This is a genomic window from Thiohalocapsa sp., from assembly GCF_022340605.1.
In the GTDB taxonomy this organism is placed as follows: Bacteria; Pseudomonadota; Gammaproteobacteria; order Chromatiales; family Chromatiaceae; genus Thiohalocapsa.
The window spans coordinates 1-57,671 of record NZ_JAJDNQ010000018.1 but is presented as its reverse complement, the minus strand read 5'-3'; the positions used below and the strand labels follow the sequence as shown (position 1 = coordinate 57,671).

General features: G+C 69.0%; 44 protein-coding genes, 1 tRNA gene and 1 pseudogene (1 of these 46 running past the window's edge). 33 read left to right on the top strand and 13 right to left on the bottom strand.

Features of this window, described 5'->3' with window-relative positions; all coding sequences use genetic code 11:
- Positions 1–869: the 5' portion of a polynucleotide adenylyltransferase PcnB gene (gene pcnB, locus LJE69_RS01640; protein WP_296920719.1), read on the bottom strand. 520 nt of this gene lie to the left of the window's left edge; only the first 869 of its 1,389 coding nucleotides appear in the window; the start codon lies at positions 867–869; the stop codon falls past the left edge of the window.
- Positions 870–926: 57 nt separating this feature from the next.
- Here pcnB and LJE69_RS01635 point away from each other — a divergent pair.
- The 4 genes from LJE69_RS01635 (at position 927) to LJE69_RS01620 (ending at position 4,268) form a co-directional block, all read left to right on the top strand.
- A tRNA-Glu gene (locus LJE69_RS01635) sits at positions 927–1,001 on the top strand.
- Between the two features lie 268 nt (positions 1,002–1,269).
- The gene (locus LJE69_RS01630) at positions 1,270–2,283 is read left to right on the top strand and encodes a hypothetical protein (RefSeq protein WP_296920716.1); all 1,014 of its coding nucleotides are present in this window, start codon (positions 1,270–1,272) and stop codon (positions 2,281–2,283) included.
- Positions 2,284–2,448: 165 nt separating this feature from the next.
- On the top strand, positions 2,449–3,669 hold the full coding sequence (locus tag LJE69_RS01625; RefSeq protein WP_296920713.1) for an argininosuccinate synthase: 1,221 nt from the start codon (positions 2,449–2,451) through the stop codon (positions 3,667–3,669).
- A gap of 227 nt (positions 3,670–3,896) precedes the next feature.
- Positions 3,897–4,268, top strand: coding sequence for a DUF805 domain-containing protein (locus LJE69_RS01620; protein ID WP_296920710.1), 372 nt, complete (start codon positions 3,897–3,899; stop codon positions 4,266–4,268).
- 46 nt (positions 4,269–4,314) lie between these two features.
- Here the strand turns inward: LJE69_RS01620 and LJE69_RS01615 are convergent, their stop codons facing one another.
- Entirely contained in the window at positions 4,315–4,710 is a 396-nt protein-coding gene (locus LJE69_RS01615) for a CBS domain-containing protein (protein WP_296920707.1), read from the bottom strand.
- 399 nt (positions 4,711–5,109) lie between these two features.
- Between LJE69_RS01615 and LJE69_RS01610 the strand changes: the two genes are divergently transcribed.
- On the top strand, positions 5,110–5,319 hold the full coding sequence (locus LJE69_RS01610) for a hypothetical protein (protein ID WP_296920704.1): 210 nt from the start codon (positions 5,110–5,112) through the stop codon (positions 5,317–5,319).
- Positions 5,320–5,707: 388 nt separating this feature from the next.
- Here the strand turns inward: LJE69_RS01610 and LJE69_RS01605 are convergent, their stop codons facing one another.
- Positions 5,708–5,875 (bottom strand): hypothetical protein, encoded by a 168-nt coding sequence (locus LJE69_RS01605; protein WP_296920701.1) that lies wholly within the window; start codon positions 5,873–5,875, stop codon positions 5,708–5,710.
- A gap of 367 nt (positions 5,876–6,242) precedes the next feature.
- Here LJE69_RS01605 and LJE69_RS01600 point away from each other — a divergent pair, with 367 nt between their 5' ends.
- From LJE69_RS01600 to LJE69_RS01590, 3 genes are all read left to right on the top strand, one after another.
- Complete coding sequence (locus LJE69_RS01600) at positions 6,243–6,959, top strand: response regulator (protein ID WP_296920698.1); 717 nt, start codon at positions 6,243–6,245, stop codon at positions 6,957–6,959.
- A 4-nt stretch (positions 6,960–6,963) separates the two neighbouring features.
- Positions 6,964–8,421, top strand: coding sequence for an ATP-binding protein (locus LJE69_RS01595; protein WP_296920695.1), 1,458 nt, complete (start codon positions 6,964–6,966; stop codon positions 8,419–8,421).
- A gap of 196 nt (positions 8,422–8,617) precedes the next feature.
- Complete coding sequence (locus LJE69_RS01590; RefSeq protein ID WP_296920691.1) at positions 8,618–9,082, top strand: peroxiredoxin; 465 nt, start codon at positions 8,618–8,620, stop codon at positions 9,080–9,082.
- A 162-nt stretch (positions 9,083–9,244) separates the two neighbouring features.
- Here the strand turns inward: LJE69_RS01590 and LJE69_RS01585 are convergent, their stop codons facing one another.
- Positions 9,245–10,006: a pseudouridine synthase gene (locus LJE69_RS01585; RefSeq protein WP_296920688.1), complete on the bottom strand. Its 762-nt coding sequence runs from the start codon at positions 10,004–10,006 to the stop codon at positions 9,245–9,247.
- Positions 10,007–10,303: 297 nt separating this feature from the next.
- Here LJE69_RS01585 and LJE69_RS01580 point away from each other — a divergent pair, with 297 nt between their 5' ends.
- The 5 genes from LJE69_RS01580 to LJE69_RS01560 all read left to right on the top strand — a co-directional run bounded on the left by LJE69_RS01580 (position 10,304) and on the right by LJE69_RS01560 (position 15,988).
- A complete protein-coding gene (locus LJE69_RS01580; RefSeq protein WP_296920685.1) occupies positions 10,304–12,718 on the top strand; it encodes an ATP-binding protein in 2,415 nt (804 codons plus the stop codon).
- 8 nt (positions 12,719–12,726) lie between these two features.
- Positions 12,727–13,647 carry a response regulator gene (locus LJE69_RS01575; protein ID WP_296920682.1) on the top strand — a complete coding sequence of 307 codons (921 nt, stop codon included), beginning with the start codon at positions 12,727–12,729 and terminating at the stop codon, positions 13,645–13,647.
- 73 nt (positions 13,648–13,720) lie between these two features.
- The gene (locus LJE69_RS01570) at positions 13,721–14,065 is read left to right on the top strand and encodes a metalloregulator ArsR/SmtB family transcription factor (RefSeq protein WP_296920680.1); all 345 of its coding nucleotides are present in this window, start codon (positions 13,721–13,723) and stop codon (positions 14,063–14,065) included.
- A gap of 82 nt (positions 14,066–14,147) precedes the next feature.
- Positions 14,148–15,005, top strand: a complete 858-nt coding sequence (speE, locus tag LJE69_RS01565; RefSeq protein WP_367114609.1) for a polyamine aminopropyltransferase — start codon at positions 14,148–14,150, stop codon at positions 15,003–15,005.
- Between the two features lie 95 nt (positions 15,006–15,100).
- Positions 15,101–15,988 carry a transposase gene (locus LJE69_RS01560; protein ID WP_296920674.1) on the top strand — a complete coding sequence of 296 codons (888 nt, stop codon included), beginning with the start codon at positions 15,101–15,103 and terminating at the stop codon, positions 15,986–15,988.
- A 316-nt stretch (positions 15,989–16,304) separates the two neighbouring features.
- On the opposite strand, the pseudogene LJE69_RS20915 reads toward LJE69_RS01560, so the two are convergent.
- Positions 16,305–16,622, bottom strand: a pseudogene (locus LJE69_RS20915) (glycine betaine ABC transporter substrate-binding protein); the annotation flags it as partial.
- Positions 16,623–16,792: 170 nt separating this feature from the next.
- Between LJE69_RS20915 and LJE69_RS01555 the strand changes: the two are divergent.
- Positions 16,793–17,623, top strand: a complete 831-nt coding sequence (locus tag LJE69_RS01555) for an esterase-like activity of phytase family protein (protein WP_296920670.1) — start codon at positions 16,793–16,795, stop codon at positions 17,621–17,623.
- Between the two features lie 97 nt (positions 17,624–17,720).
- Here the strand turns inward: LJE69_RS01555 and LJE69_RS01550 are convergent, their stop codons facing one another.
- Positions 17,721–18,746 carry a L,D-transpeptidase family protein gene (locus LJE69_RS01550; protein ID WP_296920667.1) on the bottom strand — a complete coding sequence of 342 codons (1,026 nt, stop codon included), beginning with the start codon at positions 18,744–18,746 and terminating at the stop codon, positions 17,721–17,723.
- A 793-nt stretch (positions 18,747–19,539) separates the two neighbouring features.
- Between LJE69_RS01550 and LJE69_RS01545 the strand changes: the two genes are divergently transcribed.
- From LJE69_RS01545 to gatB, 6 genes are all read left to right on the top strand, one after another.
- Positions 19,540–20,940, top strand: coding sequence for a (Fe-S)-binding protein (locus LJE69_RS01545; RefSeq protein WP_296920664.1), 1,401 nt, complete (start codon positions 19,540–19,542; stop codon positions 20,938–20,940).
- Positions 20,941–21,265: 325 nt separating this feature from the next.
- Positions 21,266–22,354 (top strand): cytochrome c peroxidase, encoded by a 1,089-nt coding sequence (locus tag LJE69_RS01540; RefSeq protein ID WP_296920661.1) that lies wholly within the window; start codon positions 21,266–21,268, stop codon positions 22,352–22,354.
- Positions 22,355–22,777: 423 nt separating this feature from the next.
- The gene (locus tag LJE69_RS01535) at positions 22,778–23,452 is read left to right on the top strand and encodes a histidine phosphatase family protein (RefSeq protein ID WP_296920658.1); all 675 of its coding nucleotides are present in this window, start codon (positions 22,778–22,780) and stop codon (positions 23,450–23,452) included.
- A 249-nt stretch (positions 23,453–23,701) separates the two neighbouring features.
- Positions 23,702–26,959: a bifunctional proline dehydrogenase/L-glutamate gamma-semialdehyde dehydrogenase PutA gene (gene putA / locus LJE69_RS01530; protein WP_296920655.1), complete on the top strand. Its 3,258-nt coding sequence runs from the start codon at positions 23,702–23,704 to the stop codon at positions 26,957–26,959.
- Positions 26,960–27,279: 320 nt separating this feature from the next.
- Entirely contained in the window at positions 27,280–27,522 is a 243-nt protein-coding gene (locus LJE69_RS01525; RefSeq protein WP_296920652.1) for a type II toxin-antitoxin system HicB family antitoxin, read from the top strand.
- A 78-nt stretch (positions 27,523–27,600) separates the two neighbouring features.
- The gene (gene gatB / locus LJE69_RS01520) at positions 27,601–29,034 is read left to right on the top strand and encodes an Asp-tRNA(Asn)/Glu-tRNA(Gln) amidotransferase subunit GatB (protein WP_296920649.1); all 1,434 of its coding nucleotides are present in this window, start codon (positions 27,601–27,603) and stop codon (positions 29,032–29,034) included.
- 186 nt (positions 29,035–29,220) lie between these two features.
- Here gatB and LJE69_RS01515 read toward each other — a convergent pair whose 3' ends face one another.
- The 5 genes from LJE69_RS01515 to LJE69_RS01495 all read right to left on the bottom strand — a co-directional run bounded on the left by LJE69_RS01515 (position 29,221) and on the right by LJE69_RS01495 (position 41,063).
- The gene (locus LJE69_RS01515; protein ID WP_296920646.1) at positions 29,221–32,394 is read right to left on the bottom strand and encodes an EAL domain-containing protein; all 3,174 of its coding nucleotides are present in this window, start codon (positions 32,392–32,394) and stop codon (positions 29,221–29,223) included.
- Positions 32,391–33,269, bottom strand: coding sequence for a PhnD/SsuA/transferrin family substrate-binding protein (locus tag LJE69_RS01510; protein ID WP_296920643.1), 879 nt, complete (start codon positions 33,267–33,269; stop codon positions 32,391–32,393). Before LJE69_RS01510 ends, LJE69_RS01515 begins: the two co-directional genes overlap by 4 nt.
- Before the next feature lie 294 nt (positions 33,270–33,563).
- Entirely contained in the window at positions 33,564–38,606 is a 5,043-nt protein-coding gene (locus LJE69_RS01505) for a DEAD/DEAH box helicase (RefSeq protein ID WP_296920638.1), read from the bottom strand.
- 489 nt (positions 38,607–39,095) lie between these two features.
- Positions 39,096–39,935: an SHOCT domain-containing protein gene (locus tag LJE69_RS01500; protein ID WP_296920635.1), complete on the bottom strand. Its 840-nt coding sequence runs from the start codon at positions 39,933–39,935 to the stop codon at positions 39,096–39,098.
- Between the two features lie 339 nt (positions 39,936–40,274).
- A complete protein-coding gene (locus LJE69_RS01495; RefSeq protein ID WP_296920632.1) occupies positions 40,275–41,063 on the bottom strand; it encodes a hypothetical protein in 789 nt (262 codons plus the stop codon).
- An 836-nt stretch (positions 41,064–41,899) separates the two neighbouring features.
- Between LJE69_RS01495 and LJE69_RS01490 the strand changes: the two genes are divergently transcribed.
- The 6 genes from LJE69_RS01490 to LJE69_RS01465 all read left to right on the top strand — a co-directional run bounded on the left by LJE69_RS01490 (position 41,900) and on the right by LJE69_RS01465 (position 49,732).
- Positions 41,900–42,589, top strand: a complete 690-nt coding sequence (locus LJE69_RS01490) for a response regulator transcription factor (RefSeq protein WP_296920630.1) — start codon at positions 41,900–41,902, stop codon at positions 42,587–42,589.
- A 187-nt stretch (positions 42,590–42,776) separates the two neighbouring features.
- On the top strand, positions 42,777–43,787 hold the full coding sequence (locus tag LJE69_RS01485; RefSeq protein WP_296920627.1) for a hypothetical protein: 1,011 nt from the start codon (positions 42,777–42,779) through the stop codon (positions 43,785–43,787).
- Between the two features lie 397 nt (positions 43,788–44,184).
- Positions 44,185–45,186 carry an SGNH/GDSL hydrolase family protein gene (locus LJE69_RS01480; protein WP_296920624.1) on the top strand — a complete coding sequence of 334 codons (1,002 nt, stop codon included), beginning with the start codon at positions 44,185–44,187 and terminating at the stop codon, positions 45,184–45,186.
- 146 nt (positions 45,187–45,332) lie between these two features.
- Positions 45,333–46,469: a phosphotransferase gene (locus tag LJE69_RS01475; RefSeq protein WP_296920621.1), complete on the top strand. Its 1,137-nt coding sequence runs from the start codon at positions 45,333–45,335 to the stop codon at positions 46,467–46,469.
- A 146-nt stretch (positions 46,470–46,615) separates the two neighbouring features.
- A complete protein-coding gene (locus LJE69_RS01470; protein ID WP_296920618.1) occupies positions 46,616–48,823 on the top strand; it encodes an alpha-amylase family glycosyl hydrolase in 2,208 nt (735 codons plus the stop codon).
- A gap of 132 nt (positions 48,824–48,955) precedes the next feature.
- The gene (locus tag LJE69_RS01465; protein WP_296920615.1) at positions 48,956–49,732 is read left to right on the top strand and encodes a hypothetical protein; all 777 of its coding nucleotides are present in this window, start codon (positions 48,956–48,958) and stop codon (positions 49,730–49,732) included.
- A gap of 233 nt (positions 49,733–49,965) precedes the next feature.
- On the opposite strand, the gene LJE69_RS01460 is transcribed toward LJE69_RS01465, so the two are convergent.
- Positions 49,966–50,862, bottom strand: a complete 897-nt coding sequence (locus tag LJE69_RS01460) for an EcsC family protein (RefSeq protein ID WP_296920612.1) — start codon at positions 50,860–50,862, stop codon at positions 49,966–49,968.
- A 289-nt stretch (positions 50,863–51,151) separates the two neighbouring features.
- Here LJE69_RS01460 and LJE69_RS01455 point away from each other — a divergent pair, with 289 nt between their 5' ends.
- From LJE69_RS01455 to LJE69_RS01425, 7 genes are all read left to right on the top strand, one after another.
- Positions 51,152–51,766, top strand: a complete 615-nt coding sequence (locus LJE69_RS01455) for a hypothetical protein (protein WP_296920609.1) — start codon at positions 51,152–51,154, stop codon at positions 51,764–51,766.
- Between the two features lie 78 nt (positions 51,767–51,844).
- A complete protein-coding gene (locus tag LJE69_RS01450) occupies positions 51,845–52,588 on the top strand; it encodes a TerC family protein (protein ID WP_296920607.1) in 744 nt (247 codons plus the stop codon).
- A gap of 38 nt (positions 52,589–52,626) precedes the next feature.
- Entirely contained in the window at positions 52,627–53,052 is a 426-nt protein-coding gene (locus LJE69_RS01445) for a universal stress protein (RefSeq protein ID WP_296920604.1), read from the top strand.
- A gap of 35 nt (positions 53,053–53,087) precedes the next feature.
- Positions 53,088–53,726 carry a flavin reductase family protein gene (locus tag LJE69_RS01440; RefSeq protein WP_296920601.1) on the top strand — a complete coding sequence of 213 codons (639 nt, stop codon included), beginning with the start codon at positions 53,088–53,090 and terminating at the stop codon, positions 53,724–53,726.
- A gap of 314 nt (positions 53,727–54,040) precedes the next feature.
- Positions 54,041–54,511, top strand: coding sequence for a transposase (locus tag LJE69_RS01435; RefSeq protein ID WP_296920598.1), 471 nt, complete (start codon positions 54,041–54,043; stop codon positions 54,509–54,511).
- Positions 54,512–54,754: 243 nt separating this feature from the next.
- Positions 54,755–56,203 carry a pyruvate kinase gene (gene pyk, locus LJE69_RS01430; RefSeq protein WP_296920595.1) on the top strand — a complete coding sequence of 483 codons (1,449 nt, stop codon included), beginning with the start codon at positions 54,755–54,757 and terminating at the stop codon, positions 56,201–56,203.
- Between the two features lie 23 nt (positions 56,204–56,226).
- Positions 56,227–57,156 (top strand): alpha/beta hydrolase, encoded by a 930-nt coding sequence (locus LJE69_RS01425; RefSeq protein WP_296920592.1) that lies wholly within the window; start codon positions 56,227–56,229, stop codon positions 57,154–57,156.
- Between the two features lie 300 nt (positions 57,157–57,456).
- On the opposite strand, the gene LJE69_RS01420 is transcribed toward LJE69_RS01425, so the two are convergent.
- Positions 57,457–57,671: hypothetical protein (locus LJE69_RS01420; RefSeq protein WP_296920589.1), on the bottom strand; the 215-nt coding region annotated here is incomplete at its 5' end.

Below are 57,671 nucleotides of genomic sequence, written 5' to 3'. Positions count from 1 at the left end.
AGCACGCGGCGGTCGGTGTTGTCGAGCCCGCGGCTGACGAAGACGCTCGGAAACTCCTGCTCCTGTCGCTCCAGGCAGGCGTCGGTGGCCGGGAACAACTGCCCGAACAGCCCGTAGCGCCGGAGCTTCTCGAAGGCATGCAGACCATAGCCCGCGTGGAAGAGCTTCAGCACTTCCTCGAACAGCCGCGCCGCCGGGACCTCCGCCAGCAGCGCTGCCAGCGCCGACAACGGCGCCTCGCAGGCCGGGTCGATCATGAAGCCGAGCTTGCAGGCAAAGCGCACGGCGCGAAGCATGCGCACCGGGTCCTCGCGGTAGCGCGCCTCCACGTCGTCGCCGATCAGCCTGAGCCGCCCCTCCCGGAGGTCCGCGAGGCCACCGGCATAATCCACCAGCGAGAAGTCCGCGATGTTGTAGTACAGGGCGTTGACGGTGAAGTCCCGCCGCAGCGCATCTTCGGCGATGCTGCCGTAGACGTTGTCGCGCAGGATCATGCCGTTCTCGGTGCGCACGGCATCCGCATCGGTGCCGTCCTGTCCGGCTGGGATGGCGCTGGCACGGAAGGTGGCCACCTCGATGATCTCCGGGCCGAAGAACACGTGCGCAAGCCGAAAACGCCGGCCGATGAGCCGGCAGTTGCGGAATACCTGACGCACCTCCTCCGGTGTCGCATCGGTGGCGACGTCGAAGTCCTTGGGCTCGTGGCCCAGCAACAGGTCGCGCACGCCGCCGCCGACGAGATACGCCGCATGGCCGGCATCGCGCAGGCGATAGAGCACCTTCAGCGCGTTTTGACTGATATTGCTGCGCGAGACGTTATGGTCCGAGCGCGGGACGATCAGCGGTTCTGGTTCTGCTGGTGAAGACAAGGGATCTTGAGCAGCCGAAAGTTTCACGTATAATACGCGATTCCCGCACCCGCTTCCGCTCCCTTCGTCTAGTGGTTAGGACGTCGGCCTCTCACGCCGGTAACAGGGGTTCGAATCCCCTAGGGAGCGCCACACACGACAAGAGGCCCCACCGGGCAACTGGTGGGGCCTTTTTGTTAGCCCGTTCTCGCTGAACGAAACGTCGCAGCGGACAGCCACCGTTGCGGCACCATCCAATCGAGACGCCCGCACTTGACCAAGCCCTGGCCTACATCACCTGCACTTGCTTCGCAAACCATCTCCCGATGCGCCCCCGCGCATCACGACCATTCCCACGGCGAGCGCTGCGCCGCAAGTCCACGGACCAGCTGCACGGGCCATCCAGCCCCTGCAAATCGCCATGCTTGACGCCGGGCAGGCGCCGCGACCGGTTGTCGGCGATGCGCCGCGCCTGGTGCGGGCCGCCGTCGGTCCGGCCCGGGCTGCGATGCAGCGGCGGACCGGTGCCGGCAGCGCTTTTGCCAGCTTCGGCGAGGTCGTCCAGGGCCGGCGCGCCGACGGCGAGGATTTTCTCATCACCCTGCCGGTGGATCTCTGGAGCCGATGCCGGGCGGTCCGCGGGCAGGTCGCCGGCCGCTCGCGCGTAGTGGCCCCGCTCACCAAGTCGCGGCGGGCGGGCGAGGCGATGCTGCGCGCGCTGGGGCTCGGCCAAGGTGTGGAACTGCACGTCGAGCTCGAGCGCGACATGCCGGTGGGCAAGGGGCTCAGCTCCAGCACCGCGGACATGCTCGCGGTGGTGCGCGCCTGCGAGCATCTGTTCGGTGTCAGCGTGGGGCGGGAGGTCGTCTCGCGGCTGTTTGCGGACATCGAGCCCCACGACGCCCTGCACTACGCCACGAGCGTCGCCTACAACCATCGCCGCGGACGGCTGCTCGCCAGGCTGGATTATGTGCCGGACTTCCGGATCATCGCCGTGGACGCCGGCGGCGCGGTCTGCACCGAGACCTACAACCGCGACCTCCACTACGCGCCGCGCCTGGTCGCCGAGTACCAGCGGCTATACCAGCGCACGCTCGCCGCGTTCGCGGCGCGGGACGACGCGGCCATCGCCCGCTGCGCCCAGCGCTCCACGGAACTGCACGTCGGGCGTACCGGGAACGGCTTCCTCCAATATCTGCTGGAGCGGGCGCCGGGCCTGGATGTGCTCGGCGTCCTGGCCGCCCACAGCGGCACCTGCGCCGGCCTGCTGCTGCCGGGCGCGGCGCCGGATGTGCGACTCGAGCGCATAGAGGCCGCCGTCAGCCCGCTGGGCCGGGTGTTCCGTGCCCGCACGCTCGCGACCGCGCCCGCGGGGCTTCGCTTGCCCGTGCGATTCGCTGATCCGCGCGAGGCGATATCCGCTTCCGCGGCCTGAACCGCGGCGGGGACGCCGCTCCCACATCCGCTCGTGCGCCTGGCGCTGCCGCACCCGGCGCGCCGCACTTGCCAGCCGCGCGGGCTCGTCGCGGCGGGGACGCGGCTCCCACATCGCTCCCCGATCCTGCATACTCATCCGATGTCCGTCGTTAAGGAGTCATCCATGTCCCGAACCCCCGTCAACAAGGTCGTGCTCGCCTACTCCGGCGGCCTCGACACCTCCGTGATCCTGAAATGGCTGCAAGAGGAGTATGGCTGCGAGGTGGTCACCTTCACCGCCGACATCGGCCAGGGCGACGAATTGGAGCCCGCGCGCACCAAGGCCGAGGCCGCCGGCGTCAAGGAGATCTACATCGACGACCTGCGTGAGGAGTTCGTGCGCGACTTCGTGTACCCGATGTTCCGCGCCAACGCCATCTACGAGGGCGAATACCTGCTCGGCACCTCCATCGCCCGGCCGCTCATCGCCAAGCGCCTGGCGGAGATCGCCGCCGAGACCGGCGCCGACGCCATCAGCCACGGCGCCACCGGCAAGGGCAACGATCAGGTGCGCTTCGAGCTGAGCGCCTACGCGCTGAACCCGGACATCAAGGTCATCGCCCCGTGGCGGGAGTGGGACCTGCTCTCGCGCGAGAAATTGATGAACTACGCCGCCGCGCACGGCATCGCCATCGAGCAGAAGCGCGACGGCACCAAGTCGCCCTACTCCATGGACGCCAACCTGCTGCACATCTCCTACGAGGGCTACGACCTCGAAGACCCCTGGGTCGAGCCCGGCAAGGATATGTGGCGCTGGAGCATCGCACCGGAGGACGCGCCGGACACCCCCACGGAGCTCACGCTCAGCTTCACCCGCGGCGACATCACCGCCATCGACGGCAAGGCCATGACGCCCGCCGAGGTGCTGGCGGAGCTGAACCGCATCGGCGGCGCCAACGGCGTCGGCCGCGCCGACATCGTCGAGAACCGCTACGTGGGCATGAAGTCCCGCGGCTGCTACGAGACGCCCGGCGGCACCATCATGCTCAAGGCCCACCGCGCCATGGAGTCGCTCACCCTCGACCGCGAGGCGGCGCACCTAAAGGACGAGCTGATGCCCCGCTACGCCGAGCTCATCTACAACGGCTACTGGTTCAGCCCGGAGCGGGAGATGCTCCAGGCCGCCATCGACCAGACCCAGCAAGTGGTCAACGGCGACGTGCGCCTGAGGCTCTACAAGGGCAACGTCATGGTGGTCGGCCGCCGCTCCGAGACCAACAGCCTGTTCGACGAGTCCATCGCCACGTTCGAGGAGGACGCCGGCGCCTACGACCAGGCCGACGCCACGGGCTTCATCCGCCTCAATGCGCTGCGGCTGCGGGTGCAGGGGCGGAGGCGGGGTTGATCGGGCGCTTGCGCGGGAGACCGTGAAAGTATTGCTCGCAACACCGAAAGCCAGATCTCGCCATCGTCCGCGGCCGCCTCGCGAGCTGGTATGGCGCCACCGTGTCGCTGACAGCCCTGTTCGCTTGAGCAAGCGCACGCAGAAGCAGAGAAGGCAACCGCGGCGGTCAGTCGGCCCCGCCGTCGCGATTCCCCACCCAAGGGGGCGTTACCCGGGAGGCTCACACCATGAACTGGTATCTGGACGTCCTGAAGAAATACGCGGTCTTCAGCGGCCGTGCCCAGCGCGCGGAGTTCTGGTACTTCGCGCTCTTCAACACTTTGATCGGAATCGTGCTTGTGCTCGTCGACATGGCGCTCGGCACCTACTCGAAAGATGCCGGAGTGGGCTTGTTCTACGGCCTGTACGCACTCGGCGTGCTGTTGCCCGGCATTGCGGTGGGGGTGCGGCGCCTGCACGACACCAGCCGCACCGGCTGGTGGTACCTGCTCGTCGCGATCCCGTTGATCGGCGCCCTCGTGCTGCTCGTGTTCTTCGTCCAGGACAGCACGCCGGGCGCGAACCAGTACGGGCCAAACCCCAAGGGCATCACGGCCTGAGGCGAACGGCGCGCGGCGAGAACCGCGCTGCCGCGCGGGGCCGCCGTCAGCCGCCGCGCTGCACCAGCAGGTCCCGCAGCGCCCGCAGCAGGTCGGTCTCGGTGATGATGCCGACAAGATGGTCGCCGCCGTCGTCGGAGACGGGCAGGCAGCCGATGCGCTCCGCCATCATCCGCTCGACGGCGACGCCGAGGTCCGCCTCGGGGGGGATGGTGGTGACCGGCGTATGCATCACGTCGCCCACCTCCACCGGCGCCTCGTGGAAATAGCGGGCGGCGAGCTGAAGGTCCCGCCGCGCCAGGATGCCGGCACAGTTGCCGGCGCCGTCGAGCACCGGCAGGTGGTGGAGGCCCTTCTCTTCCATGATCGCGAACGCCTGCTGGTAATCGGCCCCGGCGTCGATAGTGACAGGCGCGGCACTCATGTAGTCGCGGACTTGCATTGCACTGACTCCCATTGGTGGTGTCCGCGGCGCGCGATTGCGCTTGCGGGCATTGCGATTGCGCAAGCATGCGATAGCGAGCCTGCGCTGAGAAGTGCTGCGGGTCAAACGGGGCGCCACGTCAACCGTCGACCCAGCAGCGCACGGCCCTGCAGGAGCGCTCCCGCCTTGCCGCAGATCAACGAACCGGCGATGCGGCAAGCTCGCCCCGGCGGTCAACGCCGTGTGGGTCCAACCGACTGTCGCGACACTGTTGCTCCGGCGCGGCCCCGAAGCGCGTCGCACATGCCCCGACGGGGGGTACGACAGCGGCAGACAGTTCGCGGCCAATTGGGTTAGCATGCGGCAAGCGTGGTAGTACGGGTTTTCCCAATAATCGGGGGCGGAGGCAAACCACCGATGACTCGCGGCATTCAACTGAAAGAGCTGACCAAGACCGACCTGGGCCACCTCGGCCTGGCACCGGACACGCTGCAAGGCGGGCTGGATCTCGCCAGCGATGACGAGACGCTGGGCATCGATACCATGGCCATCACCCGCGAGGTGCGCAAGACCCTGGAGGCGGTCTACGACATCCTCTCGGACGCCCTTCCGCCAAGGCACGGCTGATTGGAGCACGGTCCAGCCGCCCGCGGCTGATCGCCCGCCGGTGCGCCGCCTGCCCCGGCGGCGCCATCATCCAAAGCAAACGCCCAACGAGCGTGCCATGTGGTGCGCCGTCGGCGCCCAAAGTCAGTTGCTTTGGCCATCCGGCCGAAAAAAAACCGCCACGGCAGGGTGTGTGCTGCCGGGCGGTCAACTGGCTTGCTGCCCAGAAATCATGCGGCCGCGTGCGGCCTCGGGATGAATCTGCGCCGTTGCTCGACACCCGCCGCGAGCAGGCGCGGCGCGCGGCATGACGGCGAGCGGGCCCGGGCAGCGAATGCCGCCCCGGTAAGCCGCTCAGCCGGCGCCTGCGATCAAGTGTCGGCCCGGGGTTTCAGAAAGGGTTGCGTCGTCAGCCGCCAACGTGCTCGCCGTTGGACGGCTGATCGGCAAAGCGCTTAGCCTCGCTAGACTCTGCCTGGTTGCGCAGCCGGTCGTTGTTGCGGACGATGCCTACGATCAGGCCCGCGCTGACGAGCGCTGCAAGGACACCGCTGATGGTTAATGCGTCGAAACTCATGGTACTGCCTCCGTTTCCCGCGACTGCGCTAGTCTTACTCAGACTCCCGCTCAGACTCCGGCTCAGACTCCGACTCGACGCCGCATGGCGATGCCATCCCGTTCGATCGGATCTCCATTGCCGGTCGAGGCACTGCGTCCGCGGCTGACCCCGCTGCCGCCGAACCTGAACATTGCCCCGGTTTTCGCTAGGGCTTGAGTCAATTATGGGTGCGGGTAACTACTAAGGTATTTCGTCATATACTGATATTTGTGACAACTTGTTACGAGCGCCACCGCGTGCCGCCGAGCCTCGCGAAGGTCTCGGAACCAAGTCACAAAATCGCACCGAAAGACCTTGCGATCGGCACAATCGATGACGTAAAGACATGGCCGCCGCCAACGAAAACCCGACCCGTGTCCTCGTCATCGACGACGACGCATCGCTGCGCGAGCTACTGACGGACTACCTGCGCCAGGAGGGGTTCGAGGTGAGCGGCGTCGAGGATGGCGCGGCCATGTTCGCCTGGCTGGAGCAGCACTCGGCAGACTTGCTGATCCTGGACCTGATGCTGCCGGGCGACGATGGCCTGACGGTGGCGCGGCGCCTGCGCACCAAGACCGACGTCCCCATCATCATGCTTTCCGCCCGCGGCGAGGACATCGACCGCATCGTCGGCCTCGAGGTGGGCGCGGACGACTACCTCGCGAAACCCTTCAACCCGCGCGAGCTGCTCGCCCGCATCCGAGCGGTGCTGCGCCGGCGCGCGCCCATGGCGCAGCTGGACGACGCGGACGTGGCCGTCTTCGGCCCCTACCGGCTCGACCTCACCGCACGACAGCTCACCCGCGACGGCGAGGCCGTGACCCTGACCGGCAGCGAGTTCGACCTGCTGCGCATCTTCGTCGAGCATCCGAACCAGATGCTGCACCGCGACCGGCTGCTGGATCTGCTGAAAGGCTACGAGCGCAACCCCTTCGACCGCAGCGTCGACGTCCAGGTGGCGCGACTGCGAGCCAAGATCGAGCCCAACAAGAAGCAACCCCGCTATATCCGCACCGTCTGGGGCCGCGGCTACATGTTCACCCCCCATACCGAGGGCTGAGCCCTTGCGCTCGCTGCTGCCGTCGTCACTGTTCGCGCGCGTCCTGCTGACGCTGGTGCTGACCTTCGGCAGCTTCGCGTTCATCACCTTTTTCACCGTCGTCTACTACGCGCTGTTCCCGGTGGTGCAGCGCTCGACGTCGGACCTGGCGGCCTTGATGGAGCTCTCGGCCCGCACGCTCGTGCAACTGCCGGAGGCCATGCAGGGGGACTACCGGGACAAACTCCTCAACGACTACCAGCTCTGGCTGCGCCCCGAGAACGACGCCCCCGGCAACCTGCGCAACTACTTCTTCCCGTACGTGCAGCGCCTGAGCGAGGCCCTGAGCCGCCGCACCGACTCCGAGCTGCGGATGCAGAGCAACATTATCGACGGCAAGCGCTGGTTCTGGGCGGAGCTGGATACGCCGCGGGGGCGCGTCTGGGCCGGCTTTCCGCGCGACCGCATCAACACCAGACCGCTGGAAGGCGTCTTCATCATCTCCACGCTGGCACTGCTGCTGCTGGTGGTGACCGCCTCGGTGCTGGCGCGACGCGTCACGTCGCCCCTGACCCGCCTCGCGCATGCCGCCGAGGAGGTGGCCAAGGGCCGCTCACCGGAGCCGCTACCTGAGAGCGGCCCGCGGGAGCTCGCCAACCTGGCACGGCAGTTCAACGAGACCAGCCAGCAGGTGCGCGAGTTGCTGGCGGACCGCACCGTGCTGCTAGCCGGTATCTCGCACGACCTGCGCACGCCGCTGACGCGGCTGCGCCTGGCACTGGAGATGCTGCCGGCGCAGACCGATCCGGCACTCAAGGCGCGCATGGAGCGCGATCTGGAGGAGATGAACACCCAGATCAGCCAGGCGGTGGAGCTCGGCAGCACGCTCGGTGCCGGCGAGCGCCATCGCCTGGACATCGGACGGCTCATCGGTGAGGTGGTGGGCGCGCGGCCGCGCATCGTCTGGCAGCCGGCGCAGCCCTGTGTGCAGGCCGTGAGCGCGCTGGCGCTGCGGCGCATCCTCGGCAACCTGATCGAGAACGCGCTGCGCTACAGCCAGGCGCCCGTAGAGGTGCGCCTGGACTGCAACCACCGCGCCGCGGTGATCTTCGTGCTCGACCGCGGCCCCGGCATCCCGGAGGCGGAGCGCGAGGCGGTGTTCCGCCCCTTCTACCGGCTGGAGCGATCGCGCAACCGCCGCACCGGCGGCTCTGGACTCGGCCTGGCCGTGGCGCGGCAGCTCGCCGTAGCCAACGATATGGAGATTCACCTCAGCAGCCGTGTCGGCGGTGGCACCGTCGCCAGCGTGCGGCTGCCACCGGAAGAGGAAGACGCCGACGACGGGCAGCCGGCACCGGCACAGGGTGCCGGCACCCGGCGCGCGCCCCGGCCGCCCGCCTCGACAGCCCTGGACGCCCCCGTCATCGGCAACCCGGCGGACCCCAAAAGCAGCGCTCGTACACCCTTCGTCACCGACGCTTGAGCCCGACGCTTGCCGCGCGCTGCAGCGCAACGCATCGCCCCTGGAACCCGCACCATGACCGCGGCGCATTTCCGGTTGACGCCCGCCCGGCGCCTGCCTACATTTCGCCGAAAATTCGACCAGCGGACGCCGAGAAAGCCGCTGCGGCAGCGCCGACGCGAGGCCGGCCGCGATTACTACTGCCCAGGGGGAGACCATGCTGCAACCCGGTGACCAGGCACCGCCCTTCTCGCTGCCCGATGCGGACATGGAGCGCGTCGACATCACCCGAATGTGGGCGGAGCGCAAACTCGTGCTCTGCTTCTATCCGAAGGACGACACGCCGGGCTGCACCATGGAGGCGCTGGAGTTTACCGACCTGCACGGCGACTTCCAGGAGGCTGGCGCGGACATCGTCGGCATCAGCCGCGATACCTGTGCCAGCCACGGCGCCTTCCGTGACAAATACGGGCTCAGCGTGACGCTGCTCGCCGACACCGACGGCGACGTCTGCGAGGCCTACGGCGTCTGGCGCGAAAAGGAAAAGAACGGCGTCAAGAAGATGGGCATCGTGCGCTCCACCTTCATCATCGACTCCGCCGGCATCGTTCGCCACGCACTCTACGACATCAAGCCCAAGGGCCATGCGGCCCAGGTGCTGGAGCTGATTCAGGCACTCTGAGCGGGATGCGGCCAAAACCCGTAGTGGCGTCGCTGCGGACAAAAGGAAGAACGCGCACGCGAAGCCGCGCACGAGAACACGCGAAAGGGCGCTGCGGCGTGCGTAGGTCGGGCTGACGCAAGGAAGCCCGACGGCCGGCGCTGTGTCGGGCTTCGCTGCCGCTCAGCCCGCCCTACCGGCCGCTCTCACACCCCGGCAGGCGCAGCCGCCCCGATCCAGCGCCCTTTCCCAGCCGAACGCCGCCAGCAACCCGCCCCAGTCCGCATCCGGCCGTGCCTCGATGCACAGCGGTGCCCCCGTCACGGGATGCATCAACGCCAGCGACCAAGCGTGCAGCAACAACCGTTGGAGCCCCAGGTGCGCGCGAAAGAAGCGGTTGTGCCGGCCTTCGCCGTGGGTGGTGTCGCCGATGAGCGGATGGCGGATGTGGGCGAAGTGGCGCCGGATCTGGTGCCGGCGGCCCGTGTGAGGACGCACCAGCACCAGCGCGTAGCGGCTGGAGGGATAGCGGCCCACCGCCACCGGCAACTCCACCGCGGCGAGCCGCAGGTAGTCCGTCAGCGCGTGTCGCGGTGCCCGCCGTGCTGGGGCGGTCGCCTCCGGGTCGGCGAGCGGGTAGTCGATGCTGCCGGCGGGCTCCGGCCAGCCGCGCACCACGGCGAGATAGCGCTTGGTGACAGTCTGGCGCTCGAACTGGCCGGAGAGCTGGCGCGCGGCGTCCGGCGTCAGCCCGAACACCAGCACGCCGGAGGTGGGCCGGTCCAATCGGTGCACCGCGTAAACCCGCCTGCCGAGTTGCCGGCGCAGACGCTGCAGCAGAAAGTCATTGCCGTCCGCCAACCGGGTGCGATGCACCAGCATCCCCGGCGGCTTGTCCACGGCGACCAGGTGATCGTCCAGGTGCAACAGCCGCAACGCCGTCATCGCCCGATTCCCTCAGAGCACGGCGCGGCGACGAACCGCAACCCGCGAACCGCAGTGTGAAACGCCCATTCCATGATTATGTCCAGACAGCTATCGTAATCGACTAGGAAGATACTGATCTATCGGCCATCCTGGCCAAGCAGCAGACAGGAGCGGAACGTGCTCAGAGAGTCGGCGGTCTCCCGCTTCCTGCATTTTCTCGTCGCTCAGAGGCGTGAAAATGGTGGGGCGCCCCGCCCCGCAGCGGGAGCGCCGGATACATCGGCGTCTTCTCTAAGCCGCGTTGCGAGGCCTGGTGTGAAACTCCGCTTCTACATTTTGCTGCTGTTGCTGCTGTTCGGCCTGGCGCCTCTGATCATCGCGGTGCTGATCAACCTGCCGCTGGTGCTCGACCGCACGGCCATGTTCTACCAGAAGGCGTACCTGCAGAACCTGCGGGCCGACTTCCGCGACCTCGACCAGCACCTCGCGAGCCGCGACGAGATGATCCGCCTGCTGGCGAAACTGCCGGAGCCCGGTGTCATCCTCGGCCAGCGGGGCAGCGAGGACGAGGTGGACCGCGCCCGCGCCCGCTACACCGGCTGGATCAACCAAGTGCTGCCGGACCAGCTTGACGTGATCCAGATTCTTTTCCTAGACGCCGCCGGCAACGAGCGCTTCTGGCTGCGCCGCGATGCCCAGACCTCCGAGTGGGAGCCGGCGCCGCTGCCGCCAGAGCCGCCGAGCCGCGGCTTCGTCAACGCCGGCATCAAGCTGAACTCCGGCGAGGTGATCGTCAGCCGCATCCGTATCAATCCCTACGCCGGCAGCGAGGACCCACGCAAGCTGATGACGCTGCAACTGGCGAGTCCGGTGGGGGAGCGCGGCGGCGCCGACGGCCTGCCGCCCGGACTGCTGCTGATGACCATCGACGTCGGCGGCCTCGCCCAGTATTACCGCGACACGCTGTGGGTCACCAACGACGGCAGCTACCTGCGCGCCGGCGAGCCGCTCAGCGACGAGGCGACCGCGTTCGGCGATTTCCCGGGGCTCGACCAGATCTTCGCCGAGGGCAAGCTCGCCCTGTGGCGCAACCCGCACGGCCCGCCCCTGCTCTGGGTGCCCATGTTCCTCACCGAGGACGGCGTGCCGCTGTGGGTGGGCCGCCCGGTGGACCCATCGCCCATCGAGCAGTTCCGCGACGCCCTGATGGCGCGCGTACTCTCCATCATCCTGGTGCTGGTGCTGGTGGTGCTGCTGATGGCGCACTGGCTTGCCAACCGCGCCGAGCGCTTCGGCCAGGAGCTCACCAGCGGCATCGAGTCCATCCTGCGCGATCGCCAGCCGCAGTGGTTTGCCTGGAAGGGACCGCAGGAGGTCCGCGAGCTGGGCCACCAGCTCAACGCCCTGGCGCACCACCACGCCGAGCACATCGCCACCGAGCGCCAGCATACCCGCGAGCTGGAACAGTCCAACCGCTACAAGTCGGAGTTCCTCGCCAACGTCAGTCACGAGCTGCGCACGCCGCTGAACTCCATCCTGCTGCTGTCGAAGATGCTCGCCGCGCAGGAGTCCGGCCTGGACAACGAGCAGCGCCGCCAGGCGCAGGTCATCAACGAGGCGGGCCGCGACCTGCGTACCATGATCGATAACATTCTGGACATCTCGCGCATCGAGGCCGGGCCGGTGACCGTGAGCCTGGAGTGGGTGGATATCGCGCCGATGCTCGCCGAGCTGGCCGAGCTGATGCGCCCGCCGATGACGCAGAAGGGCCTCGTGCTGCGTCTCGATATCGGCGCCGGCGCGCCGGAGCGCATCTACACCGATCGCGGCAAGCTCCGGCAGATTCTCAAGAATTTCCTGTCGAATGCCGCCAAGTTCACCGACACGGGCACGGTCACCATCGCCGTCGGCATGGGCACCGCGGAGCGCCCGCTGGCCATCGCCGTCGCCGACACCGGCATCGGCATCCCGCCCGGCAAGGAGGAGATCATCTTCGAGGCGTTCCAGCAGGCGGACGGTTCCACCCGCCGGCGCTATGGCGGCACCGGCCTCGGGCTCTCCATCAGCCGCGAGCTGGCGCAGCTCCTGGGCGGCGAGATCCAGGTCGAGAGCAGCCTCGGCGAGGGCTCGCGGTTCACACTGCTGTTGCCCACGGCGCTGGACCCGAACGAGCTGGAGTCCGTCGAGATCCTCGAGGACCACGCCGCACCACCCGAGCGCAAGCCCCCCGCGGCACCTGCCGCCGAGCAGTGGGCGCAGCCCCCCCCCAAGCGCCCGTCCAGCGCGCCGGCCGCGCCCGCCACGGTGCAGCCGCCGTCCGGCAACCGCTGGGTGCTGCTGGTGGAGCGCGACGTGCAATGCCTGGTGACGGCCACCTCGCAGCTGGAGTCCATGGGCGTGCGGGTGCAGACCGCCGCCGATGCCGACGAAGCGCTGGAGACCCTGCAGGAGGAGCCGGAATGCCCCCTGCTGCTCATGTCCGCCTCCGCGTCCGCAGAAGAAACCTGTGCTACGATCAAGCGCATTAATGACGGGGCAACCGGTGCCGAACCGCCGATCTACGTCATCGGCGACCTCGATGAGGCCGAGCGCGAGCGCTGCCGTTCCGCCGGTGCCGTAGGCTTCCTGGCCAAGCCCCTGGATCGGGCCGCGCTGGCGGCGCTGCTGGACGGCGCGCTGGTGCAGACCTCCCGGCACACCAGCGGGGCAGCGGCACGGGAAATCGCATGACGGCTGGTATGACACACGCCTCGGGCTACAAGATCCTGATCGTCGACGATCACGCGCACAATCTGTATACACTGCGCACGCTGATCGAGAAGCACCTGGACGCCACCGTCCTGGAGGCGTCGTCCGGCCGTGAGGCCATCGATGTCACGCTAGAGCACAGCAACATCGACCTGATCATCCTCGACGTGCAGATGCCGGAGATGGACGGCTTCCAGACGGCGTCACTGCTGAAGCTGCGCAAGCGCACCCGCGACATCCCCATCATCTTCCTTACCGCCGCCTTCAAGTCCGAGGAGTTCCAACAGCGCGGCTTCGCGGTGGGCGCCGTCGACTACCTGCTGAAGCCCATCGACGACAATCTTCTGATCAACAAGATCAGCACCTATTTCCGACTTATCGCCAAGGAAAGGGCACTGAACGTGGCCCTGGAAGAGAAGGTCGCCGAGCGCACCGCGGCGCTGGAGCAGGCCCGCCAGTACCTGGAGAACATCGTTACTTACATGGGCGAGGCATTGCTGGTGCTGGACGCCGAGGGTGTCATCAAGACCGCCAACCCCGCCGCCTGCGGCATGCTCGACTATGCCGAGAAAGACCTGCTCGGGCTCGCCATCGGCGACGTCTTCGAAGAAGAAGGCGATGAGGAAGCCGGCGCCTTCATGGGCACCTGGCTCGAGGCCCTGATTCGCACCGGTGCGCTGGCGAAGATCGAGGCGCGCTTCATCGCCAAGGACGGTACCCGGGTGCCGATCCTGTTCTCACGCACCGCGGTGAAGGATGCCGAGGGCAAGATCAGCGAGATCATCTGCATCGCGAAGGACATGAGCGGCTACGTGCGCATCGACGACGACGCCGCCTACCGCGCCAAGGAGCCGCGCCAAGGGGTCGCGCAAGCACGAGACCGCCTGACGGCTGGGGTGAGCAAGGAATGACAACGACAAACAAGACCAGAATACCCGCCGCAGCAGCGGCAGGCTTCACCAAAGTCAAGCGATGGTAGTACCCATGAGCGAGCACAATCCGGCGGCGCCGAACGATCCGCCACCTCAAGAAGATACTGCCCTCACGGCGATGGCGCTGAAGGCGATGGCGCACCCATTGCGGTGGAAGATCCTCTGCTCACTCGGCGACCGCGAGCTGTCCGTCGGCGAGATCGTCGAGCGTACCGGCACCTCGCAGAGCAATATCTCCCAGCACCTGGAGCAACTGCGCAACAAGAACATCGTCGTCGCCCGCAAAGAGGCGAACCGGATCTATTATCGGATTCGTAACCACCAACTGCTGGAGCTGATCGGTATCATGCGCGAGGTGCTCTGCCCGGCGAACCTCGACGACCGCTATCCGCGCTGAGCACCCCGCCAAACGCCCAGCTACCGACAGCCCGCCGGAATTACTCACCACACCGGCTCAGCCACGGGCCTTCACCATGCCGATCCTCGACGACAAACACTGGTTCACTGAGGTCCACGACGTCGCCGGGAGCGCGTTCTCCCTGCGCTGCCGGCGCAAGCTGCACGAAGAGCGCAGCGCGTACCAGACCATCGAGGTCCACGAGACCGAGGGCTTCGGCAACCTCATGGTCATCGACGGCTTCACCATGCTGTCGAGCCGCGAGAACTTTCTCTACCACGAGATGCTCGCCCACCCGGTGCTGCTCACCCACCCCGACCCGAAGCACGTCTGCATCATCGGTGGTGGCGACTGCGGCACCCTGCGCGAAGTCCTGAAGCACGACGGCGTCGAGCAGGTCACGCAGATCGACATCGACGAGCGCGTCACCCGCGTCGCCGAGCAGTTCTTCCCGGAGCTCACGGCAGGCAACGACGACCCGCGCGCCACCCTGCTCTTCGCCGACGGCATCAAGTGGATGGCCAATGCGCCCGCCGCCAGCCTGAACGTCATCATCATCGACAGCACCGACCCGGTGGGCCCGGCGCAAGGGCTCTTCACCGCCGACTTCTACCGCGACTGCCGCCGCGTGCTCGCCGACGGCGGCCTGCTGGTGCAGCAGAGCGAGTCCCCGCTCTACCACCTCGACATCATCGCCGCGATGCACGAGGACCTGAAGCGCGCCGGCTTCGGCGCCACGCAGACGCTGTTCTTCCCGCAGACCATCTACCCCTCCGGCTGGTGGAGCGCCACTATGGCCTGCACCGAGCCCGACATCCCCAGCTTCCGCCGCATCGACGCGGGAGCCCAGCTCGACACGCACTACTACAACGCCGACATCCACGCCGCGGCGCTGGCGCAGCCCGAGTTCGTGCGCAAGCGGCTCGCGGCGCTGGACTGAGCCCCCCGGGGGCGCCGAGTTGCACTCGGCGCCGCTGGTTCAAACGGCCGGGGTCAGGTCTTGCAATCCAGCATCTCCCCGCTATGCTTTGAGCCATGGCCAGACCCCTACGCATCGAGCTGGCCGGTGGGCTGTATCACGTCACCTCGCGCGGTGATCGGCGTGAAGCGATCTATCGTGATGACGAGGACCGCAGTGTTTGGCTGACGGTGCTCGGGGAGGTGTGCCGCCGGTTCAACTGGCGCTGTCACGCCTATTGCGAGATGACCAATCACTTTCACATCGTCGTGGAGACGCCCGAGGCGAACCTCTCCAAGGGGATGCGCCAACTCAACGGGGTATACACCCAGGCCACCAATCGGCGCCACGGGCTGGTGGGACACCTCTTCCAGGGGCGCTTCAAGGCTATCCTGGTGGAACGCGATGCCTATCTGCTGGAGTTGGCGCGCTACGTCGTGCTGAATCCCGTGCGCGCCGGGATCGTGCAACAGGCAGGCGACTGGCCCTGGAGCAGCTATCGCGCGGTGGTCGGGCAGGAGGTCGCGCCCGCGTGGCTGGAGACGGACTGGCTGCTCGGGCAGTTCGGTGCGGAGCGCGCACGTGCGCAGGCTGGTTATGCGGACTTCGTCCGCCAAGGCATCGACGAGCCGAGCGTCTGGGAAGGGCTTCGCCATCAGGTCTTTCTCGGCAGCGAGGGCTTCATCGAGCGTCACCGCGGCGCGGCCAGCGAGCCGCTCGAGCGGCTGCGCGAGGTGCCACGCGCCCAGCGCAGACCCTTGGCCAAGCCCCTGGTGGAGTTTGCGCGCCGCTACCGCGACCGCCGCGAGGCCATGGCGCGGGCTTTCCAGACCGGCGTCTACACCATGCAGGAGATTGCCGACTTCTTCGACGTGCATTACTCCACCGTGAGTCGGGCCGTGCGCCAATTCGAAGAGACAGCCGAGCTCGCCCCACATGCTGGCACCAGGCCGAAGAATGCTTGAATGCAAGACCTGACGGGGTGCCCCGGTACCAGCACGTTCGATGGTAGACGCCACGTGCCCGGCACTGAGTCGCGCACGCGGCGAGCCGGCTAGAAGCCGGCGCTCCCAGTAAGCCGCGCACGCGGCGAGCCGGCTGGAAGCTGGCGCTCCCGGTAAAAGTCGCGCACGGGGTGGGCCGGCTGCGAGCCGGCGCTCCCAGTGAGCCGGCGGGTGCGGGCAATGCGTGGGAAGACCTCGGGCTTCGATTCCCTTTTGCACCAGCTCGGCGGCCGTTCATCCAGGTGGCAACACGCGCCCGGTTGGCGGCGATGAAGTCGCGGATCGCCTGCTTATGGCCCTTGGAGCGGGCGGCGGCCATCATCGCCTCGATGTCGGAAAGATTGAGCCAGAAGCGGCGGATGAAGGCCGCGACCTCGGGGTAGTCGGCCTCGAAGCCGGGCCGCGCCAGGGCGTGCACGGACTCGCGCGGCGCGAAGGCCCCGCCCGGGTCGTCCAGGTAGCGCAGCTCGGTCTCGGCGAACAGCCAGTGCGGGCTCCAGAGGGTCGCAACGATCCAGTGGCCGTCATCGACGGCCCGCAGCACCTTGCGCGCCATGAGCGGCCCGGTGCCTTCCTCCAGCGTCCAGTCGTCCATGGCCCTTGACGACGGCGTCGTAGGAGGGGTTTTCGACCAGCGCCGCCTGCACCAGCAGCAACCGCGCCGACTCGGTGACCACGCCCCACGCCGCGCGGCGCATGCCGCAACGCGGCGGTCACAGTCCCCCGGTACCCTGATTCGCGGCCAACATCGCGCACGCCCCGCCGATGGAGCCGCAAGACCTTTTTCGACACGACCGGATGTATCCGGGCGTATCGATCCAGACGCATAGGGGATCGGTGGAGAACGACCTCACTGCGGTGCCCGCCAGCGTCGACCCGCGCCGCGTCACCAATCGCGGCATGGAAGGCCTCACGCTGACTCCGGACGGCAGCAAGCTCGTCGGCATGATGCAGAACGCCCTGCAGCAGGACGGCGGCACCTCCGGCAGCGAGGTGCGCATCCTGGTCTGGGACACTGTCGACCCCGGCGCGGCCCCCGACGAGTACGTCTATGAGCTCAACACCGGCGCCGGCACCGGCATGGTGGTGAGCGAAATCGTCGCGGTGAACGACCGTGAGTTCCTGATCATCGAGCGCGACAAGAACGAGGGCACCGCCGCCCAAGCCAAGCGCATCATCAAGATCGACCTCGACGGCGCCACGAACGTCGCCGGCATCGCCGACCTGGACGACGCCGGCACCTACACCAGCGTCGCCCAGAGCTTGTTCATGGACCTGATCGTCGGTGTCGACGGCAGCTCGACCGGAATCACCGATTTCGCCAACCTCCAGACGCTGCTGACCGGGGCTGCTACCTTCGACCTGTTTCCCGAGAAGCTCGAGGGCATCGCCTTCGGCCCCGAACTCGACGACGGCCGTCACCTGCTCCTGATCGGCAACGACAACGACAACGACTTCCGCTCCGATCAGCCCAACTACGTCCTCGCGTTCGCGGTCGATCCCACCGATCTCGCCTACACCCCGAGATCTTCGCCCATGCCGAGACCTTCGCTGCCCCCGCGCCTGCGACCTCGCTGCTGCTGGTGCCGCCGCTGACCCTGGTTCGGCGCGCCCGGCGCTGAGCGACGACCCGCGCCCGCCATGGATGGCGGGCACGTCAGACGCGAACCGTTCCAGAGTCGCGACAGCGGAATCAGTCGGCCCGCGGCTCGGTCTCCGACCAGGGCGGCACGCGCGGCACCCGGTGGGCGTCGGCGATCACCTTGTCCATCCCCGGGCTGCCGGGGGCGATGGGCACCGGCAGGCCGCGCGCATCGCGCGCCACCTCCTGCGCCTTCTGCCAGTCTACTGCGCCCGGCGCATCACCGCCGGCCGCCTGCACCACCTGCTCCATGGGTGCGAGGCTGCCCTTCCAGCGGCGCGCGTCCTCGGCCAGTGGCTGATGGGCTTCCAGATAGAGCTCGCCATCCTTCCACCCGGCGATATAGGGCTGGTTGATGACGCGCACCTTGGTGCCGACCGGGACCTCGCCAAACAGCCGCTCGATGTCTTCCGGGTACAGCCGCACGCAGCCGTGACTCACGCGCATGCCGACGCCGTCGGGCTTGTTGGTGCCATGCAGCAGGTAGCTCGGCCGGCTGAGGCGCATGGCGTAGGCGCCGAGGGGATTGTCCGGCCCGGCCTTCACCACGGCGGGGAGCGGGTGGCCCTGCTTCGCGTGCTCGGCCCGCACCGAAGCGGGCGGCCGCCACGCCGGATTCGCGATCTTCTGCGTGATTCGCATCTGCCCGACCGGCGTACGCCAGCCCTCGCGGCCGATGCCCACCGGGTGCGTAATCACCTCCTGCCGCTGCCCGTCCTCCACCGGCGGGTAGTAGAACAACCGCAATGCCGCGAGATTGAGGACGATGCCCTCGCGCGGGGCATCGGGCAGCACGAACTCCGTCGGCAGCACCACACGGGTGCCGGCACCGGGCAGCCAGGGGTCCACGTCCGGGTTGGCGGCGACGATCTCCTCGTAGCCGAGGCCATAACGGCGGGCGAAGTCCGGCAGCGTGTCCTCGTCGTGCGCAACCACGTACTGCACTTTGCCGATGACGTCGGTGTTCTCGTCCGGCAGCACGAATCGATCGGTGCGCTCCGGCTCCTGCATTAAGAGGCCAAATTCCGGGAACGACGCGCACCCCGAGAGCAACAGCAGTGCGGGCAGCAGCAGCAACGGTATCGGCAGGCCGCGGCGGGTGTATCGCGATGCGCGCCCCGGGGCGCCGGCTTGGCCGGGCGCCGCCGCACCGGGCTCTCGTGCACGGATTCCCCGGTGTCTTGCAGGCTCAGGACGGGCGCCGGTACTCGGCGGCAGGGCAACACTTGCGGTCACGATGGGGCCAACTCCCGGATGGACATGGACTTCAGTCGTGCGCCCCGGGCGCCCGGGGCAGCGCGCGGGCGGCCGAAATGGGCGGCCGACAGCGGCGCCCACCGGAGCGGTGCGCAGGAGCCGTCATTGTGCACCTCCACCCCGAAACGCCCATCGGTGATTCACCCTTATGGGCGCGAGCGCACTACCCAGGGTCGCGTCAAGCCCTGCCTCGATGCCGCCGTCGCCTGAGCAGTCGTGCCTGCCGCGGACCGTCCGGCCGGGCCCGCGCCGGGCCGCCTGCCTGATCGTGGCCACGTTATTGGCGCGCGCATTGCTTATCCTCTATGGATAGCTGCGAGTGATGACCGATCGAGACTGGGCAAGTATTGCTCGCAACGCCGAATTCGAGCGGATCGCAGGTCGGGTTAGCAATAGCGTAACCCGACCATCAACGGCTTACCCACGCTCAACGTCGGCCTGCGCTGCGCTAGCTCGACCTACACCTAACACTTTCACGGTCTCATCGTGAACCACGCATCGAGACACCAGCCGGAGACAGCATGAGCCGCATTACCAGCCGCGACGCGGGAGACCCCGACATCGCGGCACCCGACCAGCCGCAGCCCGCCACCACGACGACGCCATTGCCACGATGAAGACCGTACTGGATTGGTCCGCCTACGCGGACGCCGGCATGGGCGACGCCTACGCGGACATCCCAAAGCACGGCGGCGACTTCGCCAAGGCCATCGCGGTCTGCATCAACAGCCGCCGCTGCGAGGACGAGACCGCCAAGGGCGTCATGTGCCCAAGCTACCGCGTCACCGGCGATCCGGCGCTCTCCACCGGCGGGCGGGTGCGCCTGTTGAAGGCCGCACTCAACGCGGAGCTTGCAGAGGCCGCCCTCGCCGAGCCCGAGCTCGCCCGCGCCATGGACCTCTGCGTCGCGTGCAAGGGCTGCAAGCGCGAGTGCGAGAACAACGTCGACATGGCGCTGATCAAGAGCGAGTACATGGCGCAACAGGCCCGGCGGCGGGGCTTCGGCGTGCGCGCGCGGCTGTTCGCTGGGCTGCCGCGCTGGCTGCACCGCCACCGCACCCTTGCCCGCTGGCTCATCAGGAGGCGCAATCGCAATCCGTGGCTCGCCCGGCTCAGCGAGCGGCTGCTCGGCATTACCGCCACCGTCCCGCTACCGGAGCCGTCGTCGGCGCCGTTTACCGCCGGCGCGCCGGCAAGCGCTCCGGGCGCGGCGGAGGCGGCCGAAACCGAGCGCCCGGAGTTGGTCCTGCTGGTGGACACCTTCGCCCGTCACTTCGAGCCAGACATCGCCCGGGATGCGCTGCGGCTGCTCCAAGTCGCTGGCTACCGCGTGCACGTCGCCACGCCCGCGGCAACGGACCCGGAGCCCACGCGGCCACTCTGCTGCGGGCGCACCTACCTGGCCCAGGGCATGGTGGAACAGGCCGCCGCCGAGGCCCGCCGCATGCTCGCGGCGCTGCTGCCGCATGCCCGCGCCGGGCGCTGGATCATCGGCCTGGAGCCCTCCTGCCTGCTCGGCCTGCGCGACGACTACCTGGCGCTAGGGCTCGGCGAGTCGGCGCGGGAGCTGGCCGAGCGCTGCCTGCTGCTGGAGGAATTCCTGGCCAAGGAGATCATGGCCAAGCGCCTGCAACTCCCCCTGCGACCGGCAGGTGCAAGCGTGCCCGACGCCGCGAGCGCCAAGGTCCTTGTCCACGGCCACTGCCACCAGAAAGCCGTCGGCGGCATGAAGCCGGTGCGCCGCGTCCTCAAGCTCGTGCCGGACTTGGACTTCGACCTGCTGGACACCGGCTGCTGCGGCATGGCCGGCACCTTCGGGCTGGAGCGGGAGCACGCCGGGCTGTCCCGGCAGATGGCGGCGCTGGCCCTGCTGCCCGAGCTCCAGGCCGAGCCCGGCGCCGAGGTGATTGCCAACGGCTTCTCGTGCCGCCAGCAGATCCGCGCCCATTCGAGCCGGCGCCCAAGGCACCTGGCACAACTGCTCGCCGACGCGCTGGCGCCACCGACGCCTTAGTGCGCGCGCCGGCGAAGACGGACACTCCCTGGGGCAGTCCCCGCAGCGTGACCGGCATCAATTAAGCATTTCAGTTGATAGCGATATCCTGTCGCGCGGCCGAGCCCTATGCCCGGCCCGGAGAAACACTGGTTCACTGGTCATCCCGGCCAGGAAGCAGACGGAAGCGGGGCTTGTCCAGCCATTGGGCGGCCTCCCGCTTCCTGCGTTTCCTCGTCGCTTCGGCGCTTGAAAATGGCAGGGCTTTGCGGCCCGCACCGCCAACGCCGAGCCATCGGCGCTTGCCCCCAATTATCGACAACAGGTGACAACAGGAGAAGTACACATGTCCCCGCGCACACCGGTGCTGCTTGCCGGCGCCCTGAGCCTCGGCTTCACCCTGTCCTCGTCCATGGCCCTCGCCGCCTGGGAAGCGCTGCCCGAACAGCCGCCGATCCCAGCCGACAACCCGCAGAACGACGCCAAGATCCTACTGGGCAAGACGCTCTACTTCGACCCCCGCTTCTCCGAGCACGGCACGCTCTCGTGCAACTCCTGCCACAACGTCATGGCCGCCGGCGACGACAACCGCCCCAACTCCATCGGCATGCACGACGCCCGCGGCGGGCGCAGCGCGCCGACGGTCTGGAATGCCGCCTTCTACTCCGTGCAGTTCTGGGACGGCCGCGCCGCCACGCTGGAGGACCAGGCCAAGGGGCCGGTGGTGAACCCCGTCGAGATGGGCATGGAGAACCTCGAGGCGGCCATGGCGCGGCTGCGGCAGATCGACGGCTATACACCGATGTTCCAGGCGGCCTTCCCGGGTGACGATAACCCGGTCACCGCCGACAACGCCGCCAAGGCCGTGGCCGCCTTCGAGCGCACGCTGATCACGCCGGATTCCGCCTACGACCGCTACGCGAGGGGTGACGACAGCGCGATGACCGAGCAGCAGGTGCGCGGCATGGAGACCTTCGCCGAGCTCGGCTGCACGGCCTGCCATTCCGGAGCGAACTTCAGCGGCCCGCAGCTACCCATGGGAACCGGCTTCTTCCAGAAGTTCCCGACCTATCCCGGCAGCGACTACGAGGCCAAATACGACCTCACCACGGACAACGGCCGCTTCGAGGCTACCGGCAACGATGCCGACAAGCACATGTGGCGGGTGCCGACGCTGCGCAACGTGGCCCTCACCGCACCCTACTTCCACAACGGCTCGGTGCCGACCCTGAACGAGGCTGTGCACGTCATGGCCAAGACCCAGCTCAACAAGGACCTCACCGACGAGCAGGCGGCGGACCTGGTGGCCTTCCTCAACGCCCTCTCCGGCGACTTTCCGGAGATGGCCATGCCGCGCCTGCCCGGCACCCCCGGCATGAGCGTGATCCCACCGGTGGACCCGCACATGGCCCAGAACCAGAATCCACACAAGTGAGTCCGAGCGCGCAAGCGCTCACCCAGTCCCGTCACGGCCGCCGGCGCAGCGCGCGCCGGCGGCCGGCCCGCGGACACGGGCGGTACCTACTGCGCCGGCGGCACCTGCGGCTCCGCCACGCTTCCTCTCGGCTCGTGCTCGACGCCATCGAGAGTGCGCTGACTGCACCGGCACGACGCTTTGCCGAATGCCGCGAGCGCATCGGCTCCGCGCTACCTCAGGTCTGGCTCCCACGCTCCTGAGACTAGGCAAATATCCGCGCTTACCTCCGTCCAATGCAGGTTCCTGTAGGTCGGGCCGACGAAGGAGACCCGGCAATCCGGCGCTTACGACGCGCGCTATGTCGGGATTGACGGTTGTGCTCTCGCCGCGACGCCAACACCTCAGGGCAACATGGAGCAAGCCAACCAACTCGAGCTCGCTATGCCCACCCGCCTCCATCTCGTCCGCCACGGTGCCACCGAGCTGACCGCTGAAGATCGCTTCGCGGGCTCCACCGATGTGCCCCTGTCCAACGAAGGCCGGCATCAGGTAGCGGCGCTCGCCGAGCGGCTGCGCCGCGACACGCTGGACGCCATCTACGCGAGCCCCATGGGCCGCACGCTGGAGACGGCGAGCATCATCGCCGAGCCGCATGGCCTGGAGCCGATCGAGGAACCGGACTTGCGCGAGATCGACTACGGGCGCTGGGAGGGCAAGACCCGCGACGAGATCGAGTCCGAGCACTCCGACGAGTACGAGGCCTGGCAGGAGGACCCGCTCACCATTGCGCCTGCGGGCGGCGAGTCCGGCATCCAGGTGCTGGCCCGGGCGCTGCCGGTGATACGCCGCATCGTGCAGCAGCACCAGCACGGCTCGGTGCTTGTGGTCTCCCACAAGGGCACGAATCGGCTGTTGGTGAGCAGCCTGCTGGGCTTCGACGCGCGCGGCTACCGCGACCGGCTGGACCAGAGCCCGGCGGCGCTGACGATTCTGGACTTTGCCAGTGTCACCCGCGCGCGGCTGCGGGTCTTCAACGACGTCTCCCACTACGAGGGCGTGCCGGAACGGGCGTTCCAGCGTCGGCTCTCGCGCTGGTGGAGCCGGCCTGGCTGCTGAGCGAGCGCCGGCCTTGCCCCATCGATCCGATCTGGCGGCGCAGCGCCGTCCAAGGTCAGGTCGTGCACCCACTGCCTCTCGCGAGGCACCGCAACGTGCCTGGACGGTCCAGCGTCGCGACCGCAGTCGCGAAGCGCTGCTTCGGGAGACCGCCGGAAGCGGCGCAGCCGCTCTCCAGTCGCCAAAGCCTTGCAGGCCGGGACGTTGGGGCTAACCTTGCTTCATTGCTTCGGTTTCCGGGGGCTACCTATGCGCTATCCACTCCCGGCGCTGTGTGAGGACGCTGCCTACGAGCGCCTGAATGCCGAGCGCTTCGGCGACGAGGCGCGACTGCGTGGCGCGCTGTTGGCAGAGCTGGACTGGCCGGACGAGCAGCGCGCCGCAATCCTGGCGCGTGCCCGCGGCTGGGTAAAGAAGCTCCGCGAGCGTCCGGGCTCGGCCAACCTGCTGGACCGCTTTCTCGCCGAGCACTCGCTGACCAGCCGCGAAGGCGTCGCGCTGCTGTGCCTGGCGGAGGCGGCGCTGCGCATCCCGGATGAGGCGACGCTGGACGCGCTGATCCGCGACAAGCTGGTGACGGCGGACTGGCGCCCGGCAGCGGGACATGACAGCGCTGGCTCGGGCCAGGGCTCGCTGTTCGTCAACGCCTCCACCTGGGCACTGATGCTGACCGGCAAGGTTCTGAGCTGGCACGAGGACCCGGAGCGCGACCTGCTCGGCGCGCTGCGCCGGCGCCTGGAGAAGAGCGGCGAGCCGCTGGTGCGCCAGGCGCTGCGGGCGGCGATGCGCATCCTCGGCGAGCAGTTCGTCATGGGCCGGGATATCGGCGCGGCACTCGAACGCGCGGGCAGAGGCTTCGATGCCCGCTGCCGACACTCCTTCGACATGCTGGGCGAGGCGGCGCGCACCGACGCCCATGCCCGCCGCTATTTCGACCGTTACCAGGCGGCCATCTCGGCCGTGGGCGAGGCGGCCGCCGGCGCCGGCCCCGTCGACGGCCCGGGCATCTCCATCAAGCTCTCGGCGCTGCATCCGCGCTGCGAATACGCCCAAGCCGAGCGCGTTACCGGTGAGCTGCTGCCGCGCCTGCGCGAGTTGGCCCGACAGGCCGCGGCGGCCGACATCGGCCTCACCATCGACGCCGAGGAGGCGTCGCGGCACGACCTGCTGCTGGACCTGTTCGCGGCGCTGTGCGCGGACCCGGCGCTCGCCGGCTGGAACGGACTCGGCATCGCCGTGCAGGCGTACCAGCCGCGAGCCCTGGCCGTGGTGGACTTCCTGGCCGAGCTCGCCGCGCGACAACGCCGGCGCATCATGGTACGGCTGGTGAAGGGCGCCTACTGGGACGCGGAAATCAAGCTCGCCCAGCAGCAGGGTCTGCCCGGCTACCCGGTGTTCACGCGCAAGGTCAACACGGACTTGTGCTGGCTCGCGTGCGCGGCGCGGCTGTTCGCCCACGACGACCGGATCTATCCGCAGTTCGCCACCAACAACGCGCACAGCATTGCCGCGGCGCTGGCGCTGGCGGACGGCCGCCCCTTCGAGCTGCAACGCCTGCACGGCATGGGCGAGGCCCTGCACGACTTGGTGCTGGACGAGACCGGCACGCCCTGCCGCGCCTACGACCCCGTCGGCAGCCACGCGGACCTGCTGCCCTATCTCGTGCGGCGGCTGCTGGAGAACGGCGCCAACAGCTCCTTCGTGCACCGGCTCGCGGACGCCTCCGCGCCCGTGGAAACCGTGGTGACGGACCCCATCGCCGTCGCCCGCGAACAGGACGCCCGCGGCGCGGGTGCCCGCCACCCGCGCATCCCGGCGCCGGTGGACCTATTCCAGCCGGACCGGCGCAACTCCCGCGGGCTGGACCTGTCCGACCCCGCGGCCCTGGGAGCGCTGGCGACCCGCGTGGACCAAGCCCTCGCCGAGCAACCGGGCGGCATTTGGCAGGCCGAGCCGATGGTGGTCGGTGGCGCCGATCCGGGCGAATCGCGGCGGGGACGCCGCTCCCACGCGGAGCCCGACGGCGCCGCGCCACCTGGCGGCGCGGCGAAAACGCTGCACGACCCCGCTGATGTGCGCCGTGAGATTGGCCAGGTCCGCGATGCCGACGGGGCGACCCTCGACAGGGCCCTGGACACCGCCCGCGCCGCCGCACCCGGCTGGGCGCACACGCCGGCTGACGCGCGCGCCGCCTGCCTGGAGCGCGCCGCGGACCTGCTGGAAGCCCACCTCGGCAACTTCGTCGCGCTGTGCGGCCGCGAGGCCGGCAAGAGCATTCCGGACGGCATCGCCGAGGTGCGCGAGGCCGCGGACTTCTGCCGCTACTACGCCGCCCGCGCCCGCGAGCGCTTCGGCGCGCCGCGGGAGCTGCCCGGCCCCGTCGGCGAGCACAACCTGCTCTCACTGCACGGCCGCGGCGTCTTCGCCTGCATCAGCCCCTGGAATTTCCCGCTGGCCATTTTCACGGGCCAGGTGACCGCGGCGCTCGCCGCCGGCAACGCCGTCGTCGCCAAGCCCGCGGAGCAGACGCCACTGACGGCGGCGCTCGGCACCCGACTGCTGCACGAGGCCGGCATCCCCGCGGACGTACTGCAACTCCTGCCCGGCGACGGCCCCGGCGTCGGCGCGCCGCTGGCGGCGGACCCGCGCATCGACGGCGTCGCCTTCACCGGCTCGCTGGACACCGCGCGGGCCATCAACCGGGCGCTGGCAGAGCGCACCGGCGCCATCGCCCCGCTCATCGCCGAGACCGGCGGGCAGAACGCCATGATCGTGGACGCCTCCGCGCTGCCGGAGCAGGTGGTGACGGACGTACTGGCCTCCGCGTTCCAGAGCTCCGGCCAGCGCTGCTCGGCGCTGCGGGTGCTTTGCGTCCAGGACGACGTGGCAGAGCGCCTGCTGGATATGCTCAGCGGGGCCATGGCGGAGCTGCGCATCGGCGACCCACTGGACCTCGCCACCGACGTCGGCCCGGTGATCGACTCCGATGCCCTTGCCATGCTGCAAGCCCACGCCGCGCGCATGGACCGCGAGGCCCGGCTCATCCACCGTTGCGCACTGCCGCCGCGCTGCGAGCACGGCCACTTCTTCGCACCGCGCGCCTACGAGATCGATGGCCTGGAACGGCTGCAGGGCGAGGTCTTTGGCCCGGTGCTGCACGTGCTGCGGTTTCAGGCACAGGACCTCGACGGGCTCATCGAGCGCATCAACGCCCTGGGCTACGGCCTCACCTTCGGTGTGCACAGCCGCATCGACGCCCGCATCGATGCCATCACCGGTCGCATCCACGCCGGCAACAGCTACGTGAACCGCAACATGATCGGCGCCGTGGTGGGCGTGCAGCCGTTCGGCGGCGAGGGACTGTCCGGCACCGGACCCAAGGCCGGCGGTCCGGATTACCTCACCCGCTTCGCGGTGGAACGCACCGTCAGCATCAACACCGCCGCCAGCGGCGGCAACGCGGCCTTGTTGTCCATGGACGAGGACGACGCCGGCGCAAGCCGTTGACCCTGGATTCGGCGGCCGGAGCCTGCGGTAGGTGCGCCGGCACCGCGGGAGCGCCACTGCCGTTTGTGGCGCGATCACCGCCGCCCGGCTGCCTGGCGATTGGCAGTTGCTCCGGGCGTGCCGTGCTGCCTTACCGGCCGTCGCGGCACGAAGCGTGCCGCTCCCACAAGCGCTTCCAATCACTCGGCCAAGCGCTTCCTTTGCAGGATGCGATCTCCCACAATGCCGCTTTGCCGAGCGACGCGCCGCAAAGGGCACGGTCGCCAGGTCGGGCTGAGCGAGGCTGCCCCCTGGCGCAAACGACCGCAGGTAACTGCACGATGTTGATCGACTGCATGCACGCGGCCATGGGCCACGCCCGCTACGAGATTCTGGATGACGATGAGGGCTTCTATGGCGAGATGCCGCCATGCTCCGGCGTGTTCGCCAACGCGGACACGCTGGAGGCCTGTCGAGACCAACTGGCCGAGGTGCTGGAAGACTGGATCCTTTTCCGGGTCTCGCAGGGCCTGGAACTGCCGCTAATCGACGGCAAATGCATCCGGATCGAAAGGGTCGCCTGATGCCGCCCTTCGGGCCGATCTCCCGACGCCAGCTCATCGCCAATCTGGGAAAAGCTGTAAGCAAATTGAGAAAATACCATGCAATGGGAACCCGTCATCGGGCTGGAGATCCACACCCAGCTCGCCACTGAATCCAAGATCTTCTCCGGTGCGGCCACCGCCTTCGGCGCCGCGCCCAACACCCAGGCCTGCGCCGTGGACTTAGGCTTGCCCGGCGTGCTGCCGGTGCTGAACCGGGCCGCGGTGCAGCGGGCGGTGCAGTTCGGGCGCGCCGTCGGCGCGGAGATCGCGCCGCGCTCGGTGTTCGCGCGCAAGAACTACTTCTACCCCGACCTGCCGAAGGGCTACCAGATCAGCCAGTACGAGCTGCCGGTGGTGGGCAAGGGCAGTGTCGAGATCGTGCTGGACGATGGCGCGGTGAAGACCGTCGGCATCACCCGCGCGCACCTGGAGGAGGACGCCGGCAAGTCGCTGCACGAGGACTTTCACGGCGAGACCGGCATCGACCTGAACCGCGCCGGCACGCCGCTCCTGGAGATCGTCTCGGAGCCGGACATGCGCTCGCCGGCGGAGGCCGTCGCCTACGCCCGCAAGATCCACCAGCTCGTGCGCTGGATCGGCATCAGCGACGGCAACATGCAGGAGGGCTCGTTCCGCGTCGACGCCAACATCTCGCTCAGGCCCAAGGGCGAAGAGAGGCTCGGCACCCGCGCCGAGATCAAGAACATCAACTCCTTCCGCTTCCTGCAAAAGGCGCTGGAGTTCGAGATCGAGCGCCAGATGGACATCCTGGAGGACGGCGGCGAGGTCGTGCAAGAGACCCGCCTCTACGACGCCGACAAGGACGAGACCCGCTCCATGCGCACCAAGGAGGAGGCCAACGACTACCGCTACTTCCCGGACCCGGACCTGCTGCCGCTAACGATCGACGACGCCTTCATCGGCGAGGCCACCGCCGGCCTGCCGGAGTTGCCGGACGCCATGCGGCATCGCTTCATGGCGCAGTACGGCCTCAACGACTACGACGCGGCGCTGCTCACCTCGAGCCTGGCCATGGCCGCCTATTTCGAGCAGGTGACGGCCGGCTGCGGCGACGCCAAGCTCGCCGCCAACTGGATCACCGGCGCGCTGGCGGCGGCGCTGAACAAGGCGGACCTGGACATCGCCGACAGCCCCGTGGGCGCGGAGCAACTGGCCGGGCTCATCGCCCGCATCCAGGACAACACCATCTCCGGCAAGATCGCCAAGCAGGTGTTCGACGCCATGTGGGCCGGCGGGGGCGACGCGGATCAGGTCATCGCGGCCAAGGGCCTCAAGCAGATCACCGACACCGGCGCCATCGAGGCCATGATCGACGCCATCCTCAAAGCGAACCCCCAGCAGGTGGAGCAGTACCGCGCCGGCAAGGAGAAGGTGTTCGGCTTCTTCGTCGGCCAGGTGATGAAGCAAAGCCAGGGCAAGGCCAACCCGCAACAAGTCAATGCCCTGCTGAAGCAAAAGCTCAAGGGCTGACGCCCCCGGCGGCGCCGAGTTCCATTCGGCATTCCTAGTGCTTCGCTGCGGAAATTCCGAGACCGGGCTCCATCGACAACGACCACGACCACGACCACGACCACGACCTGAGACGGTCTCGGAACTGATGCACTGGTACACGCGCTTGGAATGGTCGACCGACCTACATCGAATACTCGCCCGATCTCACCCCACCGGCAGCCGCCGCACTACCGCGCGCGCTTCCACCCCGGGGTCACGCACCCGCCGCAGCCGCGCCGCGAAGGTCGGGGCACGCAAGAGCTCCGGCACGGCCTCCGGCACCAGCGGCCGGCTGAAATAGAAGCCCTGCACCGCATCACAGCCCCCGCGCAGCAGGAAGCGGAGTTGCGCCTCGGTTTCCACGCCCTCGGCCAGGGCGCGCTTGCCGAGCGTCTTGGCCATGGCGATGATGGTGCGGATGACCGCGCGATCGCTGTCGTCGTGCTCGATGTCGGCGACGAAGCTGCGATCGATCTTCAGCGTGCGCACCGGCAATTGCTTGATGCGTGCGAGCGACGACTCGCCGGTGCCGAAGTCGTCGATGGACAGCTCGAAGCCGGCGCCCACCAGCCGCTGCCACAGCGCGGCGGTCTCGGCGTCGGCGCGCATGGCGGTCTCGAGGATCTCCAGCTCCAGGTCGTCCGGCGAGATGCCCGCCTCCGCGACGATCTGCAACAAGAGCCCCTCCAGCGGCAGCGGCTGGAAAAAGCCCGTGTCGAGGTTCACCGAGATCCGGCCGCAGCGCAGCCCGGCGTCCCGCCAGGTGCGGCACTGGCGGGCGGCCTCGTGCAGCAGCCATTCGGTGATGGGCTGCATCAGGCCGGCGTCCCGCGCCACGTCGAGGAACTGCCCGGGCGCCAGCAGTCCGTCCCGCGGATGCTCCCAGCGCAGCAGCGCCTCCAGCCCGATCACGGCGCCGTCTGCCAGGGACACCTTGGGCTGGTAGACCAGCCGCAACCGGTCGCGGCGCAGTGCCTCGCGCAGCGCGGCCTCCAGCTCGAAGCGCCGCCGTGCCTCCACGGCCATGGCGCCGGTGAAGTAGCGATAGCCGTCGCGGCCCTGCTGCTTGGCCAGGTACATGGCCGCATCCGCGTGCTTGAGCGGGGTGCCGGCGTCGCCACCGTCGTCGGGGAACAGGGCGATGCCAACACTGGCGGTGATGTGCAGCCGGCGGCCGTCGAGCACCATCGGCCGGCGCACCGCCGCCAACAGCGCGTGAGCGACGCGCGCCGGGCTGGTGCGCTCACTCACGTCATCCAGCAGCAGCACGTACTCGTCGCCGCCGAGCCGCGCCACCTCGTCCTGGGGGCGCAGGACGGCGCGGATGCGCCCGGCGACTTCCTCGAGCAGCGCGTCGCCGGTCACATGGCCGAGGCTGTCGTTGATGCGCTTGAAACGATCCAGGTCCAGATACAGCAGCGCGAGGCGCGTGCCGACGCCGCGCGCGTGTTGTAGCGCCTGCTGCAACGCCTCCATGAAGGCGCTGCGGTTGTAGAGCCCGGTGAGCTGGTCCTCGTAGGCGAGCCGGCGCAGGCGCTCCTGGTTGGCGCGCAGCTCGGTGATGTCAGAAAACACGCTGACGTAGCCCAGGATGGTGCCGCCGCGGCCGACGACGGCATTGATCTTGAGCCATTCGGGGTAGACCTCGCCGCTCTTGCGCCGATTCCAGATCTCGCCCTCCCAGCGGCCAGTGCGAACGAGTTGATGCCAAAGGCGCTTGTAGAAGCGCCCGTCGTGGCGCCCGGACTGAAGCATGCGCGGGTTGCGGCCGAGCACCTCGGCCTCCGCATAGCCGGTGATGGCGGTGAAGGCGCGGTTCACCGCCTGGATGTTAGCATCAGCGTCCGTGACCACCACCGCCTCGGCGAGGTTGCGGAAGGCGATGTCGGCGCGCCGCAGCCGCTCGCGCGCCGCGCGCTCCTCGGTGAGGTCGCGGAACAGTACGATGCTGCCGACGACCTGCCTCTCCTCGCGCAGCGGCGAGGCGAGCACGCTGACCGGCACCAGCGTGCCGTCACTGCGACGGAATATCTCGTCGTCGTTGCGGTAGATCCTGCCGAGCCGAGGCTCATGCCGCACCGGGCACAGGTGTGCCGGCAGGCTCTCGCCGTCGCTGTGGGCGTGCAGCAGCACGTGCGCATCCTGGCCCAGCAGCGCGCGACGCTCGAAGCCGAGCAGCGTGCAGGCGGCGTCATTGACATGGATGATCCGCCCGCGCAGATCCATTACGTAAAGCCCTTCGGCCATGTGCTCGGTGATGGTGCGCAACCGCTGCCGCGATGCCAGCCAGCGCCGCAGCGTGAAGCCCGCCCCCAGCAGCAGCAGACTGCCGACGCCGAGCAGGCCCAGGAACTGCACGCGCAAGGCGGCGAATTCGGGCTCCTGGTGATAGGTCACGAAATAGCCCGCCGTCAGGCCGGCGCTATCCGGGATCGGCAGCAGCGCGACGGCCGTGCAGTCGGCGAAGCCCAGACACAGGTGCCGGGCAGCGCTGCGGCCCTCGGCCATCGCGCGCTGCACGGCGGGGACGGCCGCGAGCCGCCGGTCGATGGCGTCCACCGGCAGCCGTGGCGACGCGGCGGGGGTCGTGCGCAGCGGACTGCGCGCACGCTCAACCAGGAGGTCCGGACCGAGCGCCGCCGGCTCGAACAGCGCGAGCGCGGTGGGGTGCGCCACCCGCCGCAGCGGCGCCCGCCGCAATAAAAACCGGCTCGCGTGGTCGTCGCCGCCATCCGCGCGGCGCAACACGCGCCGCAGCGCGTCGTAGGACAGGCCGTAGTCGACCACGGCCAGGAGCCGCCCGTCCGCGAGCAGCGGCAGCACGAACCGGTAGCCCGGCACGACGCGGCCGTTCTCGAAGCCGCGGCGGGCGTTCTGGGTAGCGATGGCAGCACCGATCAGCGGGCGATCCGCCGCGATGGGATCACCGTAGAGGTCGGGCCGATGGAAGCGCAGAAAGGCACGCCCGTCCGGCGTCACCACCAACAGCGTCCGCACGTCGTTGCGGCGCAGCACCGCATAGCTGTCGTACAGCTCACGGTAGAGCGTGCCGCGCACCCGGCGGCGCTCGCTGGCGGCTTGCTGCGGGGGCAGATTTTCGGCCTCCGCCAGCGCCGCGAGCAGACCCCGTACCCGCGGCGTATCGATACTCTGGTCGTGGACCACGTCCACCAGTCGGTCGAAGCCGTCGATGGTGTCCGCGTAACTGTGCTCGAGCTCGTGCTGGTGCATGGCCAGCAACTGCCGTGACTCCAGCCGGAACATGCCCCACAGCGCCCAGCTCAGCAGCAGCTCCGCGAGCAGGAAGGCCAGCAGCGCCAGCAGTGTCGCACGGCTCACTGCAGCGGCTCCGCGCCGGGGATAGGCCAGGGCAGCCGCTCCAGGGTGGCGGCAATGCCGCTGTAGTCACAGCGCTCCGGCGGCACGGTGCCATGACGGATCTGCGCACCCCAGCCGGCGGTGATCCCCGGCACCCGCGGGTTGCGCTCACGGTCGAGCGCCAGCACCGCCTGGCGCAGCCGTGCGAGAACCTCCGGCGGCAGCGTCGCGGTGTTGGCCACCAGGGTGAAGCCCGGATACGGGCGGCTCTCGGCGATGCGCTCCAGGTTCAGGTGAGCGTAGCGATGGGCGATGGCGGTCTTGACCCCGGCGACGTCGTAGCGGCCGCGGACCACGCCCAGCGCGGCCTCGGAATGGCTGCCGGCATAGTCGAAGTGGTTGCCGTCCCGCTCCAGGCTGCGGCCGGCGGCGTGCAGCATCTCGCTGACGGCGAGATAGCCGCAGGTGGAATAGGGTTGCGTCAGGCCGATATGCATGCCGCGGATGTCTGCGGGGCGGATGCCGCCGCCGAACACCACCAGCGAGCAGGTGTAGTCCGCCGCTCCGTCCGCATCGCGGAAGCAGCCCAGCGGCTCGGCTGACGGGTCGATGCGCTCCAGCACCACGTAGGGCAGCGGCCCCAGGTACGCGAGGTCCAGGGCGCCGTCGCGAAAGCCGGTCAGAATGTCCGCGTAGTCGTCGTGGGCCACCCAGCGCAGGGTCGTATCCGTTGCGCGTGCCAGGTAGTCCGCGAGGCCGCGAAACTGCTCGTAGATGATCTTCGGGTCCTCCAGCGGCAAGGGCGCGAAACGGACCACGTCCGCCGCCGCCGCGGGCACGGGCGACACGAGCAACACCAGCAAGAGCATGAGCGGCAGCAAGCGTGCAGTTCCCATGGCAAACAGGGGGAAGCGCCTGTCCCCAAGAGCCCGACCGCACCCTCAGAGAGTTCAGAGTCTAGAACACGGCATCACCCGGAAATTGATGCAGCGCAAGCCACTTTTCAGATCGACGGTAAATATTATTCGATTTTTGGCCAGCTCTATATATTGACAAATGAAGACTGGATGTTTTCCTGAAGACGGCACCCCACTATTGGTGAGCGCCGCTGCAAAACCTTGGGGTTGAGCCTGGGTGCTGACCGAGGCGTTCTTGCCATCTGATCGCGCGACGTCGGCACCAAGCCGTGGCTAACCCCGTGGAGCCGCGCAGGCAATGGCGTTCGGGTCGCGGCCAGTGCCGGCAGGGCGAAAGCGTGCGGGCGCAAGCGCGTCGTAGTCGGGCTCGAAGCCGGCGGCGATGAGGGGCTCGCGGAGCGGCGATTCCAGCGCCGGCAGACCGTCGATGTGCTGGATCAGCAGGCGCCTGCGGCCGGACGGGATGCGGTGCAGCGCGGTGGCGGCGAGGTCCAGCTCGCGGCCGGTGTCGGTGACGCCGCTCGGGAAGCTCAGGATCTGGCGGCCATTGGCGGCGACGTAGAGCACGGGCCTGCCGGCAACCAGGATCACCCAGGCACCGGCGGAGCGCTTTGGCGCCTGCCTGGCGGCGCCGGCGCCGCGGCTTTGAACGGACCGGCCGGCGGCATCGGCCGTAGGAGCGGCGTCCCCGCCGCGATTGCCGGCCGTGGGAGCGGCGTCCCCGCCGCGACCGGTCCGCGTAGCGGACCCTACGCCGACGCCGGTCGACGGCCATCCCAGCAGCGCGCCATAGGGATTGGCGGGGTCGGCGGCAGGCAGGATGCGGACCGCCTCCTCGCCGTAGCCGTCTACGGGCGACTCGTCCTCGCGGGCGGCGCGCAGACGCTCGACCGCGCCGGGCAGCGCGAACTGGGCACCGGAGAGGCCCTCGACAAAGTGCCCGCGACGCACCTGGCCGCCTTGCTCCAATTCCTTCAGCACCCGGTACAGTGGGCCGAAGCCGCCGGGCAGACCCTCGGCGGCGACCGCCTCGCGGCTGACGATGCCGTAGCGCTCCAGCAGCATCTGGACGCCGAGGAGCGCGCGCTCGGTGTCGGTGATGTCGACGGCGGCGCCGAGGTCCGCCACCAGCGACCAGCGACCGCCGGCGAGGCCCCCGGCCGCGCTGCCGCGCCCGAAGCCGGCGTGCAATGCGCCACGGCGAGCCGACCCGCGGGCGCCGGCTGAAGGCGAACGCCCCTTGCCAGCAGCGAGTGAGCGCAGCGGCGCGAAGGTGTCGTTGGTGACGAGTCCAGCCCAGACGAGATCCCACAGCGCCGACTCGAAGGCTTCCCCGCCGGTTACGGCGCCGGCGGCTGCCTGCTCGATCACCGGCTCCGCCGCCCGTTGCAGGTCCAGCAGGAAGCAGGCGCCGCGGCGTTGCAGTTGCGCAAGCAGCGCGGCGCGGAGGGCGGCGGGCAGATCGACCTCCGTGACCGGCGGCGTGTGACCCGGAGCGGCCACGTCGTCGGCTCCGCGCGCGGTTCGGTGCGCGGGTCGGTGCGCGGCGCGAACCGCATGGGCATCGCTCGCGTCCGGTCGCGGCACCGAGCGTGCCGCTCCCACATTCTCCCGGCGATAGACGGCGATCTTGCCGTCCTTGGGTCCGGCGGCCCCACGGCCGATCCAGACGAGCTGCCCGGTGGCCGTGAGCATGTCGAGGTCCTCGGCGCGGTAGCCCGGCACACGGGCGGGCAGCAGCACCCGGTCGAGCTGGGTCCAGCTCACCGTCAGGCCCTCCAGTTGCAGCAGCGCCTCCAGCAGCCGCTCGCGGCTGTCGCGCGCCTGCCGCGGCTCGCCGCCGCCGATGCCGTGCCAGTCCGGCAGGAAGCGGCCGAGCGTGGCGCCGTCCACGGGCGCGACCTCGTCGCGGGCGCGGGCCAGGGTGCGGCGTCGCAGCCGGCGCATGACCTCGGCATCGCACCATTCCGGCTCGTTCCCCATGGGCCGGATCTCGCCGTGCACGAGCTCGCCGCGGGTCTCGAGCAGCTTCAGGACCGCCTCCAACTGCGCCGCCGGCAGGCCGAGCCGGCGGGCGAGCTGGTGTGTCGGAAACGGACCCCGAGTGCGGGCGTAGCGGCGGACCAGGTGCTCCAGCGGCGCGTCGGTGGGCGCAATGAATGCCTCCGGCAGCCCCGGCGGCGGCACCGAACCCAGCGCGTCGCGGTAGAGCCCCGCGTCCTCGGCGCTGATCCAGCGGCGCTCGCCCGCGACGGCAATCTCCACCGCCCGGCGCTGGCGGGCAAGCTCGACGAGCCAGCGCGCCGAATCACCGCTGTCCGACGCCCGCGCCGCATCGAAATCTGAATCGGGATCGGGATCGGGATGGAGACCATCCCGGCCATCGCCGCCACCAACACACCGCTCCGCAACCTCGGCGGACGTCAAGTCCCCGAGCCGCCGCAGCAGGTCATGCAGCTCGTTGGCGTCCCGGGCGCGGCGCTCGGGCGTCAGGTGGGCGAGCTCCGCCTCCAGCTCGTCCAACACCCGCGGGTCGATGAGCTCGCGCAGCTCCGCCTGGCCGAGCAACTCGGCGAGCAGGCCGCGGTCGAGGGTTAGCGCCTGGGCGCGGCGCTCGGCGATGGGAGCGTCCTGCTCGTAGATGTACGCGGCCACGTAGGCGAACACCAGCGAGCGGGCGAAGGGCGAGGCGCTCGCTGTCTCCACCTCGTGCACGCGCACGGCGCGGGACTGCACCGCCCGCAGCAGGTCTTTGAGCCCTGCCAGGTCGAACTGGTCGCTGAGCGCCTGGCGGTAGGTCTCCAGCACCACCGGAAAGCTCGGGTAGCGGCGCACCACGGCGAGCAGGTTCTGTGCTTTGAGCCGCTGCGCCCAGAGCGGCCGGCGCCCTTGGGCGGAGCGCTTCGGCAGGAGCAGCGCACGGCCGGCGTTCTCGCGGAACAGGCTCGCGAACAGCGCGGTGTCGGCGAGCTGCTCGGTGACCCGGTCCTCGATCTCGTCGGGGTGCGGCAGCAGCGCCATCAGGTCCGGCAGCTCGTCGCCGTCCGCGAGGCGCAGCACGATGCCGTCGTCGGTGTACATCACCTGGATCTCGAAGCCTTCGCGACGCTGCAGCTGCCATTGCAGGGCCATGGCCCAGGGGGCGTGGATGCGGGCACCAAAGGGGGTGAGGATGCAGATGCGCCAGTCGCCCAGCTCGTCGCGGAAGCGCTCGATGACGATGGTGCGCTCGTCCGGCACCTTGCCCGTGGCCGTGCGCTGCTCGTGAATGTACGCTGCCAGGTTGGCGGCGGCGTGGTCGTCCAGCGGCGCCTGGTCTTTGATCCAGGCGACGGCATCTTCGGCATCGCGGCGGGCGACCTCGCGGCAGAAGGCGCCGACGGCACGCCCCAGCGCCACCGGCCGGCCGGGGCCGTCGCCGCGCCAGAAGGGGAGCTTGCCGGGCTCGCCGGGCGCCGGCGAGACGATGACCCGGTCGCGCGTGATCTCCTCCACGCGCCAGGTGGAGGCGCCGAGCAGGATGCACTCGCCGGCGCGGGTCTCGAAGACCATCTCCTCGTCCAGCTCGCCGATGCGCGGTCCGCCCGATTCCCCATGGCCGCCCAGATGCACGGCGTAGTTGCCGCGGTCCGGAATGCTGCCGGCGTTGAGCCGGGTGACCATCGGCGCGCCCTTGCGCGGGCTCAGCCTGTCCGTCGCCCGGTCCCAGGCCAGCAGCGGCCTGAGATCGGCGAAGTCGCTGGACGGGAAGCGCCCGGACAGCATGTCCAGCACCGACGCCAGCGCGGCATGGCTCAAGCCCAGGTACGGGCCGGCGCGGTTCACCAGGCGCTGGATCTCTGCCACCGTGCGTTCGCCGGCGACGCAGTGGGCCGCGATCTGCTGCGCGAGCACGTCGAGTGCGTTAGTCGGCATGCGAAACGGCTCCAGCTCGCCCTTCAGCATGCGGCCCGCGATGACGGCGCACTCGAGCAGGTCGCCGCGAAACTTCGGGAAGATCCGCCCCGTGCTCACCTCGCCCACGCCGTGCCCGGCGCGGCCGACGCGCTGCAGCCCGCGGGCGACGGAGCCCGGCGACTCCACCAGCAGCACCTGGTCCACGCCGCCCATGTCGATGCCCATCTCCAGCGAGCTGGTGGCGACGATGGCCTTGAGCGTGCCGGCCTTCAGGCCGTCCTCGATCTCGGCGCGCCGCTGGTGGCTGACACTGCCGTGGTGGGCGCGGACGAGGTCGGGGATGTCGCGCTCGATGGGCGCGCCATCGCCGCCCGCGTCGCCGAGCCGTTCCGCATAGACCTCGTTGAGCCGCCGGCACAACCGCTCCGCCAACCCGCGGCTGTTGACGAAGACGATGGTGGAACGGTGCGCCAGGATCTCGTCCAGCAGCGCCGGGTAGATGGCGGACCACATGCCCTTCTCCGCCGGTGGGCGTGCCACCTCGCGAGCGTAGAGCTCGCCGAGGATTGGGCCGCCGGGCGAGTCCAGCCCCGGCGCACCAAGACCGGAGGCTTGGGGCGGATGCTCCATGTCCGGCACCGGCACGCTGATGGTGAGATCGAGCTTGGGCGGCGCGGCGGCGTCGACGATCGCAACCGGCCGGTCGCCGCCGAGCCAGCGCGCGGCCTCCGCCAGCGGCTCGACGGTGGCCGAGAGCCCGATGCGCTGCGGGTCCGTGCCGCCCGCCGCCTCCACCAGCGCCGTCAGCCGCTCCAGGGACAGCGCGAGATGCGCACCGCGCTTGCTCGACGCCAGCACATGCACCTCATCGACGATGACCGTCTGCACCGAGGCCAGGTGCTCCGCCGCCCGCGAGCCGAGTAGCAAGTACAGCGACTCCGGCGTCGTCACCAGGATCTCCGCCGGCTCCTTCAACTGCTGCTGCCGCTCGCGGGCGGACGTGTCGCCAGTGCGGATCGCCACCCGCGGCAGCCGGTGCGGCACGCCCAGTGCCACCGCCTGCGACGCGATGCCGGCCAGCGGCGCGCGCAGGTTGCGCTCGATGTCGTAGACCAGCGCCTTGAGCGGGGAGATATACAGGACCTGCGTGCCGGCCGAGCGCGCGTCGCCTCGGACATCCGCGGCAACCTCGGGCGCGTTAGACCCGCGGCCCTCGGCCCTCGGCCCTCGGTCCTTCCCTTGCATGAGCCGGTCGATGGCCCACAGAAACGCCGCCAGCGTCTTGCCGCTACCAGTGGGCGCCGTGATGAGCACATGCCCGCCCGCCGCGATGACTGGCCAGCCGGCGGCCTGGGCGTCGGTGGGACCGGTGAAGTTCTGGCTGAACCAGCGGTTGGTGGCGGGGCTGAAGGGGTCCATGCAGCAACAGGTGGGGGCTCGGGGGAGCGAGTCCGATCCGGACAACAATACAGCGTCATCGGCATCGACGCCGACGATTACCGGCTCCTGAACGACTCCGGCCGCCCGCACCTATATCCCGCGAGCGCCTTCGAAGTCGTTGACCCGAAACAGCCCAGCAAATGGATCACCGAGACCGGCGCGGGCGGCGAGCACTATGCCTACCCGCCCGAGCTCAACGCCCCGGGCTTGTTCGAGGATTTCTTCGACGACGAACCCGCTGCCGTCGCGACCTTCTGGAGGGTCGTGAACGCGAGGCTCGGGGAGGCGGCGTGAGGTGCGGCGGCTCGGCTGACGCGCGGTTGGCGCGCTATCGCGTGCAATGCCGGCGGTATGCATCTCGCCGCTGCCGGCACACGGTGATGAGCAAGTGGAGCGCAAAGGCTGTGAAAAGTTACCAAGGAAGGGCTCAAGCGCTAGGCAACCTCGCGCGGCGGCACAAGTAGACGCTCATAGTCGCCCCAGCAGCTCTGCCTTCTTGGCGGCGAACTCCTCCTCGGTCAGCAGCCCGTCGGCGCGGAGCTTCCCGAGCCGCTCGATGGCGCTGAAGATGTCCGCGTCGGCCGCGGGTGCCGAGGCTACCGATGCCGGCGGCCTCGGCGCAGGGCCACCGACAGGGGCCGTCGGGGCCGCCGGCTGTTGCGGCCGCCCATCGATGGACACCACCGGCAGCGAGCTCAGCACCACGGTGCCGTATTGGCTGGTGAACAGGATGGAGCCGCCGGCGCCCTGCTGTTGCGAGAAGCCGCCGATCTGGTGGTCCAGCGTGTCGTAGACCCAGACCTGGCCGCCGGTCTTGACCGCCAGCCGGCGCGCGCCAGCGAAGTAGGCGTACTGCACGTTGTTCTGGCTGCCGGTGGCGCTGGGCTGGCCGAGCTCCCGCGGCCACCAGTGCTGGGCGGGGTCCGGCACGAACAGGCTGGACTCGCCCATGATGCCGCCCGCGTGCTGCTGTTGTTGGGATCCGGCGGAATGCGGGCCCGACTGGGACTGGCTCTGGAAGCTGCCGGTCTGGAGCAGACCTGGCTGGTTGGCCAGGATGTTCGAGAGCTCGTTGCAGAGGGCGTCCACCCGGGCCTTGAGGGCGTAGTCGAACATGTTGCCCAGCATCAGCATGCCACCCTGCATCCACTGGCCGGAGCCGGCGAATTCAGGGTGATCGAACTGCGCCATGCTGCCGTTGCCGTGCAGCACCGCAAACAGCATGTGTGTGACGGCGTCCGGGCTGAAGCCGTGGCGCTGGGAGAGGTCGGCGACCAGACGCTGACCTTCTGGGGTGAGCTGTTGCATGACTATCCCTGAGTTGGTGGTAGATGCCGCGGACGCTAACACCTCGGCAACGGCCGCGGGTGCACGGTTTGCACGGTTTGCACGGCATCCTCTGCAATGCCATCGAGCCGCGTTGACGGATTCGGGTCGAGACGGGGCACGTAGTCACGCTCGCCGCCAACAACGGCCCGCCCCTGTAGTGCATCCTTTCCGCCAATGTTGCAGCTGTCGGCCCAGCAGAGCCGGCACCGAGAAACCTGATGGCAGACTCTGGCTCGTTGTCGTTGTCGTTGTCGTTGTCGAGTATCCGCACGACCACGACCACGAAATAGGAGTCGCAAAGTTGGCCGCAGCCGCGTACTACTCGGCCGGAAACGTGCAGGTGTTGAGGGCCGGGACGCTGCCCGAGAGCAGCTTCGTCAGTATCACCCCGCTGCCAGTCACCGCGCCGACGGCCAATTGCGTTCCGGTGGGAATGGTCGTCTCATCCTGGCCGCCTGGTCGCACCCCGCAATATTGGTCGAAGAACGCCTGGTCGCAATCCGCGGGACCAACAAACTGAAATCCCACGGATGGCGCCGCCGCGATCGGACAGGAGCAGACGATCTCGTCGGGACCGATTTCGCCCAGGAAGGGCCAGTTCGTTCCCGTGGTCCCATCGATGCAAAGCCCACCGTCGCATTGCGCCGACAGATTCGAGGCACCGGGACAGGTGTACAGCGCCAGCGCGTCCGGCCCATCGTATGACTTCTGGAGCTGGGGCGGGAGAGAGTACGTGCTGACAAGAAAATTCCCTTGGTCGGACACGGCCATCAGATCGCAGACGTCACCGATTGCACCGGATTCGGCGGCTTGGTCCGCGGGGAAGAAGAAAGGCAAGGAGATACTCTGTCCTACCTTCCTTTCGCACTTGCAGTAAGCGACGTTATCGATGGTGAAGCACTGCGCAGCAGCACAGAGTGCGTACTTCTGTTCCGATGACTCCGACTCCGGGCAGATCTTGAACACGGTAGGCCGGCCGTTCCAGACTTCTTGACCCAGGACCACCGCTTCGGCCGGCGTCAACTGTTCCTGCGCAGTCACCTGCGTGACAGGCGCCAACACCAGGAGCACGGAGGCGAACGCCGCCCGAATCATCATCATTGGCATCGTTGTCTTCTCCTCGCGGATGCGCGTGCACGGTTTGCGGTAGGGCAGGCCGCAACCGCATTTGGCTGGTCGCGCCCGCGGGCAATCGAGCGTCCGAGCATCGCACCGGACAGGACCGCCGGTGGACGCGGCCATGCTGTCACCAGTGTCGGCGGGCGATCCAACGGCGCAAAAGGTCGGTTCTGCGTCGATGCCCGCTGCCGAGCGGTCAGCATCTTCGCGGTCTCCTGCATTTATCCCTCATCTACTATTAAGCTTTTACCCTATAAACTTTCGGTCTATTACACCGACGAACGGCGCGGACCGACCCAAACGCCAACGCATCGGCGTTTTTCCGAGCGCCCCGGAATCCCGCCCACCCGTCAGACACAAGTATTTCCCGGGGCCAACTCCCGCGGCAACCGCGCCTGCATCGTCACGTCGTTGAACAAGGCCGCCTGCGGATTACCGTGACCCCGCATCGCACACACGCGCGAGCAATGCGCTCGGACAGCGCCGCAGGCTTGCAGCGTCCGCGCCACTGCTTCAGGGTTTTTCTACGATGAGATAGGGGGTATCCTTATCTTGATCTCTGCGCCAGACTTAACAGGCGATTCGCCTGCCATCCATAGGCCCATGGGCGGATCTCCGCCAATATTCAGCATGGATATGGATCGCACGAATCAGTCGGCGCCACGGGCACCGAGCCGGGCGGGCCTACGAGATGCAGAACGAGCGCCCGTGCACGGGACCGGGACGCGCCCGGGCAGTTTGCGCAGCCGGGCTTGAAGCCGCCCCGGGCGCGGCAGTGAAAGGGCCATCTCTGCTTGGCACAGACACCTCAGGAGCACGATTTCATGGTCAACCAACCAAGCCGTATTCTCATCGTTGACGATCACCCGCTGGTGCGCACCGGCTTGCGCAATCTGATCGAGACCGAGCCCGACCTGACCATCTGCGCCGAGGCCGGCAGTGTCAGGGACGCCCTTAAGGCGGCACGCGACGAGAAGCCGGATCTGGCGCTGATCGACATCTCCCTCGAGGACGGCAACGGCATCGAGCTCGTCAGGCGCATCAAGCAGCGCGAGCAGGAGAACGATGCGCCGGAGCTGAGGCTGTTGGTGTGCTCCATGCACGAGGAAACGCTGTTCGCCCAGCGCGCCATCAACGCCGGCGCCCACGGCTACGTCAACAAGCACGAGCTGCCGGAGCAGGTGCTCAAGGCCATTCGCCAGGTGCTCGCCGGCCGCGTCTATCTCAGCGAGAAGATGGTGGGGCGGTTGATCGACGGACTCGGTAACAAGAAGAGCGGCGGCGTCGCCAGCGTCGAGGATCTGAGCGACCGCGAGCTCGAGGTCTTCCGCCTGATCGGCCAGGGGCGGCCCACGTCCAAGATCGCCGAGCAGTTACACCTGAGCGCCAAGACCATCGAAACCCACCGCGAGAACATCAAGCGCAAGTTGCAGCTCGCCAGCGGCAGCGAGCTGGTGCGCCACGCGGTGCAATGGCACATGGATCAGGCGGGAGGCCGGATCATGACCGGCTGAGGGAATGGGAGGGGCACCTCCGGGCGAGCTGTGAGACGGGGCAGGCGCACGTCGATTGAGGCAAGAGCGACGCAAACGTTTCGTGCCCGCAAGCGAGAGTACGTGCACGCGACCGCGCGTCACGGGCCACGGACCGATGTCCGCCTACAGCACGGCCATCGCGTTTGCAGTCCTTAAGGAGGCTCGGATGAACAAACGTGACCGGGCGCTCATGCTCCACCTGCTGGCAGGCGCGCTGCTCAGCGCACATCTGATCGGCGCCAGCGCCGAGTGCCCGAGTGGCGCGGCAGCCTACGACCAGCAAGGGAAGGGTCGCCTTGGGATACTCGACATCGTGGTCGACGCCCGCCCGTCGCAGACCTGTCAGGGCGTCCAGCTGGCGCCCAAGCGCCGGGAGCGCCTTGCGGATCTGCTCCTGAGCCTCGCGGATGCGCCCATCGCTGCCCAGTACCACTGGTCGCGCTCTGCCGACCAATCGATGGAGCAGCACGCCGTCACGCTGGCGCCGCTCCTCGATGACGGTCTCTCCCTGCGCGCACACCTCGAGCGGACGGAGTCCCTGCTCGGCGGCGACGGCGCAACACTGATCGCGATGGAGACCAGGCTCGATCTGCCGGGCCTCCGGTCGCAGCTCAACTTGACCCGGCAATCGGGTGGCGAGCAGTGCATCAGCGGAGCCGACCTGCAACTGGACGCATCACTGCTCGGCAAAATCTTGTCGGCACGCATCGAGCACGGCGAATGGCGGCTGCAGGGGCCTGCACGCGATTCCGCCCGGCGTGCCAGCAGCACCGTCGAGCTGGCGTTCGCCCACGGCAGTACCCGCCTCAGCGCCGACTACAGCCACCGGGTTGATGTGGACACCGGGGCGCGCAGCGTCTACTCCGCGGGCGCGGCGCTACCGCTGCGCTATCTCGGCCTGGAACGTCATACCGCGGAACTGGCCGCCGAACTGGCAGTGTCGCCAGACGGAGACGCGATCCAGGCCATGCGCCTCACGGACACGCGGCGGGGACCGAGCGGACGCCGGACGACGGATCTCAGCTTCTCGCAATCGCAAACGGGCGAGCAGCGCACGAAGCTCGGTATCTCCCGCAGCCCCTTCCCCGATCTCACCCTTAAGAGCGCTGTCGAGCTCAGCACTGGCTCAAGCACGGACGACACCCTCGTCACGCTCGGCGCGGAATACCGGTTCTAGTATTTCGTTGCGCAAGTTCCGAGACCGAGTTCCCTCGTTGAGGTTGTCGCAATCGGAGTCGTCATCGAACCTCCGCACGGTTGAGGCCATGATCACGACCACGACCACGACCACTACCACGACAACGACCAGAGACGGTCTCGGAAATCGCGCACTGTTGGACTAGCGCAAGCGCCGATTTCTCGGCGCTTCCCTTGCAGCCAGTCCAGCGCAGCCCCCGGATCGCGCAGGGCAACGCCGGCGAGCGCCGGGCAATCCGTCCAGAGCACCGATGCGTAGCCGGTCGTCTGCCGTGCAGGCGATGGGAATTCACCCCGATTGCCTGGCGCAGCCGATGGAGCGAGTCTTTCGCGGTTGGCGCGGAGGTGCGCGCCAGTAGCCACTGGAGGTAACGCGGATGACCAGGCGACTGGTGCTACGCATCGTTTGCACGCTATGGCTCACGGTCACGATGGGCGCGGCGTACCCCGAGGACCTCGGCGCCATCGGCGACAGCATCAGTACCGCAATGGACGCCGACGATGGCTGCGACGGTGCAGTGGAATGTCTCGGCAACCTGGGGGAGGATTGGGCATGGAGCTTCGCCACCGGCAGTCAGCCCTGGTCCATTGCCAGTCGTCTGCTGCCCTTCAGCTTCAGCGCCTCGCAGACAGCGGCCGTCAATGGCGCAAGCTGGGAGGACGCCCTGCCGCAGGCACAGCAGCTGATGGCCCTGCCCGGGATCTCCCTGGTGACCATTGAGCTCGGCGGCAACGACGTCTGCCAGAGCCTGGGAAGATCGCCGCCCAGCCTGGACTGGGTGGAGGGGCGGATCGATGATACCCTGACGTATCTCACCGACAAGTTGCCGAGCGGTGGCTATGTGGTGCTGGCGGAAGTGCCGGACGTGCTCTGGCTGCGCGAGCACATGGCCGCGGAGCCGCATTTTCTGTTCCAGTCCTGCCAGGCACTGTGGGACCTGGACTACCAGGCACTCAATGAGGCGACCGTAGCCGCGGTTTGCGCGGATCTCTATGGCGACTGGCTGTGCAGCAGCGTGCCGGAGTTCCACACGTTCACCCGTGAGTGGATCGCCAAGCTCATGGCGGGGCTGTTCGAAGGCATCGGCGGCGACGAGTTCCCCTGCGCCAACGTGTTGAACAGTGCCTCGACCGACGCGGCGCGGGCCGCGGCGGGCGACTTCAACCTGGCGCTCAACACGCTCCTGGCAGAGAAGGCGGATGAGTATGAAGGCCGCAACGGCGTCCGCGTCCGCTTTGCGCCCGGCATCTACGACCAGCCATTCTCATCGGAAGACGTCAGCGGGCTGGACTGCTTTCACCCCTCGCGCAGCGGACAGGCGATCCTGGCTGACCTCGTCTGGCGCACGATCGAAGACACATTGACCGAGCCGCGCTGACGGGTCAGCGAAACGCCGACACGGCAGTTCCATTGCGGGGCTGGACGCGCCGTCATGTTCAGCTCGGTCGTCGGTCGGCGGCCCGGGCGCGGGTCATCGACGCCCAAGCGGTTGCTCCCGCCCGTCGCCGCTGGTAGAACCGCGCCATGTCGGACCTCGAAGACACCTCGCGCCAGATGCCGCCGCAGCGCCTGCTAATGGACATCGCCCGGCGCTTCCTCCGGGATAGTACAACCCCGCTCACCGTCGCGCCCCTCGGCGACGGGCTCATCAACCACACCTATCGCGTCGACGCACCCGGCGCGGCCTTCGTGCTCCAGCGCATCAATGGCGCCGTATTTCCGGCACCAGAGCGGATCATGGACAACCTCTCCGCGCTGGCGGCGGCCGCCGCCAGGCATCCGGAGCTCAAGGTGCGGCTGCCAGCACTGGCGACATCGGGAAACCTGGCCTACGTGCGCGATGCCGACGGCGACGTCTGGCGGCTGATGGAGTGCATCGAGCCAAGCCGCACCCTGAAGCGCCTTGCCGGCACTGAGCAGGCCGCCGAGGTGGGTCGGGTACTCGCGCGCTTTCATCGGCTCGGCGCCGGGCTGGACCCGGCGACGCTGGCGGTGACGCTGCCGGGCTTCCATCACACGCCGAGCTATCTCGCCGCGCTGGACGCCGCGGCGGCCGCCACGGAGCCGGACGCCGAAAGCCGCGACGCGCTTGCCTTCATCGACGCCCGCCGGGGACTGGTCGGCGTGCTCGACGATGCCCTGGCCCGGGGTCGCACCCGCCTGCGCCTGATCCACGGCGATCCGAAGGTGGACAACCTGCTGTTCGATGCCGAGGGCAGACACGCGCTCTGCCTGATCGACCTGGACACGGTACAGCCCGGGCTGCTGCACCATGACATCGGCGATTGTCTGCGCTCCTGTTGCAACCGCGCCGGTGAGGCCGGCGCCGAATCGGTGCGCTTCGACCTGGCACTCTGCGAGGCCCTCCTGGTCGGTTACGCCGAGACCGCGCCGGGGCTGCTGAGCGATGCCGAGATCGACCTGGTCGCACCCGCGATCCGGCTCATTCCGCTGGAGCTCGGTATCCGCTTCCTCACCGATCACCTGCAGGGCGACCGGTACTTCCACGTGCGCCACCGCGGCGAGAACCTGACCAAGGCGCGGCGCCAACTTGCGCTGGTGGCCGACATTGAGCGGCAGGCGGCAGGCATCGACGCGGCTGTGCGGCGAGCATTCGCGCCGCCCCCCGGACATGACGCGGCATCGCAACGGTGGCGATGACCCGGCGCCAGTCTGCGCCGCCAAATCTGCATCGGGATTGATCCAGGTTGGGGTTCGTGTATGCCGCGGCACGCGGCGGCTGCTGCACAATGCAGCCAGACGCACAGCCCCCGCACAGATCCCCCGCACAGACGCCCTGGTTCCCCATGCCACAGCTCAAGGTCCACTTCCGCAAACCGGCCGACTGGGCCGAGCCCATACTGATCCACTACTGGGACAAGCAGCCCGCTGGCGGCGACACGGATTGGCCCGGCGTGCCCATGGCGCCCGTGCCGGGGCAACCCGGCTGGTACCGCTTCGTTTTCCCGGATACCACCCGGGTGCGCCTGGTCTTCAACGACGGCCAGGGCCGGCAGAGCGCCGACCTGGCGCGGGAGCGCGATGGCTGGTTCAGCTTCGACACCCATTGGCAGGACCAGCCGGCGGCAGCGGAACAGGTTGCCGCCGATCCGCCGCCCGATCCGCCCGCCGCGCCACCGCCCACCGCGCCACCGCCCGCGCCCGCCATCTTCAGCGACGAGCCGCGCGCCATTGAAGCGCGCACCGACTTCCGCGAAGAGACCATCTACTTTCTGCTGACGGCCCGCTTCAACGACGGCGACCCGTCCAACAACTTCTTCTGCCGCGACCGCATCCGCTTCGACGACCAGGGCAACGCCATCGACCCGCACTGGCGCGGCGACTTCAAGGGACTGATCCAGCGCCTCGGCTACATCCGGGACTTGGGCTTTACGGCCATCTGGATCACGCCACCGGTGGAAAACCGCTCCGGGCTCGACTACCACGGCTACCACGCCTACGACTGGACGCGCATCGACCCGCGGCTGGAGTCCCCGGACGCCACCTATCAGGATCTGATCGACGCCGCGCATGCGTTGGACATCAAGATCATCCAGGACGTGGTCATCAACCACTCCTGCCAGTTCGGCATCCGCGGCAAGGTGCACATCGACCACCTGCCCATCAAGTACTACGTGCCGCAGGGCTCGGAGCAGGGTCAGGTGAATCACGGCCCCTACCAGGGCAACTTGGGCAACTACACCTGGCCGAACCGCGACGACATCGACAACCCCGTCGCGCCGGACTGGTGGCAGGCACGCCACGCAAGCGACCCGGAAGGCATCGAGCCGCTGGTGGACCCCAAGACCGGTGAGACCGTGCCCAAGCCGGGCTACCGGCCCGGCCGGTTCTTCGGCATCGACCCGCAGGACCTGGACCCGGAGTGGTACCACCAGGACGGCTTCATCGCCGGCGGCGACTGGGAGAGCCCGCATCCGCTGCAACAGCGCCACATCGCCGGCGACTGCATCGACCTCGCCACCGAGCGGCAAAACGTCAAGGACTACATCATCGGCAGCATCAACCGCTACCTGGACATGGGCGTGGATGCGCTGCGCATCGACACGGTCAAGCACATCGACCGCGACAACCTGCTCGAGTACGTCAATGCCTGGAAGGCGCACAAGCCGGGGCTTTTCGTCTTCGGCGAGAACCTGGTGAAGGGCTACGGCTGGGGCGACCTCGGCGGCGGCGACAATGGCCCGAGCCAGATCCGCCCCTGGTGGTACACCCGCTTAGGCCACGACCCGCAGGACCCGAATGCCGGCGGCGACTCCGGCTTTGCGCAGCTCGACTTCGGACTCTTCAGCACCTTCCGCGACAGCCTCTCCCGCGGTACCTTCGAGGGCACCGGCCAGGTGCTGTCCATGGACTGGATCTACGGCGACGTGACGCGACTCGTCACCTTCCTGCAGAACCACGACGTCGGCCCCGACAACGACTTCAAGTACCGCTTCAAGGGCGAGACCTGGATGGCCGCCGCGGCCTACAACCTGATCTGGACCGCCCGCGGCATCCCGTGCCTGTACTTCGGTGAGGAGATCGAGTTCATGAAGGGCGCCCCGCAGGACGTCGAGGGCGAGAAGGACACCCTGGACACCACCGGCCGCGCCTATTTCGGCGATCACCTGACGGACGAGCGCATCGGCGAGACCCAGTCCCACCCGCTCTATAAGCACATCCAGCGGCTCAACCTCATCCGCCGCAACGTGCCGGCGTTGCAGAAGGCGGCCATGACGCAAGTAGCCGAGTGGGGCAGCGGCATGGCCTTCATTCGTGACCTATCCGAAGGTGGCTCGGAGCAGGGCAGCTACGCCATCGTCGGGCTGGCCATCGGCTCCGACCAGCGGGTCGACATCGGCAAGGTGCGCCCCGGCGTCTACCGCGATGCGGTCACCGGCGGCGAAATCGCCAGCAACGGGCATCTAACCTTCCACGTCAAGGCCAACTCCGCCGGGATCTGGGTGCTGGACGGCCCGGGCAAGATCGGTGACGACGGGCCTTTCCTGCGCTGATAGACAGCAGACCATGAACATTCAGTACGTCCACATGTGCCGCGACAGCGGCGATGAGACAGCCGAAGGCCGGCCGCGCCCTGAAGCGGCGGCGACACCGCGTGCACGCCTCGCCCAGCGGGCGGAATCCGCATGACCATGCGGCACGATCGCTTGCCCCGGATGGCCAGGCCGGTACGCCGCGGCGCCCTGCGGCACCTGCGGCTGCGGCTGCCCGGCTTGGGTCGGGTGCGCGTCAGCCAGCGCTTGCCGGTGAGCCGCCGCACGGCGCGACCCTGGATCATCTTCAGCCCCGGCGCGCTGACCGGCCCTGCCGACTATCCGGAACTGCTCGACGCCCTCACCGCCCGCGGAACCGTGGTGCTCACGCTGGATTACCGCTGGCCCGCGCTGTTCAGGAACGAGCCGGCCGAGACCTCCCGGGCCTGGCGCGCCGCGCAGCGGCTGCGGCGGCGGCAGTTGCCGGCGCGTGGGCTGGCATCCGGCCGGCTGCCGGCAACGAGCGCGGGCGGAGCCGCCCGCTCGGCACCGCCGCTGCGCATCCTCGCCTACAGCCTCGGCGGCTGGGTGCTGTCCGCGGGCTTCCAGCGCCGCGCCGATGGCCAACCGTTGGAGATCGTCCTGCTCGGCGCCTCCAGCCTGCACGAGCCGTGGCGGCCGCCGACATCCAGACAGGTCCGCATCCGGCTGCTGGCCGGCACCGAGGACGGTGTCGTCGACCCCGCCGGCCTGCAGCAGCTCGCCGACGCCTTTCACACCCGCATCGAGTGGCTCCCCGGTGTCAACCACTTCGGCATCCTGGACGAGCGCATCGGCTCCCCCGATTTCCGCGCCCGCGACCGCGCCACCGAGCTCAGCGCCCGCCAGTGTGCCGAGCGCATCGCGCGGCAGGTGCTGCGGGGGCGCTGAGACCGGCGGCACGATGAGCTGCCAGAGACAGGGCAAGCGTCCGCCGTAGGTCGGGCAGACGGACAACGAAGCCCGACATCGACCACGACAGGCACGGCCGACCGTCGGGCCTCCTGACGTCGGCCCGACCTACGCCAGTCCGCCGGTTCTACAACGATCTCGATAACCTGCCGCCGGGGAGCTTGGTCGATTGCCTTCGCCACGCCAGCGCCCCGGCGCAGGCCGTCGCGCCCTCACCAGCCCTCGATGGGGCTGAACTCCCGCACGCCGAGGCGCTCCTGCTCGCGCAGCAGCCCATAGGCGTCGCGGATGGCCTGGGCACCGAAATCGCGCTCCAGCCGCCGGACGATGAAGTGCCCGCGGGCGACGTCCTGGTAGTGCTGCATGAAGATCAGGTTCAGCGTCGCGGCGCTGAGGGCGCCCGCCACCGGCACCAGTTGCGCGGCGAGCTTGTCGGAGATGACCACGCCGAAGCGCGCGGCCAGGGCGCGCGCCAACTGCACGGCCGCCGGGATGTGCGGACCGTCCATCTTGCCGGCGAACTCCAGGATGTTCTCGAAGTGCAGGCCGAGCGCGACGCGTATGCCGTAGTAGCCGACCTCGGCCTCGTCGTCGTCCTTGGTGCGCCCGCCGAGGGCGAATACCTGCACGCAGGCGAGCCGCGCCTCGCGGTTGCCCATGATGTCCTCGCCCTCGCTGCGGGCGATGTCGGCGATGGAGCGCAGCATCAGCGCGGTGGCCACCGGCAGCTCGGCGAGCACGGTGAGCGGCCCGAAGAAGCCACCCACGGCGCCGGTGCCGGCCACCAGCGCCCGGTGCAGCCAGTCCTTCGACGGGATCGGCGCGCGGGTGTCCATGGAGCCCATGGCCATCTTCAGCGCACGGTACATGTTGTTCTCGACGCTGCGGTCCAGGCGCTGCTTCCAGCGCGGCGGCAGCAGCTTCATGGCCTCCTCGAAGGGCGAGGCCAGCACATCGCTGAGGCGCGCGGCGAGCGATGGATGCTCCAGGCGCTCGTAGGCCCAGGCGAGTTCCTGCGCGGCCGGGCCCGGCAGCCGGGCAGCGGTGAGCGCCGTGGTGGCCGCGTCGCCGCAGCCCGCGGCGAATGAAGGCTGATTGGTGCTGTTCATAACTGAATCTTATGCGAAATTACGCGACGGCGGCCACCGGCGCCGGTGCGCATGTCCGCCCGCCGTGCCGGCCATCTTGCGGAGATCGCGGCGGGGACGCCGCTCCCACGGAGCGGGCACGGCCTACTGCGCGCCGTGGGAGCGCCGTCCCCGGCGCGATGGCGTGCGCGCCGCGAGCGACAATGGTGTCGGGCGCGTCACCGACGGCGCCCAAATTGTGGCGGTCCGCCGCTCGTTCGCCGACTTCCGTTATCCTGAGCACGAATAATCCGGACAGCCAACGATCACCATGACCGCCAACGACGGCAACACCTCCGACCAGCCCGAAGACCGAGCGGCACATTCCCTCGGCCACCGCCAGTCGCTGGCCGCCGAGGAGTTCTTCTATTTCTTCCTGCGCCTGCGCAAGAACGAGATCCGCCGCACCGTGCGCACGCTCGAGGAGCAGTATCCGGAGGACGATCTGCGCCAGCGCGCCCGGCGCCTGGTGGATGCGAAGACTGGGCTCGCGGCCTTGGGCGGCGGGCTCCTGTACGTGCCGGGGCTGTTCCCGGCCGCCGGGCAGTTCCTGACATTCGCCGGCGTCGTCGGCGCCGCCTCCATACTGACCCGCATGCACCTGTACTTGATACTGGAGATCGCCTGCGTCTACGGCGAGGATATCGACGACCTCGCCCGGGTGCCGGAGATGGTCGCGGTCATCGCCGCCACGGGCATGGGCGCCACCGCGCCGCAACTGCTCGCCGGGTACAAGCTGGGCCCCATGGTCTCGGTGGGCGCCGGTGCGCTGTCCATGGCCGCGGTGACCCGGCTGATCGGCTTCGCGGCCACGCGCTTCTACGCGGGCCGCCACAGCGCCGAGGCTGCCGCGCCCGAAGCACAGCCCGAGCCCGCGGCGGGCTGATGGCGGCGCACAACAATCGCGCCCGCGGGCGCGACAGCCGCAGCCGTTGCCAACGCCTGGCCACCGGAGCCCGCCGGCATGCATGAGCTGGCGCTGGCCGACGGCGGCTTCTGGGTGTCGGTGCTGCAAATCATCGCAATCGACATCCTGCTCGGCGGCGACAACGCGGTGGTCATTGCCCTCGCCTGCCGGCGGCTGCCACAGGCGCAGCGCAACCAGGGCATCCTCTGGGGCGTGCTCGGCGCCATCGCGCTCAGGCTGGTGCTGATCTTCTTCGCGCTGCAACTGCTGGCCCTGCCCTTTCTCAAGCTGGTGGGCGGGCTCTTGCTGCTGTGGATCGGTATCAAGCTACTGCAGCCGGAGCCGGAGCTGCACGAGGGCGCGGTGGAGGCGCCCGGCAACCTGCTGGGCGCGGTCAGGACCATCGTCGTCGCCGACGCCATCATGAGCCTGGACAACGTCATCGCGGTGGCCGGCGCCGCCGACGGCGACATCCTGCTGGTGGCCTTCGGCATCGTCGTGAGCATCCCGATCATCGTCTGGGGCAGCAAGCTGGTGCTGCTGCTGATGGACCGCTTCCCGGTCATCATTAATCTAGGCGGTGCGCTGCTGGGCTGGATCGGCGCGAAGATGCTGGTGTCCGACGCCCTGGTGGCAGAGCACGTAGCGCAATGGCCGCACTGGCTCAGCTACGTCGCGGCAGGCCTGGGCGCGATCTTCGTCGTCGCCGCCGGCACCTGGCTGGCGCGGCGGGCACCGCCGCGGCCGCTGGAGGAGGTGGCCGCCGGGGGCCACGCCGAGGACGTGCACAAACCGGGGTAATCTGCACCTGCAAGAACAACCTAGCGAGGTCCGGCGCGATGACCAAGGTCCTGTTGCCCGTCGACGGCTCGGCGTTCTCCAATCGCGCCCTGGACCAGGTGCTGCGGATGGCTCACGGCGGTGAGCGGCTGGAACTGCACCTGCTATCCGTGCAGTTGCCCATCGACTCCGGTCACGCGCGCATGTTCGTCTCCGACGACGACATCGCCGCCTACCACCGCGACGAGGGCCTGGCCGTGCTCGAGCCCTACAGGGCGCGGCTCGACGCCGCCGGCGTGGACTACCGCTGGCACGTACTGGTAGGCCACGTCGCGGAGACCATTGCCCGCTTCGCCGAGGAGCAGCAGTTCGACAAGGTGGTCATGGGCACCCACGGGCGCACCGGCATGACCCACCTGCTGATGGGCTCCGTGGCACAGAACGTGACCCGGCGGTTGAAAATCCCCGTGGAGCTGGTCAATTAGGGCAACACCCAAGCGCAGCCCGAGCACGCCGGCCCATGCCCGACAACACTGCCAAGCCCGAGCATCCGCAACCGCTGAGCGAGGCCACCGCCGCGGCGGTCAACGCCGTCTACCAGCTCTACGACCCGCCGCTGTGGCTGGTGACTGCCGCGGAATCCCCGGCACCCGGCAGCCGGCGCGGCGGCTGCATCGCCACCTTCGTCGCCCGCGCCGCCATCGTGCGCGACATGCCGCGGATGGTGGCCGGCATCGCCCGCCATCACCACACCTGGCGCATGATCGAGGCGAGCCGGTGCTTCGCCGTGTACCTGCTCCCCGAGTCCGCCCTGGACCTCGTCTGGCGCTTCGGGCTCGACACCGGCAAGGACGTCGACAAGCTCGCCGGCCTGCCCGACGTCCGCACGCCCCTCGGCAACCCGCGCGTGGACGGCCCCATCGCCTGGCTCGACTGCCGCGTCGAGAACGCCATGAGCACCGGCGACCGCAGCATCTACCTGGCCGAGGTCAACGGCGGCGGCGTGCTCGACGACACCACGGCACCGCTCACCGCCGGCCGGCTGACGGAACTGGCCCCCGCCGACAAGCGCGCCGAGCTCGATCGGCTCTACGCGCGCGACGGCGGCATCGATGCCGACGCCATCCGCGCCTGGCGCGCAGCGCACGACACGCGCTGACGGCCAAGCGCCCCGTGGGAGCGGTGTCCCCGCCGCGATCGCCGGCCCAGCCGCCCCCATCGCGCCGAAGACGGCGCTCCCACGGCCAACGCGTCACGCTCGCCCTGTGGGAGCGGCGTCCCCGCCGCGATCGCCGGCCCCGACGCCCCCGTCGCGCCAAAGACGGCGCTCCCACGGCCAGCTCGCCGCGCCTGCCCCGTGGGAGCGGCGTCTTCGCCGCGATCGCCGGCCCCGACGCCCTCATCGCGCCAAAGACGGCGCTCCCACGGCCGCCAGCACGGCGCAGCGACAGCGCAGCGTGTACACTCGGGCGCATGACGACGCGATCCCATAAGCCGCACAGCCGCGACCTGCGCAAAGGCCGCGTCAGCGAGGCAGGGCGGATCTATCACGTCCGGACCGCCACGGATCGGCGCCTGCCGCTCTTCAATCATCTCTACGTCGGCCGCGAGGTGGTCGGAGCACTGCGCTACCAGCACGAGCACGGCCATGTGGAGAGCCTCGCCTTCGTGGTCATGCCGGATCACCTGCACTGGCTACTTTGCCTCACCGGCTCTGCCAGGCTGGACGCGGTGATGCAAGCCGTGAAGGGTTTCAGCGCGCATCGCATCAATGCGCAACTCCAGCGCAGCGGGGCGGTGTGGCAGTCGGGATATTTCGATCGCGCGCTCCGCGCGGAGGACGACGTCAAAGACATCGCGCGGTACATCGTCGCAAACCCGCTGCGAGCCGGCCTGTGCTCCAGACTGGGCGACTATCCGCTCTGGGACGCGATCTGGGTTTGATGGTCGATTGAGTCCGCCCCGTGGGAGCGGCGTCTTCGCCGCGATCGCCGGCCCAGCCGCCCCCGTCGCGCCGAAGACGGCGCTCCCACGGCGCTTCCATGGCGCACAGCAGGCCGCGCTCCCACGACAGCCCGTCGCCGTTCACGAGACCGCAACGTACGCCGCTGCATGGCCTCCGCTAACATCGCGGCATCCGCGGGCGCCGGCCGACGTGGCGGCGCCGCTCACGACCAGGACCCAACCATGCAGTACCGTCCCCACAAGACCAAGATCGTCGCCACCATCGGGCCGGCGTCTGATGAGCCCGAGATGCTGCGCGACCTCATCGAGGCCGGGCTCGACATCGCCCGGCTCAACTTCTCCCACGGCGACGCCGGCTACCACGCGACACTCATCGAGCGCATCCGCGACGCGGCGACCGCCACCGGCCGGCGCGTCGCCATCATGGGCGACCTACCCGGCCCCAAGATGCGCATCGGCGACCTCGCCGACGAGCCCGTGGAGCTGGTGCGCGACGAGCGCATCACGCTCACCACCGAGGACTGCGTCGGCAGCGCCGAGCGCGTCAGCGTCAGCTTCCCCGGCCTGCCGGCGGCGGTGCAGCCGGGGGACCGGCTGTTCCTGAACGACGGCTTCATCCTGCTCAAGGTCGTCGAGGTGCACGGCAACGACGTGGTCTGCAACGTGCGCGCCGGCGGCGAGCTGCGCTCGCGCAAGGGCCTCAACCTGCCGGGCATCGATCTCGGCATCAGCGCCTTCACCGACGACGACCGAGCGTGGCTCGCTTTCGCCGCCGAGCACCGCATCGACGCCGTCAGCCAGTCCTTCGTCGCCGGCAGCAAGGACCTCGAAGACCTGCGCACCGCGGCGCAGGACCTGGGCTACGACCCCTTCGTCATCGCCAAGATCGAGCGCGCGACGGCGCTCGACAACCTGGAGGCCATCCTCGCCGCCGCCGACGGCCTGATGGTGGCCCGCGGCGACCTCGGCGTGGAGATCCCCATCGAGACCATCGCCGTCGCCCAGCGGCGCATCACCGAGCTCGCCAACCGCGCTGGAAAGCCCGTCATCACCGCCACCCAGATGCTGGAGTCCATGGTGAAGATGCGCCGACCCACGCGCGCGGAGGCCACCGACGTCGCCAACGCCATCCTGGGCGGCACCGACTGCGTCATGCTCTCGGCGGAGTCCGCCATGGGGCGCTTCCCGGTGGAATCGGTGCAGATGCTGGCCGGCATCGCCGGCGCCATCGAGCCGGAGCGCAATCTGCGCCTCCAGGCCGAGCGCGTCGGCGCCTACGACAGCAACGGCAGCCGCCGCGCCGTGGACCTCATCGCCCGCAGCGTCTACCACACCGCCGAGCGCAGCGAACCGCGGCTGGTGGTGGTGCCGACGCGCAGCGGCAACACCGCGCGACGCATCGCCCGCTTCCGGCTGCCCTCCCAGCTGGTGGCCTTCACGCCCAACCCGGACACCGCCCAGCGGCTCTGCTTCAGCTATGGCGTGCACGCTCAGGAGACGGACGCAGACCTGGCGGACTGGACCGACTTCGTGCGCGACTGGCTTGCCGAGCACGGCATCGAACAGGGCCTCGTCCTGCTCACCCAGGGGCCGTCCGAGGAGTACCCTTGCGGCAACCACAGGCTCGAGATCATCGAGCTGGACGGCGAGCGCTCGCCGCGCTGCGTTTGAGATCCGAAAGCTGCATCAGACCCGTGACCGACACCCGAGCCGACCAAGCCCCCCCGCCACCACCGCGCGACGAGCCGCACTTCATCCGACTGCCGGACGGCCGTCGCCTGGCCTATGCCGAGTATGGCGTCGCCGGCGGCGAGCCGGTGCTGTACTGCCACGGCTTCCCGAGCTCCCGGCGCGAGGCACGGCTGCTGCACGCCGCCGCGCTCGCCACCGGCGCCCGCATCATCGCCCCGGACCGGCCTGGCTACGGCGACTCGGACGACGCCCCCGGCCGCACCCTGGCCGACTGTGCCGACGACTGCGCGGCGCTGGCCGGAGAGCTCGGACTCGGGCGCTTCGCCATGGTCGGCGTCTCCGGCGGCGGCCCCTACGCCCTGGCGTGCGCCCTGCACTTGCCCAGCCGACTACCGGGCGCGCTCAGTGCCTGCACCCTGGTCTGCCCCCTCGGCGCCATCTACCGCGACGAGCTGCTGGACCAGATGAACCCGGCCGCGCGCGCCAGCCTCCTGCTCGGCCGCCAGCCCGCCTGGCTCGCGAACCTGGTCTACGGCGCCCCCACCACCGCCGTGCTGGCGCACTGGCCAAACCTCGTCGAGCAATTCCGCCACATCGCCGCCCCACCCGCCGACCGCGCCGTACTGCACGAGGGCGACACCGCCGCCATCCTCAACCAGACCATCGCCGACGCCATGCGCAACGGCGCCCCCGGCGCCCGCCGCGACCTCACCCTGTACACCAACGATTGGCAGCTCGCTCTTGGCGACATCACCCAGCCCATCCGCATCTGGCACGGCGCGGCCGACGGCACCGTCCCCATCGGCCACGCCCGCTGGCTCGCCGGGCAGCTCCCCAACGCCCACCTCACCGAGCTGCCCGGCGAAGGCCACTACTCCGTGCCCATCCGCTACGCGCCGCAGATCCTGGCGGAGCTGCTCGGTCATTCATAGCAGGTCCTGATGGAGGTACTCGCAAAGCACGTCGCGGTGCGAACCCCGCTCTCACTGGCTCGAGACTGTGAGAGTATTCGACGTAAGTCGGGTTACTGATCGTAGCGTTAGTAATGTCAGGATCGCTCAAAACCGGATGCTTGACAAGACAGGCGGTTACTTTAAATGCGATGTGACACTACTACCGAGCGGCTTAGTAGTGCAGCGTAACCCGACGATGGGCGACGGTGCGCCGTTGACTGTCGGGTTACGCTATCGCTAACCCGACCTAGCTTCCTCAATCGAGCCCATACATCTCGCCTACCCGTCTACTGCATCAATAGCGCCCATCAGCGACTGAAATGCCCTCTCCACGTCCGCCTTCAGGGGCTGCGCGGTCTCCTTCGGGTTGTCGGTGAGGTCCGCTACGCCGAATCTCCACGCGTCCGATCCATTGTAATCGATCTCCTTTTGCGCCTCGCGACCACCCTCGCTCGTACCGGCAGACCAAAGCTCAGGGGCCCTCTCCAGAAGGT

What these genes read in the sequence shown, in the direction of transcription:
- LJE69_RS01555 (WP_296920670.1), top strand. Translation starts at nt 16,793, where the DNA reads ATGGAGCCGCAAGACCTTTTTCGACACGACCGGATGTATCCGGGCGTA.
- LJE69_RS01615 (WP_296920707.1), bottom strand. Translation starts at nt 4,710, where the DNA reads ATGCAAGTCCGCGACTACATGAGTGCCGCGCCTGTCACTATCGACGCC.
- LJE69_RS01470 (WP_296920618.1), top strand. Translation starts at nt 46,616, where the DNA reads ATGCCACAGCTCAAGGTCCACTTCCGCAAACCGGCCGACTGGGCCGAG.
- pyk (WP_296920595.1), top strand. Translation starts at nt 54,755, where the DNA reads ATGCAGTACCGTCCCCACAAGACCAAGATCGTCGCCACCATCGGGCCG.
- LJE69_RS01465 (WP_296920615.1), top strand. Translation starts at nt 48,956, where the DNA reads ATGACCATGCGGCACGATCGCTTGCCCCGGATGGCCAGGCCGGTACGC.
- LJE69_RS01475 (WP_296920621.1), top strand. Translation starts at nt 45,333, where the DNA reads ATGTCGGACCTCGAAGACACCTCGCGCCAGATGCCGCCGCAGCGCCTG.
- LJE69_RS01480 (WP_296920624.1), top strand. Translation starts at nt 44,185, where the DNA reads ATGACCAGGCGACTGGTGCTACGCATCGTTTGCACGCTATGGCTCACG.
- LJE69_RS01585 (WP_296920688.1), bottom strand. Translation starts at nt 10,006, where the DNA reads ATGACGGCGTTGCGGCTGTTGCACCTGGACGATCACCTGGTCGCCGTG.
- LJE69_RS01455 (WP_296920609.1), top strand. Translation starts at nt 51,152, where the DNA reads ATGACCGCCAACGACGGCAACACCTCCGACCAGCCCGAAGACCGAGCG.
- LJE69_RS01590 (WP_296920691.1), top strand. Translation starts at nt 8,618, where the DNA reads ATGCTGCAACCCGGTGACCAGGCACCGCCCTTCTCGCTGCCCGATGCG.
- LJE69_RS01435 (WP_296920598.1), top strand. Translation starts at nt 54,041, where the DNA reads ATGACGACGCGATCCCATAAGCCGCACAGCCGCGACCTGCGCAAAGGC.
- LJE69_RS01570 (WP_296920680.1), top strand. Translation starts at nt 13,721, where the DNA reads ATGAGCGAGCACAATCCGGCGGCGCCGAACGATCCGCCACCTCAAGAA.
- LJE69_RS01460 (WP_296920612.1), bottom strand. Translation starts at nt 50,862, where the DNA reads ATGAACAGCACCAATCAGCCTTCATTCGCCGCGGGCTGCGGCGACGCG.
- LJE69_RS01560 (WP_296920674.1), top strand. Translation starts at nt 15,101, where the DNA reads ATGGCCAGACCCCTACGCATCGAGCTGGCCGGTGGGCTGTATCACGTC.
- LJE69_RS01625 (WP_296920713.1), top strand. Translation starts at nt 2,449, where the DNA reads ATGTCCCGAACCCCCGTCAACAAGGTCGTGCTCGCCTACTCCGGCGGC.
- LJE69_RS01535 (WP_296920658.1), top strand. Translation starts at nt 22,778, where the DNA reads ATGCCCACCCGCCTCCATCTCGTCCGCCACGGTGCCACCGAGCTGACC.
- LJE69_RS01450 (WP_296920607.1), top strand. Translation starts at nt 51,845, where the DNA reads ATGCATGAGCTGGCGCTGGCCGACGGCGGCTTCTGGGTGTCGGTGCTG.
- LJE69_RS01545 (WP_296920664.1), top strand. Translation starts at nt 19,540, where the DNA reads ATGAAGACCGTACTGGATTGGTCCGCCTACGCGGACGCCGGCATGGGC.
- LJE69_RS01600 (WP_296920698.1), top strand. Translation starts at nt 6,243, where the DNA reads ATGGCCGCCGCCAACGAAAACCCGACCCGTGTCCTCGTCATCGACGAC.
- LJE69_RS01495 (WP_296920632.1), bottom strand. Translation starts at nt 41,063, where the DNA reads ATGCCAATGATGATGATTCGGGCGGCGTTCGCCTCCGTGCTCCTGGTG.
- LJE69_RS01485 (WP_296920627.1), top strand. Translation starts at nt 42,777, where the DNA reads ATGAACAAACGTGACCGGGCGCTCATGCTCCACCTGCTGGCAGGCGCG.
- LJE69_RS01500 (WP_296920635.1), bottom strand. Translation starts at nt 39,935, where the DNA reads ATGCAACAGCTCACCCCAGAAGGTCAGCGTCTGGTCGCCGACCTCTCC.
- LJE69_RS01605 (WP_296920701.1), bottom strand. Translation starts at nt 5,875, where the DNA reads ATGAGTTTCGACGCATTAACCATCAGCGGTGTCCTTGCAGCGCTCGTC.
- LJE69_RS01610 (WP_296920704.1), top strand. Translation starts at nt 5,110, where the DNA reads ATGACTCGCGGCATTCAACTGAAAGAGCTGACCAAGACCGACCTGGGC.
- LJE69_RS01445 (WP_296920604.1), top strand. Translation starts at nt 52,627, where the DNA reads ATGACCAAGGTCCTGTTGCCCGTCGACGGCTCGGCGTTCTCCAATCGC.
- LJE69_RS01505 (WP_296920638.1), bottom strand. Translation starts at nt 38,606, where the DNA reads ATGGACCCCTTCAGCCCCGCCACCAACCGCTGGTTCAGCCAGAACTTC.
- LJE69_RS01630 (WP_296920716.1), top strand. Translation starts at nt 1,270, where the DNA reads ATGCTTGACGCCGGGCAGGCGCCGCGACCGGTTGTCGGCGATGCGCCG.
- LJE69_RS01510 (WP_296920643.1), bottom strand. Translation starts at nt 33,269, where the DNA reads ATGGGAACTGCACGCTTGCTGCCGCTCATGCTCTTGCTGGTGTTGCTC.
- LJE69_RS01540 (WP_296920661.1), top strand. Translation starts at nt 21,266, where the DNA reads ATGTCCCCGCGCACACCGGTGCTGCTTGCCGGCGCCCTGAGCCTCGGC.
- LJE69_RS01525 (WP_296920652.1), top strand. Translation starts at nt 27,280, where the DNA reads ATGTTGATCGACTGCATGCACGCGGCCATGGGCCACGCCCGCTACGAG.
- LJE69_RS01575 (WP_296920682.1), top strand. Translation starts at nt 12,727, where the DNA reads ATGACACACGCCTCGGGCTACAAGATCCTGATCGTCGACGATCACGCG.
- LJE69_RS01490 (WP_296920630.1), top strand. Translation starts at nt 41,900, where the DNA reads ATGGTCAACCAACCAAGCCGTATTCTCATCGTTGACGATCACCCGCTG.
- putA (WP_296920655.1), top strand. Translation starts at nt 23,702, where the DNA reads ATGCGCTATCCACTCCCGGCGCTGTGTGAGGACGCTGCCTACGAGCGC.
- LJE69_RS01620 (WP_296920710.1), top strand. Translation starts at nt 3,897, where the DNA reads ATGAACTGGTATCTGGACGTCCTGAAGAAATACGCGGTCTTCAGCGGC.
- gatB (WP_296920649.1), top strand. Translation starts at nt 27,601, where the DNA reads ATGCAATGGGAACCCGTCATCGGGCTGGAGATCCACACCCAGCTCGCC.
- LJE69_RS01440 (WP_296920601.1), top strand. Translation starts at nt 53,088, where the DNA reads ATGCCCGACAACACTGCCAAGCCCGAGCATCCGCAACCGCTGAGCGAG.